The 56448-nt window shown below is 63.1% G+C and carries 52 protein-coding genes (2 of these 52 running past the window's edge); 18 read left to right on the top strand and 34 right to left on the bottom strand.

Features of this window, described 5'->3' with window-relative positions:
• The 7 genes from B2P87_RS06730 to cysQ all read right to left on the bottom strand — a co-directional run.
• Positions 1-1569: the 5' portion of a beta-1,6-N-acetylglucosaminyltransferase gene (locus B2P87_RS06730; protein ID WP_141891619.1), read on the bottom strand. It extends 132 nt beyond the left edge of the window; only the first 1569 of its 1701 coding nucleotides appear in the window; its start codon is at positions 1567-1569; its stop codon lies beyond the left edge, outside the window.
• The gene (locus B2P87_RS06725; RefSeq protein ID WP_058287596.1) at positions 1566-2552 is read right to left on the bottom strand and encodes a glycosyltransferase family 2 protein; all 987 of its coding nucleotides are present in this window, start codon (positions 2550-2552) and stop codon (positions 1566-1568) included. The genes B2P87_RS06730 and B2P87_RS06725 overlap by 4 nt, the downstream gene beginning before the upstream one ends.
• Before the next feature lie 192 nt (positions 2553-2744).
• Entirely contained in the window at positions 2745-3785 is a 1041-nt protein-coding gene (locus B2P87_RS06720; protein ID WP_141891620.1) for a glycosyltransferase family 2 protein, read from the bottom strand.
• A gap of 2 nt (positions 3786-3787) precedes the next feature.
• The gene (gene galE / locus B2P87_RS06715) at positions 3788-4771 is read right to left on the bottom strand and encodes a UDP-glucose 4-epimerase GalE (protein ID WP_141891621.1); all 984 of its coding nucleotides are present in this window, start codon (positions 4769-4771) and stop codon (positions 3788-3790) included.
• Positions 4772-4818: 47 nt separating this feature from the next.
• Positions 4819-5712 (bottom strand): UTP--glucose-1-phosphate uridylyltransferase GalU, encoded by an 894-nt coding sequence (gene galU, locus B2P87_RS06710; RefSeq protein ID WP_058287311.1) that lies wholly within the window; start codon positions 5710-5712, stop codon positions 4819-4821.
• A gap of 182 nt (positions 5713-5894) precedes the next feature.
• Entirely contained in the window at positions 5895-6695 is an 801-nt protein-coding gene (locus B2P87_RS06705; RefSeq protein WP_141891622.1) for a 3-deoxy-manno-octulosonate cytidylyltransferase, read from the bottom strand.
• Entirely contained in the window at positions 6695-7492 is a 798-nt protein-coding gene (cysQ, locus tag B2P87_RS06700; protein ID WP_058287313.1) for a 3'(2'),5'-bisphosphate nucleotidase CysQ, read from the bottom strand. The genes B2P87_RS06705 and cysQ overlap by 1 nt, the downstream gene beginning before the upstream one ends.
• Before the next feature lie 110 nt (positions 7493-7602).
• Here cysQ and B2P87_RS06695 point away from each other — a divergent pair, with 110 nt between their 5' ends.
• Together B2P87_RS06695 and B2P87_RS06690 are read left to right on the top strand one after the other, a co-directional pair.
• Positions 7603-8424 carry an ABC transporter permease gene (locus tag B2P87_RS06695; protein ID WP_058287314.1) on the top strand — a complete coding sequence of 274 codons (822 nt, stop codon included), beginning with the start codon at positions 7603-7605 and terminating at the stop codon, positions 8422-8424.
• A 101-nt stretch (positions 8425-8525) separates the two neighbouring features.
• Positions 8526-9029: a COG3650 family protein gene (locus tag B2P87_RS06690; protein ID WP_244940750.1), complete on the top strand. Its 504-nt coding sequence runs from the start codon at positions 8526-8528 to the stop codon at positions 9027-9029.
• A 78-nt stretch (positions 9030-9107) separates the two neighbouring features.
• On the opposite strand, the gene B2P87_RS06685 is transcribed toward B2P87_RS06690, so the two are convergent.
• A complete protein-coding gene (locus tag B2P87_RS06685) occupies positions 9108-9710 on the bottom strand; it encodes an alpha-ketoglutarate-dependent dioxygenase AlkB family protein (RefSeq protein ID WP_141891624.1) in 603 nt (200 codons plus the stop codon).
• Positions 9711-9925: 215 nt separating this feature from the next.
• Between B2P87_RS06685 and dnaK the strand changes: the two genes are divergently transcribed.
• From dnaK to radC, 3 genes are all read left to right on the top strand, one after another.
• The gene (gene dnaK / locus B2P87_RS06680; RefSeq protein ID WP_058287317.1) at positions 9926-11848 is read left to right on the top strand and encodes a molecular chaperone DnaK; all 1923 of its coding nucleotides are present in this window, start codon (positions 9926-9928) and stop codon (positions 11846-11848) included.
• A 77-nt stretch (positions 11849-11925) separates the two neighbouring features.
• The gene (gene dnaJ, locus B2P87_RS06675; RefSeq protein WP_141891625.1) at positions 11926-13071 is read left to right on the top strand and encodes a molecular chaperone DnaJ; all 1146 of its coding nucleotides are present in this window, start codon (positions 11926-11928) and stop codon (positions 13069-13071) included.
• A gap of 244 nt (positions 13072-13315) precedes the next feature.
• Positions 13316-14080 carry a RadC family protein gene (gene radC, locus B2P87_RS06670; protein ID WP_141891626.1) on the top strand — a complete coding sequence of 255 codons (765 nt, stop codon included), beginning with the start codon at positions 13316-13318 and terminating at the stop codon, positions 14078-14080.
• A gap of 100 nt (positions 14081-14180) precedes the next feature.
• Here radC and B2P87_RS06665 read toward each other — a convergent pair whose 3' ends face one another.
• The 3 genes from B2P87_RS06665 to secA form a co-directional block, all read right to left on the bottom strand.
• Positions 14181-15734: a phosphate ABC transporter substrate-binding/OmpA family protein gene (locus B2P87_RS06665; RefSeq protein WP_141891627.1), complete on the bottom strand. Its 1554-nt coding sequence runs from the start codon at positions 15732-15734 to the stop codon at positions 14181-14183.
• 24 nt (positions 15735-15758) lie between these two features.
• Complete coding sequence (locus B2P87_RS06660; protein ID WP_141891628.1) at positions 15759-16664, bottom strand: hypothetical protein; 906 nt, start codon at positions 16662-16664, stop codon at positions 15759-15761.
• A 349-nt stretch (positions 16665-17013) separates the two neighbouring features.
• Positions 17014-19713 (bottom strand): preprotein translocase subunit SecA, encoded by a 2700-nt coding sequence (gene secA, locus B2P87_RS06655; RefSeq protein ID WP_141891629.1) that lies wholly within the window; start codon positions 19711-19713, stop codon positions 17014-17016.
• Between the two features lie 176 nt (positions 19714-19889).
• Here secA and B2P87_RS06650 point away from each other — a divergent pair, with 176 nt between their 5' ends.
• Genes B2P87_RS06650 through mutT form a run of 3 tightly spaced genes read left to right on the top strand, consistent with a single transcriptional unit; the run spans position 19890 to position 22365 of the window.
• Positions 19890-20741, top strand: a complete 852-nt coding sequence (locus B2P87_RS06650) for a peptidylprolyl isomerase (protein ID WP_141891630.1) — start codon at positions 19890-19892, stop codon at positions 20739-20741.
• Between the two features lie 2 nt (positions 20742-20743).
• Positions 20744-21970, top strand: a complete 1227-nt coding sequence (gene argJ / locus B2P87_RS06645) for a bifunctional glutamate N-acetyltransferase/amino-acid acetyltransferase ArgJ (RefSeq protein WP_141891631.1) — start codon at positions 20744-20746, stop codon at positions 21968-21970.
• Positions 21967-22365, top strand: a complete 399-nt coding sequence (gene mutT, locus B2P87_RS06640; protein ID WP_058287325.1) for an 8-oxo-dGTP diphosphatase MutT — start codon at positions 21967-21969, stop codon at positions 22363-22365. Before argJ ends, mutT begins: the two co-directional genes overlap by 4 nt.
• 668 nt (positions 22366-23033) lie before the next feature.
• Here the strand turns inward: mutT and infB are convergent.
• From infB to pip, 6 genes are all read right to left on the bottom strand, one after another.
• Complete coding sequence (gene infB, locus B2P87_RS06635; RefSeq protein WP_141891632.1) at positions 23034-25508, bottom strand: translation initiation factor IF-2; 2475 nt, start codon at positions 25506-25508, stop codon at positions 23034-23036.
• 8 nt (positions 25509-25516) lie between these two features.
• Positions 25517-26137 carry an RNA-binding protein gene (locus B2P87_RS06630; RefSeq protein ID WP_141891633.1) on the bottom strand — a complete coding sequence of 207 codons (621 nt, stop codon included), beginning with the start codon at positions 26135-26137 and terminating at the stop codon, positions 25517-25519.
• A gap of 26 nt (positions 26138-26163) precedes the next feature.
• A complete protein-coding gene (gene nusA / locus B2P87_RS06625) occupies positions 26164-27780 on the bottom strand; it encodes a transcription termination factor NusA (RefSeq protein ID WP_141891634.1) in 1617 nt (538 codons plus the stop codon).
• A complete protein-coding gene (gene rimP / locus B2P87_RS06620; RefSeq protein WP_141891635.1) occupies positions 27780-28370 on the bottom strand; it encodes a ribosome maturation factor RimP in 591 nt (196 codons plus the stop codon). The genes nusA and rimP overlap by 1 nt, the downstream gene beginning before the upstream one ends.
• A 181-nt stretch (positions 28371-28551) precedes the next feature.
• Complete coding sequence (locus B2P87_RS06615; RefSeq protein ID WP_141891636.1) at positions 28552-29397, bottom strand: ABC transporter substrate-binding protein; 846 nt, start codon at positions 29395-29397, stop codon at positions 28552-28554.
• Positions 29394-30374 (bottom strand): prolyl aminopeptidase, encoded by a 981-nt coding sequence (gene pip, locus B2P87_RS06610; RefSeq protein ID WP_058287331.1) that lies wholly within the window; start codon positions 30372-30374, stop codon positions 29394-29396. The genes B2P87_RS06615 and pip overlap by 4 nt, the downstream gene beginning before the upstream one ends.
• Before the next feature lie 50 nt (positions 30375-30424).
• Here pip and ubiG point away from each other — a divergent pair, with 50 nt between their 5' ends.
• Positions 30425-31171 carry a bifunctional 2-polyprenyl-6-hydroxyphenol methylase/3-demethylubiquinol 3-O-methyltransferase UbiG gene (gene ubiG / locus B2P87_RS06605; RefSeq protein ID WP_141891637.1) on the top strand — a complete coding sequence of 249 codons (747 nt, stop codon included), beginning with the start codon at positions 30425-30427 and terminating at the stop codon, positions 31169-31171.
• A gap of 314 nt (positions 31172-31485) precedes the next feature.
• Here ubiG and B2P87_RS06600 read toward each other — a convergent pair whose 3' ends face one another.
• The 4 genes from B2P87_RS06600 to B2P87_RS06585 form a co-directional block, all read right to left on the bottom strand.
• Complete coding sequence (locus B2P87_RS06600) at positions 31486-31926, bottom strand: MarR family winged helix-turn-helix transcriptional regulator (protein ID WP_141891638.1); 441 nt, start codon at positions 31924-31926, stop codon at positions 31486-31488.
• A complete protein-coding gene (locus B2P87_RS06595; protein ID WP_141891639.1) occupies positions 31926-32756 on the bottom strand; it encodes a carbon-nitrogen hydrolase family protein in 831 nt (276 codons plus the stop codon). The genes B2P87_RS06600 and B2P87_RS06595 overlap by 1 nt, the downstream gene beginning before the upstream one ends.
• 15 nt (positions 32757-32771) lie before the next feature.
• The gene (grxC, locus tag B2P87_RS06590; protein WP_058287335.1) at positions 32772-33029 is read right to left on the bottom strand and encodes a glutaredoxin 3; all 258 of its coding nucleotides are present in this window, start codon (positions 33027-33029) and stop codon (positions 32772-32774) included.
• An 82-nt stretch (positions 33030-33111) separates the two neighbouring features.
• Positions 33112-33840, bottom strand: a complete 729-nt coding sequence (locus tag B2P87_RS06585) for a ComF family protein (RefSeq protein WP_141891640.1) — start codon at positions 33838-33840, stop codon at positions 33112-33114.
• A 13-nt stretch (positions 33841-33853) separates the two neighbouring features.
• Here B2P87_RS06585 and B2P87_RS06580 point away from each other — a divergent pair, with 13 nt between their 5' ends.
• The 3 genes from B2P87_RS06580 (at position 33854) to B2P87_RS06570 (ending at position 38937) form a co-directional block, all read left to right on the top strand.
• Positions 33854-34690 (top strand): methyltransferase domain-containing protein, encoded by an 837-nt coding sequence (locus B2P87_RS06580; protein ID WP_141891641.1) that lies wholly within the window; start codon positions 33854-33856, stop codon positions 34688-34690.
• A gap of 105 nt (positions 34691-34795) precedes the next feature.
• Positions 34796-35857, top strand: a complete 1062-nt coding sequence (gene hemH / locus B2P87_RS06575) for a ferrochelatase (protein ID WP_141891642.1) — start codon at positions 34796-34798, stop codon at positions 35855-35857.
• 71 nt (positions 35858-35928) lie between these two features.
• On the top strand, positions 35929-38937 hold the full coding sequence (locus tag B2P87_RS06570; protein ID WP_141891643.1) for an aminotransferase class III-fold pyridoxal phosphate-dependent enzyme: 3009 nt from the start codon (positions 35929-35931) through the stop codon (positions 38935-38937).
• 76 nt (positions 38938-39013) lie between these two features.
• Here the strand turns inward: B2P87_RS06570 and B2P87_RS06565 are convergent, their stop codons facing one another.
• Both B2P87_RS06565 and B2P87_RS06560 read right to left on the bottom strand, forming a co-directional pair.
• The gene (locus B2P87_RS06565; RefSeq protein ID WP_008557026.1) at positions 39014-39196 is read right to left on the bottom strand and encodes a hypothetical protein; all 183 of its coding nucleotides are present in this window, start codon (positions 39194-39196) and stop codon (positions 39014-39016) included.
• A gap of 138 nt (positions 39197-39334) precedes the next feature.
• Positions 39335-39952 (bottom strand): L,D-transpeptidase, encoded by a 618-nt coding sequence (locus tag B2P87_RS06560; protein ID WP_141891644.1) that lies wholly within the window; start codon positions 39950-39952, stop codon positions 39335-39337.
• A gap of 170 nt (positions 39953-40122) precedes the next feature.
• Between B2P87_RS06560 and B2P87_RS06555 the strand changes: the two genes are divergently transcribed.
• Positions 40123-40605 (top strand): CAP domain-containing protein, encoded by a 483-nt coding sequence (locus B2P87_RS06555; RefSeq protein WP_058287341.1) that lies wholly within the window; start codon positions 40123-40125, stop codon positions 40603-40605.
• A 106-nt stretch (positions 40606-40711) separates the two neighbouring features.
• Here the strand turns inward: B2P87_RS06555 and B2P87_RS06550 are convergent, their stop codons facing one another.
• The 8 genes from B2P87_RS06550 to B2P87_RS06515 form a co-directional block, all read right to left on the bottom strand.
• On the bottom strand, positions 40712-41239 hold the full coding sequence (locus B2P87_RS06550; RefSeq protein WP_058287342.1) for a L,D-transpeptidase family protein: 528 nt from the start codon (positions 41237-41239) through the stop codon (positions 40712-40714).
• Between the two features lie 65 nt (positions 41240-41304).
• A complete protein-coding gene (locus tag B2P87_RS06545) occupies positions 41305-42114 on the bottom strand; it encodes an ion transporter (RefSeq protein ID WP_058287343.1) in 810 nt (269 codons plus the stop codon).
• A gap of 1 nt (position 42115) precedes the next feature.
• A complete protein-coding gene (locus tag B2P87_RS06540; RefSeq protein ID WP_141891645.1) occupies positions 42116-43363 on the bottom strand; it encodes a class I SAM-dependent RNA methyltransferase in 1248 nt (415 codons plus the stop codon).
• A 54-nt stretch (positions 43364-43417) separates the two neighbouring features.
• Positions 43418-45262 (bottom strand): ABC transporter ATP-binding protein, encoded by a 1845-nt coding sequence (locus tag B2P87_RS06535; protein WP_141891646.1) that lies wholly within the window; start codon positions 45260-45262, stop codon positions 43418-43420.
• Positions 45259-47097, bottom strand: coding sequence for an ABC transporter ATP-binding protein (locus B2P87_RS06530; protein WP_141891647.1), 1839 nt, complete (start codon positions 47095-47097; stop codon positions 45259-45261). The genes B2P87_RS06535 and B2P87_RS06530 overlap by 4 nt, the downstream gene beginning before the upstream one ends.
• A gap of 214 nt (positions 47098-47311) precedes the next feature.
• Positions 47312-48463, bottom strand: coding sequence for a CCA tRNA nucleotidyltransferase (locus tag B2P87_RS06525; RefSeq protein ID WP_141891648.1), 1152 nt, complete (start codon positions 48461-48463; stop codon positions 47312-47314).
• Positions 48463-49071 (bottom strand): CoA pyrophosphatase, encoded by a 609-nt coding sequence (locus tag B2P87_RS06520; RefSeq protein WP_208764503.1) that lies wholly within the window; start codon positions 49069-49071, stop codon positions 48463-48465. Before B2P87_RS06520 ends, B2P87_RS06525 begins: the two co-directional genes overlap by 1 nt.
• Positions 49064-50050, bottom strand: coding sequence for an Hsp33 family molecular chaperone HslO (locus B2P87_RS06515; RefSeq protein WP_141891649.1), 987 nt, complete (start codon positions 50048-50050; stop codon positions 49064-49066). Before B2P87_RS06515 ends, B2P87_RS06520 begins: the two co-directional genes overlap by 8 nt.
• Positions 50051-50127: 77 nt before the next feature.
• Here B2P87_RS06515 and B2P87_RS06510 point away from each other — a divergent pair, with 77 nt between their 5' ends.
• Positions 50128-50571, top strand: a complete 444-nt coding sequence (locus B2P87_RS06510; protein ID WP_008558073.1) for an NUDIX hydrolase — start codon at positions 50128-50130, stop codon at positions 50569-50571.
• A 79-nt stretch (positions 50572-50650) separates the two neighbouring features.
• Here the strand turns inward: B2P87_RS06510 and B2P87_RS06505 are convergent, their stop codons facing one another.
• Complete coding sequence (locus tag B2P87_RS06505; RefSeq protein WP_141892127.1) at positions 50651-51904, bottom strand: PP2C family protein-serine/threonine phosphatase; 1254 nt, start codon at positions 51902-51904, stop codon at positions 50651-50653.
• Positions 51905-52091: 187 nt separating this feature from the next.
• On the opposite strand from B2P87_RS06505, the gene B2P87_RS06500 reads away from it, so the two are divergent.
• Positions 52092-52415 carry an Hpt domain-containing protein gene (locus tag B2P87_RS06500; protein WP_141891650.1) on the top strand — a complete coding sequence of 108 codons (324 nt, stop codon included), beginning with the start codon at positions 52092-52094 and terminating at the stop codon, positions 52413-52415.
• 15 nt (positions 52416-52430) lie between these two features.
• Here B2P87_RS06500 and ilvA read toward each other — a convergent pair whose 3' ends face one another.
• A complete protein-coding gene (gene ilvA, locus B2P87_RS06495; protein WP_141891651.1) occupies positions 52431-53657 on the bottom strand; it encodes a threonine ammonia-lyase IlvA in 1227 nt (408 codons plus the stop codon).
• Positions 53658-53729: 72 nt separating this feature from the next.
• Positions 53730-54491 carry a hypothetical protein gene (locus B2P87_RS06490; protein ID WP_141891652.1) on the bottom strand — a complete coding sequence of 254 codons (762 nt, stop codon included), beginning with the start codon at positions 54489-54491 and terminating at the stop codon, positions 53730-53732.
• A gap of 137 nt (positions 54492-54628) precedes the next feature.
• Here B2P87_RS06490 and B2P87_RS06485 point away from each other — a divergent pair, with 137 nt between their 5' ends.
• From B2P87_RS06485 to B2P87_RS06475, 3 genes are all read left to right on the top strand, one after another.
• Positions 54629-55855 (top strand): argininosuccinate synthase, encoded by a 1227-nt coding sequence (locus B2P87_RS06485; RefSeq protein ID WP_141891653.1) that lies wholly within the window; start codon positions 54629-54631, stop codon positions 55853-55855.
• Complete coding sequence (locus B2P87_RS06480) at positions 55852-56316, top strand: DUF1810 domain-containing protein (protein ID WP_141891654.1); 465 nt, start codon at positions 55852-55854, stop codon at positions 56314-56316. The genes B2P87_RS06485 and B2P87_RS06480 overlap by 4 nt, the downstream gene beginning before the upstream one ends.
• 79 nt (positions 56317-56395) lie before the next feature.
• On the top strand, positions 56396-56448 hold the start of the coding sequence (locus B2P87_RS06475) for an SCP2 sterol-binding domain-containing protein (RefSeq protein WP_141891655.1). The gene runs 232 nt beyond the window's last position; 53 of the gene's 285 nt are visible here — the first part of the coding sequence; the start codon lies at positions 56396-56398; the stop codon falls past the right edge of the window.

Raw genomic sequence — 56448 nt, 5'->3', positions numbered from 1 at the left:
AAGATCCGTCATCCTCGGGGCCTCGCTCAGGTGGCGGGCGGAGATCGCGCCGGTTTCGCCAAGGACGGTCTGCAGCGGTTCCATCGGCGCCTCGGCAAAGTCTGCCATGCTCCAGATCCGCACCCGCGCCTTGGTCCATTGCGACCGCAGGATCTTCAGCTGCTCCGCCTCGATCTGCTGCAGCCGCGCCGCCTCCTGCCGCAGTTCCGCGAAACTGCGGCTGGATTTGAACAGCGGCACCGCCCAGGCCCCGCTGATGACCGAGACCTGCGCATTTGTATCGCGCGCCAGCAGCCAGTTCACCGCCTGATTGTCGCGCGGACCGAACTGAAAGCACTGGCGCTCGCCGCGGGTATTCCAGATCAGGCTGGTCAGAAAGCTTTCCGGATTGCAGTCGCGCGCTTTGGCATTGCTGTTGAGGCAGCCGTTGACCAGGCTCTGCGCTTGCGCGAATTCCGCTCCCTCCGGCGCAAAGAGATGGCCGTGCACCCGGGCGCCAGTGGTTCTGGCCAGCCAGGGCTCAAAATCCTCGAACAGCTCCGTGAAGCCCTGGAACACCGAATAGGGGCTGGAGGTGATCCCGTTTTCCGACCCCTGCCCGGGAAACCGGCTTTGCATGTAAAGGCCGGGCCGCCCGCGGGTGCGCCGTTCCACCGCCTTGGCAAAGATCCGGTCGATCTTGCCGGGGTTCGGCTCGGTCCGTTTCATCGCCCCGGCAGAATCCGTCAGGAACGCCTGATACAGCCGGTCCGCATGCGGCCAGATCTTACGCGCGACAAAACAGTCGGACCGGCGCAAAAGCTGCAGATGGTCGTCATAGAAGATATGCGGCTTGCCTTGGAAATCGAACTTGCTCAGCGTCAGGGAGCGGCTTTCGATATTGCTGGAATACCGCCGCGCCAGGGTCTGGAAGTAGCTTTCGTCCGGGATCCAGACCTTGCGGAAATAGGCGTCATAGACCGGGCGGTCCGGGTCCTGCAGGATTGCCGTCAGGGTCTTGCGGGTCAGGCACCACCACTGGCTGCCCATATGCGGCACCAGCCCGGGCGGGATCCGCCGCTTGAACCGCAGCTTGCGCTGCAGGTTCACATAGCGGTCGAACAGGTAGCGGTGCTTTTTCCACGAGAACGGGAACCGCAGCGTGAACCGTTCATGGCTGAGGCCGCCGACAATCCAAGGCACATCCGCGGTGGTGGCGCTTTCGATGAAATCGGTGTCCGGGCGCGCGGCAAGGTAGCCCACCAGCTCCTGCACCGGCCTCAGCGGCAGGCAGGAGCCCGAGGCGAGGTAGACGTGGCGCACATCCGGAAACTCCGCCAGCATCACCTCAGACGCCGCCTGCGAGGCGGCAACGATACCCCAAGTGCCCCATTCGCAGCGGTGGCGGGCGGAAAACCGCACCAGCGGGTTGCCGTCCAGCGACCGGCGGAAGCGGTCAAACGCTTCCTGCCGGACCTTGCGGTCCACATGCAGCACAACCGGACAGCCCGCCGCGGTCCAGTGACGCACCACCTGCGCCGCCCGTTCCAGCGCGGTGTGGACCAGCATGACAACTCCCGCCGTGCTCATGCCCAGTTCCCCTTGGACATCAGCCCCAGGATCTCAAGCTGGCGCCAGTTGATGTATTTCTCGCTCCATTTGCACCACAGCTCCGGCTGCTCCGTCAGCTTGGCGGCATAGGCCTTGTACTCCACCGATCCGCCGTAATGCTGGCCGCGCTCCAGCTCCTCCTGCGCCTTGGCGGTGAAGGTGTCGAGGAACTTGGTATGCAGCAGTGCGCCGCTCGCCTTTTCGCCGCCGTCGGTCTCATAAACCTGGTTCAGCCCGCGCGGCAGCAGCGCATGGGTGGAGCTGGCATAGGCATAGCGGCGGTGCCATTTCACCAGCGGGATCTTGTTCAGCGCCGGCGCCCGGTCCGGCTGGTCGGCAAAGAACATCCGCGCCCGCGGCCCGCCCTGGATCCACAGGTTGCCGTATTCCGGGTTGCGGCGGATGGTGTAATTGCCGCTGTCGAACCAATGGGCAATCTCCAGCGGATTCTGCCCCGCCTGATACGGCACCTCACCGATCCGCCCCTTGGGGTAAACATCCAGCAGCATCGCCGAGAAGCTGCGGATCGCCGAATTGTCCAGCCAGTCGGTCAGCGCCCGGATCGGCCGCGTGTCGCAGAACGGGTATATAAAGAACTCATCCGGATCGACCACCAGCACCCAGTGCCCATGGGCGTATCTGCGCTTGAGACAGTTCATCCAGTCGATGCCAAAGCCCGCGCGCTTGTAGCTCGCCGTGGTGTGCCACAGCGAGACATCCGCCATCCCGCGCAGGTAATCCGCCGTGCCATCGGTGGAGCCATTGTCCACAAACAGGAAATGGTTGATCCCAAGTCCGCGGTAGTACTGCAGGAAATAGGGCAGCCGGATCTGCTCGTTGCGCATGGTGCAGACCAGCAGGATATCCTTTGGGCGGATCGACCGTGTATTGTCCTGCACAGACGTCAGCTCACCGGACTTGCGCACGGCGCGGACCAGCCGCCGTTTGCGCCGCAACCGCATCCGGTAAGAATCCCAAAGCCCCACGTTTACTCCAAACCCTTTTCCAAGGAGCGCGCCAGCCTGCCGAAGCCGCCCTGCACCTTCGGCAAGTTTCCGCGCAATATGTCACGGGCATATGGTATTAACAACGGATTTAGAAACAGTTACGCGGACGCACGGCGCGGCTGCAACACCCCGCGCCGGACATGGCGGTCACCAGGACAGCGGCGTCATCAGACCGAGTTCTGCCAGCTGGTCCGGACCGCGGTAGCGGACAGATCCCGGGTGCCACAGATCCGGCGCTTGCGCGATCCGGTCGTAATAGGTGTCAAATTGCTGCGGCGTGTGGAAATGCTGCTGCCGCTGTTTTTCCGTTGCCGATCTGGAAACAATTTCCGGCAGGAATTTCGTGTGCAGCAGCACCCCTGACGGCGCTGTGCCGCCCGGCCCGCCGTATTGCGCATTCATCCGCGGCGGCAGCATCGAATGGGTGGAGTTGATATAGGCATAGCGCCGGTTCCAGCGCACCAGCGGCAGCTTGTTCAGCGTCGGCGATCGCTCCGGCTGGTCCGGGAAAAACACACGCTGGCGCACACCGCCCTGCACCCACAGATTGCCCATCGGCTGCTGCCGCACCGCGCGGTAAGGCCCGGCGTCAAACCACTGCAGCACCTCGCACGGGTCCTGCCCGGGTGCATAGCTCTGCGCGCCCAGCGGTCCCTTGGGATAAAGATCCAGCATCAGCGCGCCAAATCCCGTGCGCCCCTGCTGCGCCAGCCGCTGCGTCAGGGCGTCCAGCCAATGCGTCTCCATGCCCGAATAGGCCAGCAGCTCATCCGTATCGACCGTCAGGCACCAGCGCCCGTGGCCATACCGGATCAGCAGCCAGCCCAGCCAGTCGAGACCAAAACGCGTGTCCCGGTAGCTGCCGCCGGCGCGCCACAGGGACACATCCGGCTGGTCCGCCAGCAGTTCGGCGCTGCCGTCATCGCTGGCGTTGTCCACGGCCAGGAAATGCACCGCGCCCAGGCGCCGGTAATGCTCAAGGAAAAAGGGCAGCCGGGTGATCTCATTGCGCAGAACAGTGAAGACGAGAACGCCTTCCTGGGGGATCTGCCCGGTGCGGTCCGCGGCCTTGGCCATCCCGCGGCGGGCCCGCAAGGCCCGCCACAGCATCCGCCGCCGCTTCCACCGCATCCGGTAGGCCCCGGTCAGGCCCAGCGGCGGCAGATCAGGGGCGGCGGGGCCAGTCATGCTCAAGCCTCGTAATGACCCGTCTTGTGCCACTTCCAGGCATCGGCGATCATGGTTTCCAGGGTGGAGCGCCGCGGCTCCCAGCCCAGATCGGTCACCGCGCGGGTCGAGCCCGACACCAGCTTGGTGCAGTCGCCAGCCCGGCGCGGGCCAGTGTTGCAGGGCACTTTCTGGCCGGTCACGGCTTCCGCCTTGTCCATCACCTCGCGCACCGAAAAGCCGCTGCCGGTGCCCAGGTTGAACACCTGGCTGCCCTTGCCGTCTTCCAGCCACTTCAGGCCCAGCACATGCGCGTCCACCAGGTCGCAGACATGCACGTAATCGCGGATGCAGGTGCCGTCCGGCGTGTCGTAGTCGGTGCCGAAGATGGTCAGCGCATCGCGCTTGCCCGCAACTGCATCCAGCACCAGCGGCACCAGATGGGTCTCGGGCCGGTGGAACTCTCCCACTTCGGCCTCGGGGTCGGCACCCGCCACGTTGAAGTAACGGAAAATCACCGACCGCAACCCGTGGGCGGCGCCGAAATCCTTGAGGATATCCTCGACCGCGCGCTTGGAGGCGCCATAGGCATTCAGCGGCAGCTGCGGGGTGTTTTCGTCCAGCACCACATTGTCATGCTCGCCATAGGTGGCGCAGGTCGAAGAGAACACGAAGTCCAGGCAGCCCGCCGCCACCGCGGCCTCCACCAGGTTCAGCGACCCGCCGGTGTTGTTGGCCCAGTAGCGGCCCGGCTCGCTCATCGCCTCGCCCACCTGGCTCAACGCCGCGAAATGCATCACCGCGGCCGGCCGGTATTTGGCAAACACCTCATCCAGCCGGGCGCGGTCGTTCAGATCGCCCTTCTCGAAGGGGCCGAACTTGACCGCATCCTGCCAGCCGGTCACCAGGTTGTCGTAGGTTACAGGTGTATAGCCCGCCGCCTTTAGTGCCTTGCAGGCATGCGAGCCGATGTATCCGGCACCGCCGGTCACAAGGATATTTGTCACTGTCTCTGCCCCATGCTGGGCCGCCCCCGGGAGGGCGGCCAGAGTGGTTACTGCGCGGCCTTTCCGACCTGCGCGATTTCGGTGATGTAGCTCAGCAGGTCGTCCCGCAGCTCATCGCGCGCCAGCGCAAAGGCGACGGTCGCCTGCAGGAAGCCCGCCTTGGAGCCGCAGTCGAACCGCTGGCCGCGGAAGCGGTAGCCGTAGACCGGCACATCCTTGGCGATGTCTTCGGCGATTGCATCGGTCAGCTGGATTTCGCCGCCCGCGCCCTGCTTCATCTTGTTGAGGTTCTTCAGAACCGACGGCGCCAGGATGTACCGGCCGATCACCGCCAGGTTCGACGGCGCCTCTTCCATCTTGGGCTTTTCCACCATGCCGTTGGCGGCAACCACCTGGCCCATGTCCTCTTTCACGTCGAGCACACCATAAGACGATGTCTGCTCCGGCGGAACCTCCATCGCGGCAACCATGTTGCCGCCGGTTTCCTCGTAGGCTTCGACCATCTGCTGCAGACAGGGCTTTTCCGCCGCGATCACGTCGTCCGGCAGGATCACCGCAAAGGGTTCATTGGCGATCAGCCGGCGCGCGCACCAGACCGCATGGCCGAGGCCCAGCGCCTTGTGCTGGCGGATATAGGCAATGGCACCGGATTCCATGTCTGTGCTCTTGAGGATTTCCAGCAGGTCGTCCTTGCCCTTCCTGCGCAGCTCCTGCTCCAGGACCGGCGAATGGTCGAAATAGTCCTCCAGCGCGCCCTTGCCGCGCGAGGTGACAAAGATGAACTCCTTGATCCCGGCAGCGCGCGCCTCGTCGATGGCGTATTGCACCAGCGGCCGGTCGACCAGGGTCATGATTTCCTTAGGCACCGACTTGGTTGCCGGCAGGAACCGTGTCCCCAGGCCCGCAACCGGAAAAATTGCCTTAGTTACTTTTCTACGCATGTCGTTCTCACTGTACTTTAATTACCGGGCCTGCGGCTGTCTCCAGCGCGAGCCGCGGAGAAGCTGGCGCGCATTACGCCCGGCCGCCTCCAACGAATTTCAACGCAGCTGCCTGCTGCCCTCTGCGGCCGCCGGTATGCAACCGTCGCGTGCCATTACTGTCTCTCATTACCATGATCCAGTCACTCGTGCCCCATTTTCTTCATCATAGCCTCCAGGCGCGGCACGTCCTCAGGGTTGTTCAGCTCCCAGAACTCCCGCCCGCGCGCATCCACCTCAACACACAGCACCTTGCGCCCGTTCTCCAGGAACCGCAGCTGCTCCAGGCCTTCCAGGTTTTCCAGCGGCCCGGCCCGCCAACCAGAATACGCTGCCAGGGCATCCGGGCGGTAGGCATAGACGCCGACGTGATGAAAGACCGGCGTGTTTTCGCCAGCGCCATAAGCCTTGCCGCAATAAGGCACCACCTCTTTGGAGAAATAGAGCGCGCTGCGGTCCTCGGCAAACACCGCTGTGGTGCCGCCGACCCGGCCCGCCTTGCGGTCTGCCAGCAGGCTGTTCAGCGTCTCGCCGTTGCAGCGCAGCACCGGCGTCGCCAGCTCCATGCCGGGCGCATCGCGCAGGCCGGCGACCAGATCCTCGACAAACCAATGCGGGGTCAGCGGCGCATCGCCCTGCAGGTTCACCACGATCTCATAGCCGCCGCCCAGCGCCGCATGCGCCTCGGCGCAGCGCTCGGTGCCGTTGGCGCACTCCGGCGCGGTCATCACCACTTCGGCGCCGAACGCCTCAGCCGCGTCCTTGATGCGATCGTCATCCGTTGCCACCACCACCCGGTCCGCGCCCTGCACCGAACAGGCCGCCCGCCAGGAGCGCTCCACCAGGGTGCGCTTTTCACCGGTGGCCCCGGTCAATGGCACCAGCGGCTTGCCGGGGTAACGGGTCGAGGCGTAGCGGGCGGGGATGACAATCAGGACAGACATCAGGCTTTCTTCAATTCCACGGCCGGTGCATAGGCGATGAAGAACGGGTTCGCATAGCCCTCTTTACCGTAAATAAGCGGGGAATGATCGTCAAAACGCACCACTTTCCCGCCAGCGCCCGCCAGCACCGCGTGACCGGCGGCGGTGTCCCACTCCATGGTGCGGCCGACACGCGGATACAGATCCGCCTCGCCGGTGGCCACCAGGCAGAATTTCAGCGAAGAGCCCGCGCTCTTCATGTCCTTGACGCTGTACTTGCCGATGTAATCGTCGGTTGCCTGATCGCGGTGCGATTTCGAGGCCACCACCATGAGGGCCGAATTGTCGCTGTCCGCAACCCGGATCGGGCGGATTTCCCCGATGGTCTCGGGATCGAACGCGCCTGTTTCCTCGACTGCGCTGCCGTCCGCCAGGGTAAAGAACATCCGCTCCTTTGCCGGCGCATAGACCACGCCGCGGGTCGGCACACCCATTTCCACCAGCGCGATATTGACGGTGAAGTCGCCGCGGCGGTGGATGAATTCCTTGGTGCCGTCCAGCGGGTCGACGATCAGGAAGGTGTCGCCGCGCGCACTGTGCGAAGCCGCCTGCTCCTCGGTAACCAGCATCATGTCCGGGAACGCCGCCCGCAGGCCCGCCGAAATCAGCGCATCCGCGGCTTCATCCGCTTCCGTCACCGGGCTCTCGTCGGATTTCACCTTCACGCCGAAATCGTCGGAGTTGTAGATCTCCATGATCTTTGCGCCGGCCTCGATGGCCAGGCGGCGGATCACGGGCACCAGGTCTTCATATGTCACGCGGACCTCCCTGTCGGGTTTAATTGAAAATTTGCCTCTCGTCTCTTATGCTGTGCAGACAGCAGAACGGCAAGCAGCCGCATCGGATTCGAGCAGAGAATACAGGCCTCATGTTTCAGCAGCGCACGCAGCAATCCTGGATCTCCGGTTTTGTCGCCCTCACAGAGGTCGTGTTCCACTCCGTCGTGCGCAGCGTCCGCTCCAAGCATAACAACGCCTTTGCCGCGCTTGGCCTGAACATCATGCAGGCGGTGCTCTTTGTGGCCGCCTTTTACGTGATGTTTGCGCTCCTTGGGCTGCGCGGCTCCGCCATCCGCGGCGATTTCCTGCTGTATGTGATGTCCGGCATTTTTCTGTTCATGGTGCACACCAAAACCGTCAGTGCGGTTGCGGGCGCCGAAGGGCCCAGCAGCCCGATGATGCAGCACGCCCCGATGAACACGATGGTGGCCATTCTGTCCGCGGCCATCGGCGCGCTTTATATTCAGGTGCTGTCGCTGTTCATCATCCTGTTTGTCTACCACGTTGCCTTCACCCCCCTGCATATCGAAGATCCGGCGGGGGCTTTCGGCATGGTGCTGCTGGCCTGGATCACGGGCGCGTCCGTGGGGCTGGTATTCCTGGTACTGAAACCCTGGGCGCCCGGCTTTGTCAGCATCCTGACCATGATCTACCAGAGGGCTAACATGATCGCTTCGGGCAAGATGTTTCTGGCAAACACGCTGCCCAGCTTCATGCTGGCGATGTTCGACTGGAACCCGCTGTTCCACTGCATCGACCAGTCCCGCGGCTTTGTGTTCATCAACTACAACCCGCATTTCAGCTCCTGGCAGTATGCGGCCTGGGTGGCACTGGTGCTGATCGTGATCGGTCTGATGGGGGAGTTCTACACCCGCCGCAACGTCTCCCTCAGCTGGAGCGCGCGGCGATGAGGGCGACGAGACGGTGCGCCGCTGCCGCCTTGCTCTGGCTGGCCGCCGCCGCTCTGCCGGCCGCAGCGCAGGAGTTTCCGGCGCTTTACAGCGTCGCCGGCGTGGCGGCGGATGACGTGCTGAACATCCGCAGCGCCCCTTCAGCGAGCGCTGAAATCATTGGCACCCTGGCGCCGGATCAAGCCGGGGTTGAGGTCGTGGCAGCGGACGGCAGCGGCACATGGGGCCTGGTGAACAGCGGCGAGCGCTCAGGCTGGGCTGCCCTGCGCTACCTGACACGGGCGTCCACAGAGGATGGTCTGGCACTGCCGCGCCGATTCAGTTGCTTTGGAACCGAACCGTTTTGGATCCTGAACATTACACAGGACGGTGCGGCGGATTACGCCACCCCTGGCGGCCACACCCGGCTCAAAGCCGGACGGGTGCTCACATCGCGAAACCATGGCGGTCATTATCTGCTTCCTCTGGAAGGCGGCGCCGGCGCGGTGATCCGCCGTTCGGCCTGCAGCGATGGCATGTCAGACCGCACCTTTGGGTTGTCGGTTGACCTGTTTCAGCTGGACACACCCGACTTGCAATCCGGCTGCTGCTCGCTGGCGCCCTGAGCGGCGTTCCGGCCCAAGACTTTTACTCAAAAGTCTTGGCAAAAGTTTTCCGTAAAACTTTTGCGCCCGCCTCCGGCCTCACGTCACCACCCTCAAGGTCAGGTTAATCCGTCCGCCCTTGGGCAGCAGGCGGGAGGATTTGAACCGGATCCGGTCCACCCCGTGATACATCAGCCGCGCCTCGCCGCCCATCACCACCACATCGCCCGAGTTCAGCCAAACCGACTCCGTCTTGCCTCCGCGGGTCCGGTTGCCGATCCGGAACAGCCCGTCATCGCCCAGCGAAATGGAAACCACGGGATAGGAGAAATCCGCCTCATCCTTGTCCTGATGCAGCCCCATCCGGGCGCCCTCGCCGTAGTAGTTCAGCAGGCAGCATTCCGGTTCGCGCTCCAGCCCGGTCAGCTGCCGCCAGATCTCCAGCACCGGGTCCGGGATCGCGGGCCAGGGCCGCCCCGACGGGTGTGCTTCGGCATAGCGGTAGCCGGAGGCATCGGAATACCAGCCGAATTTCCCGGCCGAGGTCATCCGCACCGACATCTGCCCGCCGCCCGGCACCACCGGCGAAAACAGGGGCGCTGCCTTCAGCACAGGCCGCAGCGCCTCGATCAGCGCCGCCTGCCGGGCGGGCTCCAGACAGCCCTTGTGGATATCGAATCCGCGCACGCGCAGCAGGGTCATTGCCGTTCATCCATCCTTAACCAAGACCGCTGCAAAAAAGCGCATTGATTCACGCTTGGCCGCGCGCCTGAGCGCTTGCAGGGCCGTTTTCACGTCCCTATATACGCCGGGACGCGGCAAGGTGCAGACCAAACCGCAACTTCAGATCGGGGCCGGGATGCCGCAACGGGTTCAGGCCTCGGGTAATCGCCTTGAGTAAATGTAAGGGATCGAACATGAGCAAAGTTATCGGCATTGACCTGGGTACCACCAACTCCTGCGTGGCCATCATGGATGGCTCCCAGCCCCGCGTGATCGAAAACGCCGAGGGCGCGCGCACCACCCCGTCGATTGTCGCCTTCACCGATGAAGAGCGTCTGGTCGGCCAGCCCGCCAAGCGCCAGGCGGTGACCAACCCCGACAACACCGTTTTCGGCGTCAAGCGCCTGATCGGCCGCCGGTTTGACGACCCCGCTGTCGCAAAAGACAAGAAAATGGTGCCGTTCTCCATCGTGAACGGCGGCAACGGCGACGCATGGGTCGAAGCAAAGGGTGAGAAATACTCCCCGTCGCAAATCTCCGCTTTCACCCTGGGCAAGATGAAGGAAACCGCGGAATCCTACCTGGGCGAGGAAGTCACCCAGGCGGTGATCACCGTGCCTGCCTACTTCAACGACGCCCAGCGTCAGGCCACCAAAGACGCCGGCAAGATCGCGGGCCTCGAAGTGCTGCGCATCATCAACGAGCCGACCGCGGCTGCGCTGGCCTATGGCCTGGACAAAGAGAACACCCAGACCATCGCCGTTTATGACCTCGGCGGCGGCACCTTCGACGTGACCATTCTGGAAATCGACGACGGCCTGTTCGAAGTGAAGTCGACCAATGGCGACACCTTCCTGGGCGGCGAAGACTTCGACATGCGCATCGTCAACTATCTGGCGGATGAGTTCAAAAAGGAAAACGGCGTCGATCTGTCCAAGGACAAGATGGCTCTGCAGCGCCTGAAAGAGGCTGCTGAAAAAGCCAAGATCGAACTGTCCTCCACCTCGCAGACCGAGATCAACCAGCCATTCATCTCGATGGACCCGTCCTCGGGCCAGCCGCTGCACATGGTGATGAAGCTGACCCGCGCCAAGCTGGAAAGCCTGGTTTCCGACCTGATCAAGCGTTCGATGGACCCCTGCAAGGCGGCTCTCAAGGACGCAGGCCTCTCCGCCTCCGACATTGACGAGGTGGTTCTGGTCGGCGGCATGACCCGGATGCCGCGTGTCATCGAGGAAGTGACCAAGTTCTTCGGCAAGGAGCCGCACAAGGGTGTGAACCCGGATGAAGTGGTTGCCATGGGCGCCGCGATCCAGGCCGGCGTTCTGCAGGGCGACGTCAAGGACGTGGTGCTGCTCGACGTGACCCCGCTGTCGCTGGGCATCGAAACCCTGGGCGGCGTCTTCACCCGCCTGATCGACCGCAACACCACCATCCCGACCAAGAAGAGCCAGGTGTTCTCGACCGCGGAAGACAACCAAAACGCCGTGACCATCCGCGTGTTCCAGGGCGAGCGTGAAATGGCTGCCGACAACAAGATGCTCGGCCAGTTCAACCTGGAAGACATCCCGCCGGCACCGCGCGGCATGCCGCAGATCGAAGTGACCTTCGACATCGACGCCAACGGCATCGTGTCGGTCGGCGCCAAGGACAAGGCGACCGGCAAGGAACAGCAGATCACCATCCAGGCATCGGGCGGCCTGTCCGACGACGACATCGAAAAGATGGTCAAGGACGCCGAAGCCAACGCCGAGGCGGACAAGGAACGCCGCGAGCTGGTGGAAGCCAAGAACCAAGCCGAATCGCTGATCCACTCGACCGAGAAATCGGTGGAAGAGCACGGCGACAAGGTAGACCCGTCCACCGTCGAAGTGATCGAACTGGCCGTGGCTGCGCTGAAGGACGATCTGGAGAACGAGAAATCGTCCGCCGAGAAGATCAAGTCCGGCATCCAGAACGTCACCGAGGCCGCGATGAAGCTGGGCGAGGCGATCTACAAGGCGCAGGCCGAAGAAGCCGAGGAAGAGCCCGCAGCCGCGGATAATGCGTCCGCAGGCCCGGCCGATGACGACATTGTTGACGCCGAATTTGAAGACCTGGACGACGACAAGCGCTAACGCCTGACACTCAGGCCAAAGCGGGCCGGTCCGTACCCCGGACCGGCCCATTTTCGTTGAGGCAGATGGGGTAACCGATGTCAAAACGCGACTATTACGACGTTCTCGGGGTGGCCAAAGGCGCCACCGCTGACGAAATCAAAAAAGGCTTTCGCAAGAAGGCCAAGGAACTGCATCCCGACCGGAACAAGGACAATCCGGACGCCGAGGCGCAGTTCAAAGAGGCCAATGAGGCCTACGACGTTCTGAAGGACGCTGACAAAAAGGCGGCCTACGACCGCTTTGGCCATGCCGCCTTTGAAAACGGCATGGGCGGCGGCCACGGCCAGGGCTTTGGCGGCGGCGATTTCTCCTCCGCCTTCTCGGATGTGTTCGACGATCTGTTCGGCGACTTCATGGGCGGCCAGCGCGGCGGCGGCGGACGGCAGCGGGCCGCCCGCGGTGCCGACTTGCGGTATAACCTGCGGGTCTCGCTCGAAGAGGCCTTTTCCGGCCTGCACAAGACCATCAAGGTGCCGACGTCAGTGGCCTGCTCCTCTTGCGAGGGCACCGGCGCCGAAGGCGGGGTCGAGCCGACCAACTGCCCGACCTGCTCCGGCATGGGCAAGGTCCGCGCGCAGCAGGGCTTCTTCACCGTCGAACGCACCTGCCCGACCTGTTCGGGCCTGGGCCAGATCATCAAGAACCCGTGCAAATCCTGCCATGGCCACGGCCGGGTGGAAAAGGACCGCTCGCTGTCGGTGAACATTCCGGCAGGCGTCGAAACCGGCACCCGCATCCGCCTGGCAGGCGAAGGCGAAGCCGGCCTGCGCGGCGGCCCTCCGGGCGACCTCTACATCTTTGTCGAGGTCTCGGCGCATAAGCTGTTCGAGCGTGACGGCAACAACCTCTACTGCCGGGTGCCGGTCAGCATGGCCAAGGCAGCACTTGGCGGCTCCATCGAGGTGCCGACCATCGACGGCGGCCGCGGCCGGGTGCAGATCCCCGAGGGCAGCCAGTCGGGCCGTCAGATGCGCCTGCGCGGCAAGGGCATGCCGGCGCTCCGTGGCGGCGCCACCGGCGACATGTTCATCGAACTGGCGGTGGAAACCCCGATGAACCTCACCACGCGCCAGAAGGAGCTTCTGCGCGAGTTCGAGGACATCTCCGCGGAAAACACCAACCCCGAATCCCGCAGCTTCTTCTCTTCGGTGAAAAGCTTCTGGGACGGAATGAAAGGCTGAGGCCGGGGTTTTGCCCAGCTGAGCCGCAGATGAAAGCGCCCCTGCCGGGGCGCTTTTTCTTTAGCGCTCCGCCCGAACCTATTGCCAGCCGGCCGCGGCAGAATCCAGGCACGCCGCACCGCGGCGGTGCACAGGGGGTGTACAGGGGGTGCACGCCTGTCACCCCCGCTCTGCCGCCGCATCGCGGCGTACCTTGCGGCGGGAGTTAACACTTCCTCAACCATGATGGCGGCACTATGGCAGTATGGCACAGGATCCCGCATTCGAGGACGTCTCCCTGCCGCTGTTTCCCGGCGGCGACGACACCCCTGCGGCCCCCCTGTCTCCGGGCCGCCTGCCCTCCTACATCAAAGATCACCGCGCCCGCCTGCGCGAGCGCTTCATGCAGGGCGGCGCCGCGGCAATGCCGGATTACGAGCTGCTGGAGCTGCTCCTGTTCCGCTCCATCCCGCGCCGGGACGTCAAACCCCTGGCGCGGCAACTGCTTGAAACCTTTGGGGATTTCAACCGCGTGGTGACTGCCTCGCCGGAACGTCTGGCGCGTGTCAAAGGCATCGGCGATGCCGTCATCATCGATTTCAAAGTGCTGGAGGCTGCAGCCCACCGGATGGCCCGCGCCCGGGTGATGCAGCGGCAGGTGATCTCCAGCTGGGACGCGCTGCTGGACTATTGCCACACCACCATGGCCCACCGCGAGACAGAGCAGTTCCGTATCCTGTTCCTGGACCGCAAGAACGTGCTGATCGCGGACGAGGAACAGGCCCGCGGCACCGTCGATCACGTTCCCGTCTACCCGCGGGAGGTCGCCAAACGCGCCCTTGAGTTGAACGCCAGCGCCTTGATTTTAGTGCACAATCATCCGTCCGGCGACCCCACGCCATCGGACAGTGACATCGGCATGACGGACCAGATCCAGGCCGCCCTCACCGCACTTGGCATCACCCTGCACGACCACCTGATCATCGGCAAATCCACCGAGCTCAGCTTCCGCGCCCAGGGGCTTCTCTAGCGCGGCCGCACCGCGCGCCAGCGCGGTGCCCGGCCCTAGGCGTTGCAGGGCATCCCTGATGCCTTGCCAAACGCGCGGGAGCGCGCCCGGCGTGCCGCTCCTAGCGCACCCAGACCTCGACCCGGCGGTTGATCTGGCGGCCCCAGGCGCTGTCATCACAGGCCATCGGCAGCGCCTCGCCAAAGCCCTCGGTCCGGATCCGAACCCGGCTGATATCGGCAGTCTCGGCGGCCTTCACCACTGCGTCACGCACTGCGCCCGCGCGTTTCAGCGCGATCTGCCGGTTGCCCTCCGCAGGCCCGACACCGTCGGAAAACCCCGCAAAAACAATCTCCTTGGCATCAAATTCCCCGGCTTCCAGCGCCCGGGCCAGCTGCTCGATATTGCTGCGGGACTGCGCATCCGGGCGGGCTGAGCCGGGCTCGAACCGGAAGGAGGCTGTCAGCCGCCGCATCCCGCCCAGCACCGTGACCAGCCGCTGCAGCTCTTCCAGCCCGGCCTCACCCTCTGCGGCCAGGATCGCATTGGCAAAGCGGCTGCCCTGGCGGCTGACCGGGATCAGCTCCGGCGCCTGATCCACGAACCCCGCCCGGCGGATCACCGCCTGCGCCGCCGGCCCGCGAACATAGGTCAGGAAATCCCGCGCCACCTTGGGCAGGCGGCGGGCCGGAAGGTACAGGAACATCGGCACCGTCAGGGGATAATCCTCGGTCTTCACCGCCCAGCGGCTGGCCTGCAGGGAAAACCCGCACGGCCCCGTCAGCGTCAGCATCCGCGCCGCGCCCTTCTCCGCATAGCTGGCGATTCCGATGGAAAACGGGTCGACCAGAACCTGGCGCACCAGTGTGCTGCTGCGGTCGTGACGCCGGATCTGCGGCGCGAACCCGGCGCCAAAAGGCGCCATCAGCTTATCCTCCACCGCTTGCGCCAGCCCGGAGCCGGACACTGGCATATGCAGGGAAATCGGCGCGTCGGGGCCGCCAAGCTCCTTCCAGTTGGCAATCCGGCCGGACAGAACCTGCGCCAGTTGCGGCAAGGAAATCTCCCGCACCGGATTGCCGGGCGCCACCACCGGCACGAAGGCGTCCAGCGCCAGCACGCGGCTGCGGCCGGGTGCGGTCAGATCCCCCAGCTGCGCGGCGCGGGCCGCCTTTTGCTCCAGCGGGCGGATCTCGCGCAGCGCCATCGCCACATCGGCCTCATCCGCGATCAGCGCCGCAAACCCGGCATCGGTATTGCTGGCCGTGAAGGTGAACCGGGCAGCAGGCTGCTGGCCGCGCAGCAGGACATGGCTGAAGTTGCCCTGCGGCAGCGGTTCCCGCCGGGTCTGGTAGCCGTTGCGCAGCGCAAACCCCTCGATCAGCGCCGGCAGCAGCACTTCGGACATGGTGGATGACCCCGCCAGGGTTATCTCCGCCACAAACCCGGACAGGCTGGGACAGCCCGGCCCCTCGCAGGACACGCCGGAGCCGTCCACGGTGAGTTCGCCGAACTGGGTCTGCACCCGGTAAAACTCGCCGTCGAAGCCCAGCAGCGTGCCGGTGATCTCAACCGCGCCATCCGGCGAAGATAGGGTGACATCCTCGGCCGCAAGCGCGCGCGCGAAAGCCGCCAGAAAAAGTGCGGCGCAGACGGCCGCACGCAAGAAGGTCATATGGATACCTGAAGTTACCGCAAATCAGTTGGAGGCGATTTTCAGGTCTTCCACCAGATTATTCAACACCAGAAAACTGCCCTGAGCATCGCAATCCGGCATTGCAATCACCAGATCCCGGCTGCTGAGCCGTCCGCCGCTCAGCTGCAGCGCCTGGGCCGAAATATCGCGGCCGCAGTTCTGGCCCGTCACCTCCGCTTCGGCGGTCACGGAGACCGTTCCGGAGCGGCCTGTCTGGCGGGACGGGACGCTGTAGATTTCGGCGATACGCGGCGCCAGAAGGCTGGCATCACCAAGCCGGATCACCTGCCCGGCAGACAGGCCGGACGCCGCCCCGTGCCAGACATGGCCGGTGCTGCCATACCCCGCGCCGAACTCCCGGGCGTGAATTTCAAGGCCGCTGCTGCCGCTCCACTGCAGAACCACGCGCTCCACGGTCTCCGCGTCCGCAGCTTCGGCAACGGCAACCGCACCGCCTCCGCTAGCGGTCTCCGCAATATAAACCGCGGTCCGCGTCAGGGCCGGAACCTGCGCTGCGAAGTGCCCGGACCGGTCCAGTGCGGCGGTGAAGGTCATGCCGCTGTGATGCACGGTCAAGCGCTCGCCGCCGTGGCACGGCGCGGAAACGGTGAGGGACACCATGGCCATGGGGCCAGCTTCAGCCGCTGCTGTCACATTGCAGGCGCCGGGCTGCGCCAGAGGCGCGGATTGCGGCTGCACGTCAGAAAGGGCCGGTTCAGCCCGGCGGGAGGTCAGGGTGATATTCTCAATCTTGAGTTCAGCCGGCCCGGGTTCGGGCGGCAGCTGCGGGTCTGCTGCAGCAGCCGCCTCCCCCGCCCAGCGGGGGCTGGATGCCTGCATAAAGAACCCGATGCCCAAGGCGCACGCCAGTGTCATCGCACTTGTCAGCACCACCTGTTTGCTCAGCATGGGATCCTCCTGAACCTGTCTGTCAACGCAAGCTTGGCTGAAAATGCCGGCCGGTTTGTGGCCTCAACCGGGAGAGATTCCGGCAAATGCGGCAGCTTTGCCATCATTGTTGCAGAGGTGGAAACAACAACGCGAAAACTCAGGCGGGGAACTCCCGCGCCTGCGGGGGCCCTGGCTTCGCCAGAAACTCCCTGGCAGCCTTGGGCGTAGCGCTGCGCATCGCGCAGCGCTACGCCCAACGGGAGCGGTCTTTGGACAAAGACCGGAGACGGGCGGGAGTACTCACCCTCCGCGGCCGGGAGGCAGGTTCCGGTGTTTTGGCCGGACCCTGAGTGTTCGGGGCCTGCGGTCAGGCGAGGCTGCCGTGGCAGTGCTTAAACTTCTTGCCGGAGCCGCAGGGGCATTTGTCGTTGCGCGAGGGGTTGCCCCACGTGGAGGGATCATCCTCGGCAAAGCCCGGTACGGGTTCTTCTGCGGCGGCTTCAGCAGGGGCAGGCGCGGCCGCCAACTTCTGCATCGCAGCCTGCCGGGCCGCCATTTCCATCAGCATCTGCTGCTGCTCTTCCTCGGTCATCGGGCGCACCCGGCTCAGCTGCTGGGACACTTCCTCGCGCAGACTGTCGAGCATGCTTTCAAACAGCTGGAAGCTCTCGTTCTTGTACTCGTTGAGCGGATCGCGCTGCGCGTAGCCGCGGAACCCGACAACCGAGCGCAGATGCTCCAGCGTCAGCAGGTGTTCGCGCCATTTCTTGTCGATGGTCTGCAGCAGCACCTGCTTTTCAATGTTGCGCATGTTCTCCGGACCAAAGGCCGCGGCCTTTTCCGCCATCAGCTTGTCGGAGGCCTCCACCAGGCGCTCGCGGATCTGCTCGTCATCGACGCCTTCTTCGGCGGCCCATGCCGCCACCGGCACCTCGATGCCCAGCATCTCACGCACCTGCTCCTGCAGGCCCGCGGTGTCCCACTGGTCCGCATAGGTCTTGGGCGGCATATGGGTGTCGAGAAGGTCGTCGATCACCTCGTGGCGCATGTCGTCGACGATCTCGGACAGGTCCTCGGCCGCCATGATCTCGCGGCGCTGGCTGAAGATCACCTTGCGCTGGTCGTTCATCACGTCGTCGAACTTCAGCACGTTCTTGCGCATGTCGAAGTTGCGGCCCTCGACCTTGGCCTGGGCGCGTTCCAGCGACTTGTTCACCCAGGGGTGAATGATCGCTTCGCCTTCCTTCATGCCCAGCGACGACAGCAGCTTGTCCAGCCGTTCGGAGCCGAAGATTCGCATCAGGTCGTCTTCGAGGCTGAGGTAGAAGCGGGTGCGGCCCGGGTCGCCCTGACGGCCCGAACGGCCGCGCAGCTGGTTGTCGATGCGGCGGCTTTCGTGGCGTTCGGACGCCATAACAAACAGCCCGCCGGCATCCAGCACTTTCTGCTTTTCCTCGGCGTGCTTGGCTTCCTCAGCCGCACGCAGCTGGGCCGGATCCGCATCGGGGTTTGCCTCCAGCGCCTCCAGCACCTTCAATTCGACGTTGCCGCCCAGCTGAATGTCGGTACCGCGGCCGGCCATGTTGGTGGCGATGGTCACCGCGCCAAAGCGGCCAGCATCGGCGACGATCTGCGCTTCCTGCTCATGGTGGCGGGCGTTCAGCACGTTGTGCGGGATGCCTTCCTTCTCCAGCAGCTGGCTCAGCAGCTCTGATTTCTCGATCGAGGTGGTGCCCAGGAGGACCGGCTGGCCCTTCTCATTTGCCTTCTTGGCTTCCTTGATCATCGCCTCGTATTTCTCGCGGGCGGTGCGGTAGACCTGATCGTCCTCATCCACCCGCGCGATCGGGCGGTTGGTCGGCACTTCGACCACGCCGAGGCTGTAGATTTCGGCGAATTCCTCCGCCTCGGTCATCGCGGTGCCGGTCATGCCCGACAGCTTGTCGTAGAGGCGGAAGTAGTTCTGGAAGGTGACAGAGGCCAGGGTGGTGTTTTCCGGCTGGATCTGCACATCTTCCTTGGCTTCGATGGCCTGGTGCAGCCCTTCGGACAGGCGGCGGCCCGGCATCATGCGGCCAGTGAATTCGTCGATCAGCACCACCTGGCCGTCGCGGACGATATAGTCCTTGTCGCGCTGAAACAGCTTGTGCGCGCGCAGCGCCTGGTTCACGTGGTGGACGACGGTTGTGCTTTCGGGATCGTAGAGCGAGGCCTCTTCTTCCAAGAGCCCATGCTGGCGCAGCGTCTGCTCCAGATACTCGTTGCCGTCCTCGGTGAAGGTCACACCGCGGGTTTTCTCGTCGACCTCATAATGCTCCTCCGACAGCAGCGGGATCATCTTGTCGATGGTCGCGTACAGCTCGGAGCGGTCCTCGGCGGGGCCGGAAATGATCAGCGGGGTGCGGGCCTCGTCGATCAGGATCGAGTCCACCTCGTCGACGATGGCAAAGTTGTGCTGCTTCTGGAACACCTGGTCCAGCGACGGTTTCATGTTGTCGCGCAGGTAATCGAAGCCCAGTTCGTTGTTCGTGGCATAGGTGACGTCGCAGCCATAGGCGGCCATCTTTTCGGCGTCGGCCTGACCGGACCAGATCACGCCGGTGGTCATGCCGAGCTGGGCAAACACCTTGCCCATCCATTCGCTGTCGCGCTTGGCCAGGTATTCGTTCACCGTGACCACGTGGACGCCCTTGCCGGTCAGCGCGTTCAGATAGGCCGGGAAAGTCGCCACGAGGGTTTTGCCCTCGCCGGTCTTCATCTCGGAAATGTTGCCCTGATGCAGGAACACGCCGCCCATCAGCTGGGTGTCAAAGGCGCGCAGGCCCAGGGCCCGCTTGGCCGCTTCGCGCACGTTGGCAAAAGCCTCCGGCAGCAGCGCGTCCAGGCTTTCGCCGTCCAGGGCGCGCTTGCGCAGTTCTTCGGTCTTACCGATCAGCCCGTCGTCGCTGAGCTTCGCGAACTCGTCCTCCAGCGCGTTGATCTGTGCGATCAGCGGCCGCGTCGCCTTGATCCTACGGTCGTTCGGCGTGCCGAAAACCTTTTTGGCGAGTGTTCCGAAACCCAGCATGTTTTCTCCAGCGATCCTATCTCCGGCCTTTGCATCGGGCAGGCTTGCCCGCCGTGTCCGCAACCCATAAACAAGGTGGAAAGACGGTCCTGCCAATGGCCTCAGAGCGATGTAAGCGGCAGGGTTTAGAGTGTCAACGGCACGCCCCCCGGCGGCCAAGGAATAGGAAGATTTCTATGCGTAAAGGTCTCACTTTTCTGTGCGGTATGGCAGTGGCGGCCTGCGCAGCGCTTCCGCTTGCGGCAGTTGCCGCACCCCATGCCAACACGGTGGTTGCCACGGTCAATGGCGAAGATATCACCATCGGCCATATGATCATGGCGCGCGAAAACCTGCCGGAGCAGTACAAGCAGCTTCCGGATGACGTGTTGTTCAACGCGATCCTTGACCAGCTGGTGCAGCAGACCGCGCTGAAACAGCAGCTGCATGGCGAGGTGCCCCGCTATGTGGAGCTGTCGGTCGAAAACGAAGAGCGCGCCATGCTGGCGGCAAATGTGATCGAGATGGTGATGGACAACGCCAGCGGCGAAGAAGCGCTGCGTGCGGCCTATGAGGAGAAATACTCCTCCGGCGACGGCGGCGATGAATTCCACGCCGCCCACATTCTGGTCGAAACCGAGGAGGACGCGCTGGACGTAATCAAGGAGCTGGATGACGGCGCCGATTTTGCCACCCTCGCCAAGGAACGCTCCACCGGCCCCTCCGGCCCCAGCGGCGGCGATCTGGGCTGGTTCACCACCGGCCGCATGGTGCCGGAATTCGAAGAAGCGGTGATCAAGCTGCGCTCGGGCGAGGTCTCCGGCCCGGTGCAGACCCAATTCGGCTGGCACGTGATCCTGCTGAATGAGCGCCGCAAGACCGAAGCCCCGGAATTCGATGAAGTCCGGGCGCAGCTTGCCGATGAACTGCAGCAGAAAGCGGTCGAGGCGCGTGTGAACGAGCTGACCGCCGCGTCCGAAATCGAGCGGCCCGAGATCGAGGATCTGGATCCGGCCATTCTGCAAGACCTCAGCCTGGTAAGGAACTGATCATGGCGAAATCCCTGCCCGTCTCGCCGCTGGCCCCCGCCAGCTTTCCCGACCTGCCGGTCATCAAGGGAGTACGTTTTGCCTCTGCGTCTGCCGGTGTGAAATACCAAGGCCGCACCGATGTGATGCTGGCGGTGATGGATCCGGGCACCTCTGTTGCCGGCGTGTTCACGCGCTCCAAGACCCGTTCTGCCCCGGTACTGGACTGCCAGGCCAAATTGGGCGGAGCTGCGGATGCCGGCGCGGCAATCCTGGTAAACTCTGGCAACTCCAACGCCTTTACCGGCCGTCACGGGCAGACCTCGGTGGCAGAGATCACCTCTGCGGTTGCCGCTGCGGCAGGCGTCCCGGCGGAGCGTGTCTTTACCGCCTCGACCGGCGTGATCGGCGAACCGCTGCCGCATGACCGCATCGTCGCGAAGATCGGCGAACTGAACGATGCACTGGACGAGACCGCGCTGGAAGGTGCCGCCAGGGCGATCATGACCACCGACACCTTCGCCAAAGGTGCCAGCGCAACGGTCGGGATCGAAGGGAAGACCGTCAAGATCGCCGGCATTGCCAAAGGCTCGGGCATGATTGCACCGGACATGGCGACGATGCTGGTCTACATCTTCACCGATGCGAAGGTCGAGCAGGCGGCGCTGCAGGCGCAGCTGGCGGAGATCTGCGACCGGACCTTCAATTGCATCACCGTGGACAGCGACACCTCGACCTCCGACAGCCTGATGCTGTGTGCCACCGGCGCCTCGGGCGTGGATGCCACCGGCAACGCAGAGTTTGCGGCGGGGCTGGAGCGGGTCATGCTGGATCTGTCCCACCAGGTGGTGCGCGACGGGGAAGGCGCAACCAAGTTCGTCGAAATCCAGGTGACCGGAGCAGCCTCCGACGCCGATGCCAAGGTGCATGGGCTGGCAATTGCCAACTCGCCGCTGGTGAAAACCGCCATCGCGGGCGAGGATCCGAACTGGGGCCGCGTGGTGATGGCGATCGGCAAATCCGGCGCCGAAGCGGACCGCGACCAGCTGTCGATTTCCTTTGGCGATGTTCTGGTGGCGGAAAAGGGCTGGGTCTCGCCCGGCTACAAGGAAGAGCTGGGTGCGGCAGAGATGAAGAAGCAGGAGATCACCATCAAGGTGGATCTGGGCCTTGGCAGCGGCCAGGCGACTGTCTGGACCTGCGACCTGACGCATCAGTACATCTCTATCAACGCGGATTACCGGTCATGAAAACTGTTCTGGTTTCCGCTGTCGCGCTCATCGATGCCGATGGGCGCGTGCTGCTGGCGCAGCGGCCCGAGGGGAAATCCATGGCCGGCCTGTGGGAATTTCCCGGCGGCAAGATCGAACCGGGGGAGACACCGGAGGCCGCGCTGATCCGCGAGCTGCACGAGGAACTGGGGATCGGCACCTGGGCCTCCTGCCTTGCGCCGCTGACCTTTGCCAGCCATTCCTACGAGGATTTCCACCTGCTGATGCCGCTGTTTGCCTGCCGCAAGTGGGAAGGCATCCCGCAAGCAAAGGAAGGCCAGACCCTGAAATGGGTGCGTCCGCAGGACCTGCGCGACTATCCGATGCCGCCGGCCGATATCCCCCTGATCCCGATCCTGCGCGATTGGCTCTGAGACCTCCGAACCCCTGGGCCAGACGCCCGTCCGGACCGGTTTTCTTCCGGTTTACCGGGCGTTTAACTGCTGCCGGCCGCACGGGTAACGCTTTGTTAATCAATCTAATTGAGCATTAGTATACGGAGCAAGCCACTACCCTGAATTGTAATTAGGCAGGACCGGACCATGCTTAGAACAATCGCAATCGGTAAGTTTTCCCTGGTTCAAGGCAGTTTCATACGGGCACTCCCCGACGGGAGAATCGCGGTGCGGGTTGGTTCAATAACCTATCAAGGCCAGCCAGTGACGCCAGCCGCCTGAGCCGCCACTCACGCACATCAGGCACACTGAAAGGGCAGCTGCCAGCAGCTGCCCTTTGCCAAATGCATAAGCAGCAGCGAGACCGGGTGCTGGAATTAGCTTTCAGGCAGGACACCTCTCCTTTTGGAACGGGAAACCGTCCTTTCGCCAGCTATGATTTACCGGCCGGCCCGGGCACTGTGACAGTGCAGCAGCGAAGGGCCTGGTTTGATGCTCCGCCGGACCGCCAAGGGCCGGCCTTTGCCCCCCCAGACGCTTCGTCAGCTGCTGCACGAATTTCCCGCGCCGGACAGGCCCGTCCGGCGCACAGAAAAAGGCCCCAGCAGGGTTGCCGGGGCCTTTGAATTTTTCCGATCGCGGACCGATTAGTCGAGGGTGCGGGTCACTTCCTCGCGCTCGAAAATCTCGATCACGTCGTTCGGACGGATATCGTCGTAGTTTTCGAACGCCATACCGCATTCCTGACCGGACTGAACTTCGGCGACTTCGTCCTTGAAGCGCTTCAGGGTCTTCAGCGTGCCTTCGTGGATCACCACGTTATCGCGCAGCAGGCGCACGCCTGCCGAGCGGCGGGCAATGCCTTCGGTGACCAGACAGCCGGCAACCTTGCCAACACCGGTGACCTTGAAGACTTCCTTGATCTGCGCGTAGCCGATGAAGTTCTCGCGGATCTCTGCCGACAGCAGGCCGGAGGCCGCCGCCTTCACGTCGTCCACAAGGTCATAGATCACCGAATAGTAGCGGATCTCCACACCCTTCTGGTTCGCGGTGTTGCGGGCCGAGGCGTTCGCACGGACGTTGAAGCCCATGATCGGCGCACCCGAAGCTTCGGCGAGGCCGACATCGGTTTCGGTGATCGCACCGACGCCCGAATGCAGCACGCGGACACGCACCTCTTCGTTGCCGATCTTTTCCATCGCCTGTACGATAGCCTCGGCAGAGCCCTGCACGTCAGCCTTGACCAGGATCGGCAGCTCAGAGACGTTTTCGTCTTCCTTGGCCTTGGCCATCAGCTGTTCCAGCGTGGTCGCAGCACCGGCAGCGGCGCGCTTGTCCTTGGCGGCCTGGGCGCGGTACTCAGCGATCTCGCGGGCCTGCGCTTCGGTTTCGGTGACGTTCAGAACGTCGCCCGCTTCCGGGGTGCCGTTGAGACCCAGCACCTCGACCGGAACCGAGGGGCCAGCTTCCTGCACGCGCTCGCCCTTGTCGTTGATCAGCGCGCGGACCTTGCCGTACTGCTCACCCACAACAAAGATGTCGCCCTGGCGCAGGGTACCGTTCTGGATCAGAACGGTCGCCACGGGGCCGCGGCCCACATCCAGCTGCGCCTCGATCACGGCGCCTTGCGCGGCGCGGTTCGGGTTGGCCTTCAGCTCCAGGATTTCCGCTTGCAGCGCAATGGCTTCCAGCAGCTCGTCCAGGCCCTGGCCGGTGACGGCGGAGACTTCCACATCCTGCACTTCGCCGGACATGGCTTCCACGACCACCTCGTGCTGCAGAAGATCGGTGCGGACCTTCATCGGGTTTGCGGCCGGCTTGTCGATCTTGTTGATCGCCACAATCATTGGAACACCCGCCGCTTTGGCGTGGTTGATCGCCTCGACGGTCTGCGGCATCACCGCATCGTCCGCGGCGACAACCAAAACCACGATATCGGTCACCTGCGCACCGCGCGAGCGCATCGAGGTGAAGGCCGCGTGGCCCGGTGTATCCAGGAAGCTGAGCACAGTGCCGCTTTCGGTGGTCACCTGATAGGCGCCGATGTGCTGGGTGATGCCGCCGGCTTCGCCTGCCACAACGCGGGCGTCGCGGATCGCGTCCAGCAGAGAGGTCTTGCCGTGGTCGACGTGGCCCATGATGGTGATGACCGGCGGACGCGGCTTCAGGTCCTCGTCCTTGTCCTCAACCTCTTTGATCACGTCCTCGACGTCGGCGTCGGAAACGCGGGTCACCTTGTGGCCGAATTCCTCAATGATGAGTTCGGCGGTGTCGGCGTCGATCGACTGGTTCTGGGTGACCATCATGCCCATCTGCATGAGCGATTTCACCACGTCGGCAACGCGTTCAGCCATGCGGTTGGCCAGCTCGGACACCACGATGGTTTCCGGCAGCTGCACGTCGCGCACAACCTTTTCCCGCTCAACCGAGCCGCCCATGGCTTTCTGGCGCGCACGCTCCTGCTTGCGCTTCATCGCCGCCATCGAGCGCTGGCGGTTGCCCTCGCCGCCGGTGGCCTGGCCAAGCGTCAGCTTGCCGGAGCGGCGGTTGTCGTCACGGCCCTTGCCGCGGGTCGGGCGCTGCTCGCGCTCACGCTCGGACTTGCGCGGAGTTGCCGCCGGAGCCGGCTTGTTCGGTGCCGGACGCTCCGCTTTTTCCGCAGGCGCGGGTGCAGCGGCGGCCCGTTTGGCTGCTTCTGCTTCCTCGGCGCGCTTGCGCTCTTCCTCTTCGGCTTTCTGGCGGGCGCGTTCTTCGGCTTCGCGCTGCTCGCGCTCCTTGGCTTCCGCTTCGGCGCGGCGGCGCTCACGCTCTTCGGCGCGGGCCTTTTCCTCGGCTTCGCGCTGCGCGGCTTCTTCAACCTCGCGGGCCTTGGCGGCCTGCAGCGCCTTCAGGCGGCGCTCCATCTCTGCATCGCTGATGCCGGCAGGCCGGCGGGATCCGGACGCTGCCGGTGCAGCACCGCTGCCGCTTTTGGCCGCACCCGGCTTGGGAACCACCACGCGCTTGCGCTTGGTTTCCACTACGACATTCTTGGTCCGTCCATGGCTGAAACTCTGTTTCACGTTCCCCGGACGGGAACCCCCACGCAGACCCAGTGTCTTTTTGCCGTCACTATCGCTCATAAAGCTACTTATCCTTCCGTGCGGCCGCTGCCGCCCACCGTTTCGCGCAAACCTTGCAGTCGTTGCGCCTCATCTACAACACGTTTGCTGAGTCCGCCAGAGGCGAGGGCGGCATGTATCACAGTTTGGCGCCCAAATGCCATTCCCAGCTCGTCCGCCGTAAGGCAGCCGATAAATTTGCCCTTGTAGGGCGTGCTCAGCTTCGACTTTCCGCGGCCCGACCCGTCAGAGGCCTGGATCAGTACCCGGGCCTCTTCCTTGGCCAGCCAGTCCTTGACCTTCTCGAAACCGGCCACCGCGTCGCCCGACTTGCGCGCCAGGCTGATCAGCCCGACGAGGCGGCGGGCCACTTGGGTCTCCACCTCGCCGGCAAGCCCGCTGGAGACCTGGACCTGCGATTTGAAGCCGCGGGCGAACAGCTTCTTTTTGACGGCGGTTTCCAGCGCCGAGTGGCTGGACGTCACATAGACGCCCCGGCCCGGCAGCTTCTCCATCACATCGGGCACAACCTGGCCCTCGGGCCCCATCACAAAACGGATGAGCCCCTGTTTGGGCTGGGTCTCGCCGGTTGCGATGCATTTACGCTCGCTGCCTTCGGACCGGTCTTTTTGAACGCCGCCGCGTGTCATTCAGGTCTCCTTTGCAAAGCCCGGGATCAGGCTTCGCTTTCCTCTTCGCCAGCGTCGTCGTCTTCCGCCGCTTCCGCTTCCAGCTCAGCCGGATCCACCCAGCCCAGCATGATGCGGGCGGTCATGACCATGTCCTGTGCGTCTTCCAGCGATACGCCGAAAGGCTCCAGGATGCCGTCATCCTTGATCCGCTCGCCGCCGTTGGAGGTCCAGCCTCCGGCCAGTTCCCAGTCCGCGCAGGTGGCGAAATCTTCAAGCGACTTCACGTCGTCCTTGGCCAGCGCCTCGACCATCTGCGGGGTCAGACCCTCGAACTGGATCAGGCTTTCCTCGGCGCCCAGCTCGCGGGCCGCATCCAGGGCCGCCTTGGCCTGGGCTTCCAGATAGTCGCGGGCACGGGCCTGCAGTTCCTCGGCGGTGCCTTCGTCAACACCGTCAATGACCAGCAGTTCATCGAGCTCGACATAGGCAACCTCTTCCAGGTTGGTGAAGCCCTCAGACACCAGAAGCTGGGCAAAGAACTCGTCCAGATCAAGGGTCTCCATGAACAATTTCGTGCGCGCCTCGAATTCCTTCTGGCGGCGGGCCGACTCTTCTTCCTCGGTCATGATGTCGATATCGAGACCGGTGAGCTGCGACGCCAGGCGCACGTTCTGGCCGCGGCGGCCGATGGCGAGCGACAGCTGCTCTTCCGGCACCACAACCTCGATCTTGCCGGCTTCCTCGTCGAGCACCACCTTGGTCACTTCGGCCGGCTGCAGCGCGTTCACCAGGAAGGTCGGCTGGTCCTCGTTCCACGGGATGATGTCGATCTTCTCGCCCTGCAGCTCGTTCACGACGGCCTGCACGCGGGAGCCGCGCATACCCACACAGGCGCCGACCGGGTCGATTGAGCCGTCATAGGAGACAACAGCAATCTTGGCGCGCGAGCCGGGGTCGCGGGCGACTGCCTTGATCTCGATGATGCCGTCATAGATTTCCGGCACTTCCATCTTGAACAGCTCGGCCATGAACTCCGGCGCGGTGCGCGACAGGAAGATCTGCGGACCGCGCGGCTCGCGGCGCACGTCCTTGATGTAGCAGCGCACACGGTCGTTCGGGCGGTAGCTTTCGCGGCCGATCTTCTCGTTGCGGCGCAGGATGGCTTCGCCCGCACCCACATCGACGATGACGTTGCCGTATTCCTCGCGCTTGACCAGGCCGTTGATGATGGTGCCGGCGCGGTCCTTGAATTCTTCGTACTGGCGGTCGCGTTCAGCTTCGCGCACCTTCTGCAGGATCACCTGCTTGGCCGACTGGGCGGCGATCCGGCCCATCTCAACCGGCGGCACTTCCTCGACGTAGGTCTGGCCCACTTCGGGGTTCGCCATGTACTGGCGCGCCTGATCAACGGTCATTTCAGCCTGGTAATTTTCCAGCTCGTCATCCGCCACGACGGTGCGCACGCGGGTAAAGGTGGCGCGGCCGGTCTTGCGGTCGATCGACACCCGGATATCCATCTCGGCGCCATAGCGGCTCTTGGCCGCACGGGCGAGGCTCTCTTCCATCGCCTCGATCACCAGACCCGGGTCGATCATCTTTTCGCGCGCCACGGCCTCGGCGGTTTGCAACAGCTCCAGCTGGTTTGCAGAGGTGATAGCCATTACTTTTTCTCCTCTTCGGACTCTTCGGTCTCGATTTCGTCGAATGCGTCTTCGTTGAGCGTCCCGGCCTCTTTGCGCTGACGCAGCATTTCTTTGATCAGTTCGTCGGTCAGAACCAGCTTGGCATCGCTCAGCCAGTCGAACTTCAGACCAACGGTCACGGTCTGGCCCTGATCCTCGATGTTGATCAGGACTTCATCGTCCTCGGTGCCCGCGAGCTCCCCCTTGAAGCGGCGGCGGCCGCCGACCGTCTCGGCGGTTTCAAGCTTGGCCTCGTAGCCCTCGAACATCTCGAAGTCTTTCATCCGCGTCAGCGGACGGTCAATGCCCGGGCTCGACACCTCCAGCGCATAGGCATCAATGATCGGGTCTTCGACGTCCAGCGCTGCGCTGACGGCGTTCGAAATCTCGGCGCAATCATCCACCTCGATGCCGCCGTTGGGCTTGTCGGCCATGATCTGCAGCGTGGTCGCCTTACCAGACATCAGCCGGATTCGCACCAGCTCATATCCCAGATCCTCGATCACCGGGGTGACGATCTCGGCCAGGCGCCGGTCGATGGCAGCTTTGGCAATCAGGTCGTTGGTCATCAGACCTCCACTTGGAGCGGCAGGCGCAAACCTGCAAACACAAAAAAACGGGCGCGCGGCCCGTCGAAATTCCCGGTGGAGCCTTGAGCCAGAGGTTCAACGCGCCGCTGTTGTCAAAGCCATATAGGGGGGATTGGAGAAAACTGCAAGGCTTGTCTTCCGTGACGGCTGCAGGGCGGTGTCAGGCGATCCACCAGCGTTCGGCAATGCGGCCGTCATCAAGCGGCGCACGCTGGCCGACCTTGCGCGGGATGCCGACCGTGTGGCGGGCAGCCAGCGCCATATCGCTGGACGACGGGTGGTACAGAAACTCGCCCCGGCGCAGCAGGCCCCGCGGCTCCGGCAGGGCTGCCACATCGACATACCCGTCACGCAGGGCTTCGGCCCGGACAGCGGCGTCGGGGATCACGATGATCTCTACCGTCTCTGCCCAGCCTGCGGTGTCGGCCTTGTAATGATCTGCCACCTTGGAGGCGCGGAAATGGCGGCCTTCCTGGGCGCGCGCCACCTTGTAGCAGCCAGTCCCGACCGCATCGGACAGCGGCACCGGCAAAGCGCCTCCGGGGGCGATCACCTGGCCGGCGCCGGCCAGCAGATAGGGCAGATGCGGGTTCGGTTGCTCAAGCTCCACCAGCAGCTGATGGCTGCCCAGCGCGGTGATCGCCTGCACCTCTGCCCCGGTGATTCCCCGCACCAGGAGCGAGGCGGCGGCATCATCCGCGGTCAGCGGGCTGCCATCGTGAAAGGCCACACCGTCCCGCAGGCTGAAGGTCCAAGTCCGGGCGTCCTGCGTGGACTGCCAGCCGGTGGCCAGCTCGCCGCGCAGCAGCCCGTCCGGAGCGATTTCGGTCAGCGTGTCATAGATTGCGCCGCGGGCGGCCTGTTCCAGCATCCCGCCATCCCGCGGAACCGCCAGACGCAGCACACCGCCCGGCTTGGGTGACGCATGAACCGACCCGCCGGCAGCGGCCAGCAGGGCTGCGGCAGCACCCGAGGTGAACAGCGCGCGGCGGTCGATGCGCGTCATGGCACAAGCTCTCCTGCTATCCGGTCCATCGCCCGGACCAGCTCTGCGCTGATTCCCGGCTCCGACAAAGCATGGCCTGCGTTGCGCACCATCTTCAACTCCGCATTTGGCCACAGCTCATTCAGGCGCCAAGCGGACGACGGCGGGCAGATCATGTCATAGCGGCCCTGCACGATCACGCCGGGGATATGGGAAATCCGTCCCATATTGGCAAGGATCTGGCCGTCATAGTCGAGAAAGCCGCCATTTCGGAAATAATGGTTCTCCAGGCGGGCAAAGGCGCGGGCGTAATCGCCCGGGCTTTCACCACTTTGGCCGTTGGAATGCACAGTGGCCAGCGCATTTTCCCACGCCGACCAGGCACGGCCAAAGCGCACTTCCTCGTCCAGATTTCCGGAAAACAGCCGCTTGTGATAGGCGCTGATCATGTCGCTGCGCTCCCCATCGGGGATCAGCGATACGAATTTGGCCCAGGTTTCGGGCCAGAACTTGCCGGCGCCGCCGCCATAGAACCAGTCCAGCTCTGCCTTGGTCATCAGGAAGACACCGCGCAGGATCATCTGCTGCACGCGGTCCGGGTGGGTCTGGGCATAGATCAGCGCCAGCGTCGCCCCCCAGCTGCCGCCGAACAGGATCCAGGATTCGATGCCGGTCTGGCGGCGAATCAGCTCCATATCGGCGACCAGATGCCAGGTGGTGTTGTTCTCGCAGGAGGCGTAGGGGCGCGAGCGGCCGCAGCCGCGCTGGTCGAACAGGATGATCCGGTAAACATCTGGATCAAAATAGCGCCGCATCGCCGGGCTGCTGCCGCCGCCGGGTCCGCCGTGGCACACAATCACGGGTATGCCGTTTGGATTCCCGCTCTGCTCTGCATATATACGGTGGCCCTGGCCTGCGTCGATCATGCGCTGGTCAAAGGGTTCGACCGGCGGGTAAAGATAATGCACTGCGCGCTTTTGGTCCGGGTATCTATCCATTACTGACCTTAGTGAGACGTCAGACTACAAAAGAGCACACGGAGACAGGAATGCAAGCGCCTCAGTCCACGGTCGACCCAGCGGAAATCGCTAAATTCGAGGCGATGGCGGCGGAGTGGTGGGATCCGAATGGCAAATTCAAGCCGCTGCACATGCTGAACCCGTGCCGGCTCGATTACATTACCAAGCAGATTGCCGCCGAGTTTAACCGCGACCTGACGTCACGGAATCCGTTTGAGGGGCTTCGGCTGCTGGACATCGGTTGCGGCGGCGGGCTGCTGAGCGAACCGATGGCGCGGCTGGGCGCGACGGTCGTGGGCGCCGATGCCGCCGAGGGCAACCTGCCGGTCTCGCGCATACACGCCGAGCAATCGGGGCTTGAGATCGACTACCGCCACACCACCGCCGAAGCGCTGGCTGAGGCTGGCGAGCAATTCGACGTGGTGCTCAACATGGAGGTGGTGGAGCATGTCGCCGATCCGCTCAGCTATCTGACCGCGACGCAGCTGCTGCTGAAACCCGGCGGGCTGCAGATCTGCTCGACCATCAACCGCAACCCGAAAAGCTTTGCCATGGCCATCATCGGCGCCGAAGTGATCATGCGCTGGCTGCCGCGCGGCACCCATGAATGGTCCAAGTTCATCACGCCGGATGAGCTGTTCGAACTGCTGCGCAAGTCCGGGCTGAAGCCGGTGGACCGCAAGGGGTTCGTGTTCAATCCGATCACCTGGACCTGGTCAATTTCCGAGCGGGATTTGTCAGTGAACTATGTGACGGCCAGCGTGAAGCCCGGCTGAGCCGCAGCGGCCATCGCCCTGCCGGCGCGGCCGCCTATCCTTAAGGATAGGTGGTAATCCTTATGCACCCTTTAGTTGCACCGCCCTGATTGTTAACGTCAGGTAACGGATTTGGAATGTTACCCGGTTCGCCTGGGGCAAAGCCCTTTAATTGAAGGATTGCTTACCGCTGTTTCCGGCGGGTCCGCCCTGAGGTTGCCAGGACCGCCACTCACGGATTGATGGGGACTGATGGGGAGGAAGGGCGCCTGCTTGCGGGCGTCCTTCTTTTTTGGGCGACCGTTGCAATCAACCGGCTGCCGGGGCCGGCCGGATCAGCCGCTTTCCTCAAGCTTGCCGCGCAGTTCGCGCAGGATCGGAAGGGCGGCCCGGACCCGGTCGCTGCCCAATTCCCCCACCACCTCGGAAATCACCGGAATGATCCCGGCCAGCGCCGCGTCGCGAGCCTGTCTGCCCGCAGGGCTGATCGCCACCATCTTGCGCCGCGCATCATCCCAATCCGGGCGGACATGGATATACCCCGCCACTTCCAGCTTGTTCAGCGTGTTGGTCATGGCGCCGCGCGTCACGTGAAACGCCTTGGCCAGCTGTGCGGGCGAGCGTTCCAGCCCGGCGCGGGCCAGGTGGTTCAGCACCGAAAAATGCGACAGCTCCATACCCTTAGGCAGCACTTTGCTGAGGCGTGACCGGGCCAGCTGGTCAGCCATGAGTATCTCGCTGAACAGCGATACCGCCAGGGAATGGGTTTCATCCATCAGGGTCCGTCGAACTCCCGGTCGTGGGTCAGGGAAGGCACACGCTTGCGTGCTTCTGCCACTTTTTCGAGGTCGAGATCAACGTAAGTGACGCCGGGCTCCTGGCCCGCATCCGCCAGCACCTCGCCCCAGGGAGCGACGGCGAGAGAGTGCCCGTAGGTCTTGCGGCTGGGCCCGCGGGAGGCAGGATGCTTGCCGGTTTGCGCCGGCGCCAGCACGAAACACCCGGTCTCAATCGCCCGGGCGCGCAGCAGCGAATGCCAATGCGCCGCGCCCGTCACATAGGAGTACGCCGCTGGCACGGTGAGGATTTGAGCTCCGCCTTGGGCCAGCGCCCGGTGCAGATGCGGGAAGCGCACGTCATAGCAGATCGTCATGCCGATCCTGGCGAAGGGCGTTTCCGCCACGACGGCCTTGGTGCCCGGGCGGTAGCCATCGGATTCGCGGTAGGTTTCCTCTGGCGTGACCTCCACATCGAACATGTGGATCTTGTCGTAACGTGCGACGATTTCACCCTGCGGGCTGATCAGGAACTGCCGGTTGGCAAAGCGCCCGGCATTGTCGCGGGTTTTGACCCCCAGCGAGCCCAACAGCAGCCAGACCCCGTGCCTGGCCGCCTCTTCCCGCAGGGCCGCCAAAGTCGGGTCGTTCTCTTCATGACAAAGGACGTCTTTCTGATGCGTCCGGCTGCCGGAGAGGCAATTGGTAACTTCCGGTGTCAATACAAACCCGGCCCCGCCGCGCACAGCCTCCGCCATCATGGCCTTCACCGTTTCCAGGTTTTCAGCCGGGATATCGGTGGATGTCATCTGAAGCAGAGCTGCGCGCATGCTGTCTCTCCGGGATCAGGCCGCCAGCAGCGGGTCGAGCTTGCCCGCCTGCTCCAGCGCATAGAGGTCGTCACAGCCGCCGACATGAGTGCCGCCAATGAAGATCTGCGGCACGGTGCGGCCGCCGTTGGCACGCTGGATCATCTCCGCCTTACGCTCCGGCTCTTCCAGCACGTTGACTTCCGAAAATGCCACACCCTTCTGGTTCAGCAGCCGCTTGGCCGCGTGGCAGTAACCGCACAGAGGCGAGGTGTAGATTTCTACCGTTTTCATTCAGGACCCCATGATCTGGTTTCGAAGCTTGTGGAGGAATTGGGGATTCATTGCAACAATTGCCAGAGGCAGGCCGCCGGGCTCACGTTTGCGTGACCCGGGCCAGCACCGCCACCCGCACATCGGCTGCTCCCGCCCGCAGGCAGGCATCGGTGCAGGCGCACAGCGTGGCGCCAGAGGTCATCACGTCGTCCACAATCAGAACACTGCGGCCCCTGATCCTGTTCAGCCGGCCCGGATGCGCGCCGATGGCGGACCCTAGAAGCTGGTAACGCTGGTCCCGTGTTTTTCCTTCCAGCGCGGGCGTTTTCCGGATCCGGCGCAGCAGGTCCGGGCAATGCTGCAATCCCGCACGTCTGGCCAGCGCGTCTGCCAGCACGGCCGACTGATTGTACTTGCGCTTCAGCAGCCGGGTCCAATGCAGCGGCACCGGGCAGATCAGCGGATCATTCTGCAGCATCGGCTGCGCTGCGCGTTCCAGCCAAACGGCTGCGGTCTGCGCGATTTCTGTCCGGTCGCCGTGTTTCAAGGCCAGCACCAGTTTGCGCCCCTGCCCCTCGTAAACCAGCGCCGACCGCCCCTGGCTCCAGGGGCGCGGATGGCGGAGGCAGCTGTCGCACTCCAGACGGAAGCCGTCCGCCTCCCCCGGCAGCGGAACGCCGCAGCCTTCGCATACTGTGCCGCTGATGAAGCTCATACCGGACCAGCATGTCCCGCACAGGCCGAAGTCGCTGCCGACCAGCCCGCCGCAGCCCAGGCATTGCGGAGGGTAGATCAGCGAAACAGCGGTTTGAATCCCGGCCAGCAGCATCTAAATAGCCCCCATGACACACGCACCCCAAGACCGGGCCCAGCAACAGCTCTTTGACCGTCAGGCGCTGGCAGCCCGCCGTGCCAGACGGCAGGCGGACGCCCTTTTTCTGCACCATATGGCGCGGGATGAGGCCGAGGATCGCCTGAGCCTGGTTAACAGAACCTTTACAGCGCCCGCCGTGGTCTGCCCTTTCCCGGAGGTCTGGGAAGGGTTTCAGCTGGACGCGAAGTTTGTGTCCGACGCGGACGTTCTGGAACTGGAGCAAGGCGCGCATGATGTGGTGATCCATGCCATGTGCCTGCATTGGGCCAATGATCCGGTGGGGCAGCTGATCCAATGCCGACGCGCCCTGAAGGAAGACGGGCTGCTGCTGGTCATCCTGCTGGGCGGCCAGACCCTGCACGAGCTGCGCGCAGCCATGGCCGAAGCAGAGACAGCCGTTCTGGGCGGCCTGTCGCCGCGGGTTGCCCCGATGGGAGAGATCCGGGATCTGGGCGGGTTGCTGCAGCGGGCCGGTTTTGCCCTGCCGGTGGCCGATCTGGTGCCGCTCACCGCGGAATACCGCGATCTGACGCATCTGATCCACGACCTGCGCGGCATGGGCGAAACCAACGCCCTTGCCCAGCGCCTAAAGCGCCCGGCGCCGCGAAGCCTGTTCCAACTGGCCGATCACATCTATCGCGCGCATTTCGCCACCGCAAACGGCCGGTTGCCAGCGACGTTTGAGCTGGTATGCCTCACCGGCTGGTCGCCGTCGGACAGCCAGCAAAAACCCTTGCGCCCCGGCTCTGCCCGGATGCGTCTGGCCGATGCGTTGAAGGTGCCGGAAACCAAGCTCGGCCCTTGATAAGTTTCCGCTATGGCTGCGCCAATGTGATCCAATTGGCCTTCTGCGCGTAAAGACAGTAGTTTGCCGCCAACACCGAAATTCTCAGCCCCACAGGACCTGCCCATGCTGGACGCCGCCCGGACCGCCAAATGCCCTGCCCACGCCCCCGCCGATCACCCCAAGATCCCGGCGGAGAAGGTCGGCATCCTGCTGGCCAACCTTGGCACGCCGGACGATCATTCCTATTGGCCGATGCGCCGCTACCTGAATGAGTTCCTGTCGGACAAGCGGGTGATCGACTATCCGTCGTGGAAATGGCAGCCGCTGCTGCAGCTGATCATTCTGACCAAACGCCCGTTCTCCTCCGGCGCGGCGTACAAGTCGATCTGGAACCATGACAAGGGCGAAAGCCCGCTGATGACCATCACCAAAGACCAGACTGCCAAGATGGCTGAGGTGATGAAAGCGCAGTACGGCGATCAGGTGATGGTCGATTTCTGCATGCGCTACGGCAACCCCTCAACCAAGTCCAAGGTGCGGCAGATGGTGGAGGCTGGCTGCCAGAAGATCCTGTTTGTGCCGCTCTATCCGCAATATGCCGGCGCGACCTCTGGCACGGCCAACGACCAGTTCTTCCGCGCCCTGATGGAAGAAGCCTGGCAGCCCGCCGCGCGCACGATCGCGCCTTATTTCGACCAGCCTGCCTATATCGACGCGCTGGCGCGGTCGGTGGAGGAGGCCTATGCCAAGGCAGCGAAGCGTCCGGATATCCTGGTGGTGTCTTACCACGGCATGCCCAAGCGCTATCTGATGCAGGGCGATCCTTACCATTGCCAGTGCCAGAAAACGACGCGCCTGCTGAAGGAGCGGCTGGGCTGGGACGATACCCAGATCACCTCGACCTTCCAGTCGGTTTTCGGGCCGGAGGAATGGCTGAAGCCCTACACCGTGGACCACGTCGCGGCGCTCGCCAAGGACGGCAAGAAGAACATCGCGGTGATCGCGCCGGCCTTCTCTGCCGACTGCATCGAGACGCTGGAAGAGATCAACGAGGAAATCCGCGAAAGCTTTGAACACGCGGGCGGCGAAGACTTCCTGTATATCCCCTGCCTCAACGATAATGATGACCATATCGCCGCACTGGCCGGGGTTATCGAGCAGAACCTGCAAGGCTGGCTGGACTAAACCCTCGTCCCGGTCCAAATAGGATCCAATGTTGGATCGCCGGGCACGCCGGCAGACCGGGGAGAGTTTGGATGACGCTTGCGCATTGGGCCGCCGCCCTTGAAGAACATTGGGGGATCAAGGCGAAACTCAGCCGCCTTGATGGGGAGTATGACCTGAACTTCCTGGCCCGCGACGCACATGGCCAGGGCTATATCCTCAAAGCCATGCGCCCGGGCTGTGAGACTTGGCTGGTCGATATGCAGGTGAAAGCCTTTGAGCATATTGCCGCGCGCCAGCCGGATCTGCCCTGCCCCCGGGTGATCGCCTCAGCTGACGGCCGCTCTCTGCTGACACTCCCGGACGAGAATGGCCAGGACCGGCTGGTCTGGCTGCTGAACCAGCTGCCCGGGCGCTGCTATGCCAAGGCCGCGCCGAAAAGCGATGCCCTGATTCATGAGATCGGCGAGGTGCTGGGCGGCTCGGCCAAGGCGCTGGCGGATTTCCGGCACGAAGGTCTGGAGCGCGATTTCAAATGGGATCTGATGCGCGCAGGCTGGATCAGGGACCAGCTGCCCTGCATCACCGATCCGTCGCGCCGTTCGCTCCTTGAAGAGATTTCTGAGGATTTCGCCAAGTTAGAGCCTGCGTTGGCGGCGCTGCCCAAGCAGGCCATTCACAACGACGCCAATGACTACAACATCATGGTGGCGGGTGAACTGGGCGAGCCGCGCCGGGTGTCGGGCCTTATCGACCTGGGTGACATGTGCGCCGCGCCACGGATCTGCGACCTGGCGATTGCTGCGGCCTATATCGTGCTGGACCATCCGGCCCCGGAAGCCGCCCTTGCGGCTTTGGTGGCGGGCTATCACGCGGCCTCTCCGCTGACGCCCGCCGAAGTGGGCATGGTCTGGCCGCTGCTGCGCACGCGGCTGGCTGTCAGCGTTGTGAACTCCACCCTGATGGCGGCGGAGAACCCGGACGATCCCTATGTCACCATCTCGCAAGCGCCGGCCTGGCGGTTCCTTGAGGGCAACACGCTGCATGGCGGTCTGCTGACGGCCCGGCTGCGTGCCGCCTGCGGGCTGCCGGTGGTGGACGGCGCCGGCCGGGTGATGGCCTGGCTTGATCAGGAACGCGGGAACTTCGCCCCGCTGATGGGCCAGGATCTGGCAGGCGCACCAATGGGGTCGCTGTCGGTAGAGCACTCCACCTGGCCGCAGAACCCGTTCCACATGCCCCTGGAGGAAGCCGCCAGGGTCGGCGAGGAGTTTGAAGTCAAAGGCCGCATCTGGCTGGGTTATTATCACGAGCCGCGGCTGATCTACACGGATGCGGCCTTCCGCAAAGGGCGATGGAAAGCCGGCAACCGCCGCACCGTGCATCTAGCCGTCGACGCCTTTGCCTCGGCGGGCACGCCGATGTTTGCGCCGTTGCGCGGTGAGGTCTATGCGGCCGAATACCGCGACGGTCATCTGGATTATGGCGGGGTGATCATCCTGCGGCACGAGACGCCGGAGGGCGATTCGTTCTTTACGCTCTACGGTCATCTGGACCCGGAATGCCTCAACCGGCTGAAGCCCGGCGACATCGTCGAGAAAGGCGAGGAATTTTGCCGCCTGGGCGATCCCGGCCAAAACGGCGGCTGGGCGCCGCATGTGCATTTCCAGCTGGCACTGACCACCGAGGGGATCGAGGCGGACTGGCCCGGTGTCGGCGACCCGGACGAAATGTACCTGTGGCAGTCCCTATGCCCCAACCCGGCGGCGCTGCTGAACCTGCCGGATGAAAAAGTCCGCTATCGCCCCACAAGCAAGGAAGACGTGCTTGCCGGCCGCCGCGCGCATTTCGGCGGCAACCTGAGCCTCACCTACAAAGACCCGGTGATGCTGGTGCGTGGATGGAAACACCACATGTTCGACGAATGGGGGCGGCTCTATCTGGACGCCTACAACAATGTCCCACACGTCGGCCACGCCCATCCGCGCATTCAGGCGGTGGCGGCTGATCAGCTGAAACGGATGAACTCGAACACCCGCTATCTGCATCCGGCGCAGACCGCCTTTGCGAAGAAGGTGCTGTCAAAACTGCCGGACCGGTTCGAAGTCTGCTTTTTCGTGAATTCCGGCACCGAGGCCAATGAGCTGGCCCTGCGCCTGGCCCGCGCCCATACCGGCTCCAAGGGCATGGTGACGCCCGATCACGGCTACCACGGCAACACCACTGGTGCGATTGATATCTCTGCCTACAAATTCAACAAGCCCGGTGGCGGTGGCCAAGCGGACTGGGTTGAGCTGGTGGAAGTTGCCGATGATTACCGCGGCTCTTTCCGGCGCGGCGATCCGGACCGGGCGCAGAAGTTCGCAGATCTCGTAGACCCGGCAATCGCCCGTCTGCGGGAAAAGGGCCATGGTGTTGCCGGGTTCATTGCCGAAACCTTCCCGTCTGTGGGCGGCCAGATCATCCCGCCCAAGGGCTATCTGCCTGCGGTTTATGACAAGATTCGCGCCGCAGGCGGCGTTTGCATCGCAGACGAAGTGCAGACCGGCCTGGGCCGTTTGGGGGACTTCTACTTTGGCTTTGAACATCAGGGGGCGCTGCCGGATATTGTTGTGATGGGCAAACCGATCGGCAATGGGCATCCGCTGGGCGTGTTGGCCACCACCAAGGAAATCGCCGCGAGCTTCGACAACGGCATCGAATTTTTCTCAACCTTTGGTGGCTCGACCCTCTCCTGCCGAATCGGCAAGGAGGTGCTGGACATCGTCGATGACGAAAGCCTGCAGGAAAATGCCCGTGTGGTTGGCGCCCAGCTGTTCGGCGGACTGAAGGCGCTGGAGGGGAAGCACGCCTGCATCGGCGATGTGCGCGGTATGGGCCTGTTTTTGGGGGTGGAACTGATCAATCCGGACGGCTCCGAGGCCACGGAGATCTGTTCCTACGTCAAGAACCGGATGCGCGATCACCGGATCCTGATCGGCAGCGAAGGCCCCAAGGACAATATCCTGAAAATCCGGCCGCCGCTGACGATAGAGCCGGATGATGCGGACATGATCACCAGTGTTCTGGACGGGATCTTGCGCGAGGTGGCGGCGGTCTGACCGCCCCCGCAGCGGCCTTTAGCCAACAAAAAAGGCGGTGGAGAACCACCGCCTTTTCCGTAACTGTGTCGCGAACTTAGTTCGCTGCAACAGCTGCGCCAACCAGGACCAGCAGCAGCAGCGGCAGCAGGATGCCGCTGGAAGAGCCCTGTGCTTCTTCAACGATGACCGGCGGTTCTACAACCGGCTCGGACAGGTTGCCCGCGGTAGCGGTCGAAGCAGCAGCGGTCAGCGCAGCAGCGATAACGAGTTTTTTCATGTTAACCTCCAGAATTTGCGCGGGCCATAAAGCTGAACCGCGCACCCAAGACATACCTCGTATTTTTTTCTAACCAGCAAAATCGCGCGATTGCAATTGCTTGTTATAGTTAACAGGCTAGCGCCCGTTCCCGTGGCGTCAAATTAGCAACACCTGTGTGCCCACTTTGGCAAGGCTGAACAGCTGGGCAATGTGTTCATTGTAAAGCCCGATGCAGCCATTGGATGATTTGCGCCCGATTTTGCGCGTGTCGTGGGTTCCGTGGATCCGGTAATACTTCCAGCTGAGGTACAGCGCATGGGTGCCAAGCGGGTTGTCCGGTCCCGGCGGGACATACGCGGGCCATTCCGGATTGCGCTTGCGCATGTTCGGGGTCGGCGACCAGCTGGGCCCTTCCACCTTGCGCACCACCGTGGTGCGGCCGCGCCGTGTCAGATCGTCCGACAGCGGCACTGAGGAGGGGAACAGCTTGTAGGTATTTCCATCCGCGGACCAGAAGTGCAGCGCCCGGCTGTCGATATCGACGAGAATCGCGCCGTTGCGCAAATTGTCGAAATACGGCCTCCACGTTTTGGACCGGAAAGCAGAGACATTGCGGTGAACCGGCGGTTCCGGCTCCGGCGGCGGCCGCAGCGGATCGTAAGCCTGCTGAGAGAGTCCGGAGTCTTCCTGCGCCAGCGCGGAAGAGGAAATCAGGGCAGCGCTGCCGGCAAGAAACTGCCGCCTGCTGAAGTTCTTAAATGGGATACGGGACATGATTCATTCCAACTTGCGCAATCGGGATCCAGGATTTTTGCATTTTATGGCCGGAAAGCCGCAGTCGCAAACCAATCCGTCACCGCGGTCCGCATATTTCTGCCACCCCGTTTGCCTCCCGGCCACAGGAAGGATAAGTGCAGAAGCATCTGACGGAGCATGAGAGAATTATGAAGCGCGTTTTTCTGCTTATGGCTGCGGCCATTCTGACTGTCGCGGCCGCTTGTACGCCCGCAACCGACTCCAGCAGCACCTACCGCATACGCAATGCGGACAAGGTCCAGATCCGGATGCTCGATTCCGTCAATGCGCTGCGCCAGGCCGCAGGTGCGCAAACGGTTCAACTGAACGCTGAGCTGACCGCCGCCGCCGCGACCCACTCGCGCGATATGTCGGTTCAGAACCGGCCCTGGCATTTCGGCTCCGACGGCTCCTCGCCGCTCGACCGGGTCACACGGGCGGGCTACAATGGCACGCTGCTGGGCGAGAACATCTCGGAAACCTACGAAAATGAGCAGCAAACGCTCACCGCCTGGCTGGAACGGCCCGCCACGCGCGCGGTTATCCTGGATCCGAAGGCTGCGAATATGGGCTTTTCCTGGTTCCAGGAGCCGAACGGAAAAATCTGGTGGACACTGGTAATGGGCAGCTGAGCCGGCGCGCCGTGCGTTAGCACGGCGCCACGCCCAAGGCTGCCAGGAGGTGCCGGCCCCGCCGGCGCATCTGCAGGCGCGGGAGCCCGCCGCCGGGGATTGCGGATCAGGGCCGCAAAGCGATGGTGGTTCCGTCCTGCACCATGGCATAGATCTCTTCGATGTCGTCGTTTGACACCGCGATGCAGCCTGCGGTCCAATCGCTGACCCGCGCTGCGCGCTTGCGCTCCTTCGGGTTGTTGGGCTGCCCGTGAATAAAGATCTCGCCGCCGGGTTTCTTGCCCGCCGCTTGCGCCGCGGTCTGGTCCTGCACATTCGGATATGAGATGCCGACTGACAGGTGGTACCGGCTGTTCGGGTTGCGGCGGTCGATCACATAGGTGCCTTCCGGAGTTTTTCCGTCGCCCTCGAACTGCTTGTGGCCCTGCGGTGCAAAGCCCAGATCAACGTCATATTCCCGCAGCACCTCTTCGTAGTGCAGCAGATACAGCTTGCGCGAGCTCTTGTTGATCACAACCGATGTGACCTGGGGTCCTTCATAAAACTGGAACCTGCGCGCCGCGCTGCCGGTCCTGCTGCAGCCTGCCAGTGCAAGGCTAGCGGCAGCACCGAAACCGAATGCCCTTCTGTTCATTGTTCAGCCTGTATTTTTTGTTTGCCTCTATTCAGGCCATACCGCGAAATCGGGATTAAGAAAATTCACATTTTCCTGTCTTCGCCTGCAGGGCCGGAAATCTTCCGCTCAATGGCCTCCAGACGGGCAAGCACTTCATCCCGGTACGCATCGGTGCGCACGCCCTCTTCCTCGCCGTGCGCGTCCTGCATCGAGTTCACGATCAGGCCAACCAGAAGGTTCACCACCGCAAAGGTGGTCACCATGATGAAGGGCACGAAGAACGCCCAGGCATAGGGGTGAACCTCCATCACCGGCCGCACGATCCCCATTGACCAGCTTTCCAGTGTCATGATCTGGAACAGCGAATAGGCGCTGCGTCCCAGATCGCCGAACCACTCCGGGAAATCCTGGCCGAACAGCTTGGTAGAGATCACCGCGCCGATATAGAAAATGATCGCCATCAGCAGAAAGACAGAGCCCATTCCGGGCAGCGCGGTAATGAAGCCTTCGACCACCCGTCGCAGCCTTGGCGCCACCGAGATGACCCGCAGAACCCGCAGAATGCGCAGTGCCCGCAGAACCGACAGCCCCTGCGCTGCCGGCACCAGCGCAATGCCGACAATTACGAAATCAAACACATTCCAGCCGCTTAAGAAGAACCGCAGGCGGCGCACGTAAAGCTTGGCCAGGATTTCGACGACAAAGATCGACAGGCAGGCGTGGTCAATCAGGTAGATCAGGTCGCCAGCTCTGGCCATTACTGATGGTGCAGTTTCCAGTCCCAAAGTGACTGCATTGACCAGGATGACAGCGGTGATGAAACGGCCAAAGCCTGCACTGTCCAGAAAGGCTTCGAGCCGGCGTGTCGGGGTGGTCGCTGGGGTGTCGGTCATTTCAGTCTTTCAGGGTGAATCGCGCAACAGCTTCGATATGGGCAGACCAGCGGAACTGGTCAACAACCTGGACCCAGCCGAGGTCATAGCCCGCTGCGGCCAGCGTTTTGGCATCCCGGGCAAAGCTGACGGGGTTGCAGGACACATAGGCGATCACTGGCGTGCGGGCTTTGGCCAGCTGCGCGACCTGGGCTTCGGCGCCGGCCCGGGGCGGGTCGATCACTGCCGCGTCAAAGGCGGCGCCGAACGGGTTCAGATCTTCGGGCAGCAGCGGATTGCGGAACAGGTCGCGGGCTTCGGTGGTGACTTTTTTCAGCCCCTTGGCCTTGCGCCAGCCGGCGTCCAGCGCCGCCACCATATCCCGCTCTCCCTCGACTGCGTGCACCTCGGCAGCCTGCGCCAGAGGCAGCGCAAAGGTGCCGCAGCCGGCAAACAGATCAACGATCCGCTTGGCGCCCCTGGTGATTTCCAACACAGCGGCCAGCAGCGCGGCCTCGCCGTCTTTGGTGGCCTGCAGAAAGGCTCCCGGCGGCGGGCAGACCAGGGCGGGACCAAACGGCTGCACCGGCGGCTGCTCCATCGCGACCAGTTCGTCGTCCCAGGTCAGGCGGGCAATCCGGTGCTTCTCTGCCAGCTGTGCCAGCGCGATCCGCAACGGCCCGTCCAGTGGCTTGCCGTTCTGGACAAACATATCCAGGCCCGCGTACGAGGCGGTGACCGTGACCGACAACGGCGTTTTGCGGCTGGCTCCGGCCAGGGCCAGCGATTCCGCTACCGGAATTGCCGCCATCAAGGCGGGGTCCAGCAGCCGGCAATCGGGAATCTCTGTAATCACGTCCGACGCCTGGCCGTGGAATCCGGCCATCGCACCCTTCTTGGTGCGCCGCACCGCAAGCGTGGCCCGGCGGCGGGACTGGGACGGCGAGGTGTGGACAGGCCGGAACTCCGTCTTCAGCCCCTGCGCGGTAAGCGCATTGCGCACCACATCCGTTTTCCACTGCGCCACAAAGCCATCACTGGCGTGCTGCAGCTGACAGCCGCCGCAGGACTTGTAGTGCCGGCAGGGCGGCTGCACCCGGTGCTCCGACGGCGTCTCGATGCGGATGCTGGTCAAGCGGCTGCCCTCGGCAATGCCGCTGACAACCTCGCCCGGAAGGGTGCGCGGGGCAAACAAGGGGCCGTCGGCCACGCCATCGCCCTGATGGCCCAGCCGGCTGATCGTTGCTGTAATTCTGGCTGCGTCTGTCATGGCGGCTCAATAGCGCGCCACAGGGGCCAGCAAAAGCAAAATGCGCCGGCAGGTTTACTCCGCCGCCGCCTGCTCCTCGCCCGTGCAGATGAAACCGCCGGACTGGCGCGCCCAGAACTGCGCGTATAGACCGCCCGTGGCCAGCAGTTCATCGTGGCTGCCGCTTTCGGCAATGCGCCCCCTGTCCATCACGATGATCCGGTCCATTTCGCTAAGCGTCGACAGACGGTGGGCAATCGCCAGCACCGTCTTGCCCTCCATCACCCGGTGCAGCGCCGCCTGAATTGCGGCCTCAACCTCAGAATCCAGCGCCGAGGTTGCCTCGTCCAGCACCAGGATCGGCGCGTCCTTCAGAATGGCGCGCGCCAGTGCAATCCTCTGCCGCTGTCCGCCGGACAGTTTCACCCCCCGCTCGCCAAGATACGCGTCATAGCCGGTGCGGCCCTGGCCGTCCTCCAGTTCTGTGATGAACTCATGCGCCTCAGCCTTCTGCGCCGCCGCGATCAGCTCTTCCTCAGTGGCGTCAGGCCGGCCATAGAGAATATTCTGCCGTGCCGAGCGGTTGAACATGGCGGTTTCCTGGGTGACCATGCCGATCTGGCTGCGCAGCGAATTCTGGGTGACGGTGGAAATATCCTGTCCGTCGATCAAAATCTTCCCGTTCTCCCCTTCATAGAGCCTGAGAAGAAGCGATACGAGCGTGGACTTCCCGGCCCCTGAGGCACCAACGATGCCCAGCTTCTCCCCCGGATGAATGGTCAGGCCAACGCCCTGCACCCCGCCCACATCCCGGCCATAGGCAAACTCCACCTGGTCAAAAGCAATTTCACCCTTGCTGACCTTCAACGGCTTGGCACCGGGCTTATCCTCAACCCTGTCGCGGACGGACAGGGTTTTCATGCCGTTCTCGATCTCGCCCACGTTGGAATAGATCGCCATCAGCGTGAAGCTGACCCAGCCGGTCATCTGAGCGATGCGGATCGAGACCGCGCCAGCCGCCACGATGTCGCCTTCGGTGGCCGTGCCCGACTGCCACAGAAACAGCGTTGCGCCGATCAGCAGCACCGGCAAAATGCCTGCTAGGCACATCAGGGAGAAGCGGAAGCTGGCGGAGAGGTAACCGAAATGCAGCGACTTGTCGCGGAAACGCACCATGGCGTCCTGGGCGGTGCGTTCCTCATGGTCGGCATGGGCAAACAGCTTGACCGTCTTGATGTTGGTGATCGAGTCGACAACCTGCCCGGTTACCATCGCCCGCGCCCCGGCCCGTGCGCCAGAGCGTTTGCGGATGCGCGGCAGAAACCAGCGGATCAGCGCGAAATAAGCGATCAGCCACACCAGGAACACTGCGGTGATGCGCCAATCAATAGAGCCTAACAAGGCCAAAGAGCCCGCAAGAGAGGCCAGCGCAAAGGCCACCACATTGATCATCTCAGTGGTCACGGAGGTGACGGCAGTTGCCGTCTGCATCTGCTTCTGAGCGATCCGGCCGGCAAAATCATCGTCGAAGAACCGCACCGATTGACCCAGCGTCCACCGGTTCAGCCGCGACAGCACCAGCGGGTTCACATTGGGCTGCACGATAATGGCGTTGGAGGCGGCAGACAGGCCAAACAGCACCGGGCGTACAATAAGGAAGAAGCCCAGCGCCAATGCGATGACCGCCACATTGCCGGCCGAGAAAAACTGTTCCGGCCCGCTGGCGATTGCGGTGTCGATGACCATCCCCAGGATAAAGGCGGTACCCGCCTCCATCCCGCCGGCAAGTGCTGAAAAAGCCGCCGCCAGCACCAGCATGGGCCATGCCCCGGCCAGACACCAGCGCAGGAAGGATCCCAGCCTTTGCGGCGGCGGGCCCTCTGCCGGGCGGAAGGCGTCGATCAGGTTGCCAATTGTCATTCTGCTGCCTCAATACTCAGGAAGCCGCCGGACTGGCGCGCCCATAGCTGGGCATAAAGCCCCTGCGCCTGCAATAGCGCCTCATGCGAGCCTTCTTCAACTATACGGCCCTGATCCATTACCAGGATACGGTCCATCTGCGCGATGGTGGACAGCCGGTGTGCAATCGCAATTACCGTCTTGCCCTGCATCATGCCGTAAAGCGTTTCCTGTATCGCCGCCTCAACCTCGGAATCCAGCGCCGAGGTAGCCTCGTCCAGCACCAGAATCGGCGCGTCTTTCAGGATCACCCGCGCCAGAGTCACCCGCTGGCGCTGGCCGCCGGACAACTTCACCCCGCGCTCGCCCACGTGGGCATCATAGCCCTTTCGGCCCTGGGGGTCCTCCAGGTCCAGAATGAACTCATGCGCCTGCGCTTGTTTGGCAGCGGCGATCATCTGCGCTTCGGTCGCGTCCGGGCGTCCGTACAGCAGATTATCCCGGACCGAGCGATGCATCAGCGCGCTGTCCTGCTGAACCATACCGATGTAGCTGCGCAGGCTTTCCTGTGTCACCGCCCGGATGTCCTGGCCGTCGATCAGGATCTGACCGCTGTCAGCGTCATAGAACCGCAGAAGCAGTTTCACCAGGGTCGATTTCCCGGCGCCAGAGCGTCCGATCAGGCCGATCTTCTCGCCCGGCTGGATGGTCAGGCTGATCCTGTCCAGCCCGCCCGCCTCCCGCCCGTAATGGTGCGAAAGGTTGCGCAGCTCGATCTCTCCCTTGGTCAGCTTCAGCGGTTCCGCATTGGCAGCATCCACCAGGTCGATCGGCTGGGCGATGGTTTCCATCCCCTCGGCCACAACCCCCAGCTGGCGGAAGAAGGAGGTCAGCGCCCACATGATCCAGCCGGTCATTGCATTCAGCCGCAGGGTCAGCGCCGTGGCCGCCGCCACCAGACCGACCGAGGCCGTCCCCTGCATCCACAGCATCACGGCCCAGCCGACGACGCCGATAATAAGCAGACCGTTCAGCGTGACCAGCGTGGCATCCATGATGGTGAAGATGCGCATCTCTGTCTGGAACGTCTTGCGGGTGTTTTCGATTGCCTCGCGGGCATAGGTCAGCTCCCGGTCGTGATGGGCAAACATCTTGACCGAGTGGATGTTGGAATAGCTGTCAACCACCCGCCCCGTCACGGTCGAGCGCGCGTCTGACGACGCCTGGCTGGCCGGCCCGACCCGTTTGACGGTCCACATCACGAGAAGCGCATAAAGCGCGAACCAGACAGCCAGCGGCAGCATCAGCCGCACATCGGCCACCCACAGAAGCACCGCAGCGCCAACCAGGTAAGCCAGGGAAAAGGTGATCGCATCAAACACCTGAAAGATCACTTCCCCAGCGGCGGGCGGGGTCTGCATGATCCGGTTGGCGATCCGGCCGGCAAAATCATTCTCGAACCAGCCCACCGATTGGCGCAGCACATGCTTGTGCGCCCGCCAGCGGATCAGCGTGCCAAAGTTCGGCAGGATCGCATTGTTCAGCAGCGCGACGTCCAAAAGCTGAATCACTGGCCGCAGCAGCAGAATGAACAGGGCGACCAGGATCAGCTCAGTCCCATGGTCGTCCCACACCTGCTGGGGCGTACCCGACATCAGGTCGACGATCCGGCCCATATAGTAGATCAGCCCGACCTCGATCCCGGCGACCACCACCGACATAAGCGCGGTCAGGACAAAGACGGATTTGAACGGCTTGCAATAGTCGCGCAGGAAAGGCCACAGCCGCGTCGGCGGCGTGTTGGTTTCCGGGTAGGCGCAATAAGGGTCAATAAGATTTTCAACGAAGCGAAACATGCGGATGCTCCAGTCGTTCGAGCAATTCGGAATACAGATGCAGACAGCGGGCGGCCCAAGGCCCCCACGTCAAACGGGGCAAGGTCTCAGGCGTTAAAGAAACCAGATCCCGTAATACATCAGCATTCCTCCGTCATGTGGTGGCTGCCCTATGGGTACGCAAGATTTGCCGCCGTGTCACCCCCCAAGGTTGTGACGCTGCTGACAGCCCTTGTCAGCGGAGGGAAGCCAGCAACTCCTCGCGCGAAAGAGTGAACCCGGAAGCGATCCAGTTTGCTTCCATTTTCTTCATCGCTGCCCCCAATTCCGGCCCGGCTAAACCGGGCAGGAGATCGCGGGCTTTTACCGGGAAAACCGCTCTGGCGCCCAGCGCAATATCAGTCTCTAAATCAGGGGAAAGCGGCTGTTGAAACAGGGCAGCGCGCAGCAGAAGCGCATCCAGCGCCTTCTCCGCACCCAGCCGGTATCCCAGCTCTCCTGCCTGCGCAGTGCCAGCCGCTGCCTTCCGGATTGCGGCTAGGTGAGAGGCCTGCGCCTTGCTCAGCCTCAGGGCCTCCTGCAGGCCTTCCCCGCCCAGCACGGCAAGGCGGCGGATGCCAGAGGCCGTTCGCCCGGCCTCCAAATGAATCAGCGGCCCAAGCGTCCGGTCATCAGCGCCGGGCAGAATCTGCGCCAGAACGCCTGCCTGCCGCATTGCTGCAACAGACGGCGCAGGATCGGGCGCCGCCAGCAGCTTCAACAGCTCCGCGCCGACCCGCTCTTTGGACAGCGAGGCCAGACCGTCCAGATTGGCGGAAATCGCCGCCAGCGCATCCGGATCAAATCCCTCTGCCTGATCGCCGTACCAGGCGTGAAAGCGGAAATACCGCAAGCTGCGCAGGTAATCCTCGCGGATGCGGTGTTCCGCGGTACCGATGAACCGCACCCGGCGCTTGGTCAGATCCGCAAGCCCGCCCAGCGGATCGACGATCTCGCCATCCGGGCGCGCATAGATCGCGTTCATGGTGAAATCGCGGCGGCGGGCGTCCTCAGTGATGTCGGTGGAAAACGCCACAACAGCCCGGCGGCCATCGGTCGCCACGTCTTTGCGGAAGGTGGTGATTTCGTGCGGGATGCCATTTTTGACCAGAGTCACTGTGCCGTGGTCGATCCCGGTCGGCACCGCCTTGATCCCGGCGCGGGCGGCCAGTTCCATCACCTGCTCCGGCCGCGCGTCGGTGGCGATGTCCATGTCGGAGACCGGCTCGCACAGCAGTGCGTTGCGCACGCATCCGCCGACAAACAGCACCTGCGCGCCATCCGCCGTGACAGCCTCGAACACCGCCTGCGTTGCTTGGTCGTTCAGCCAGGGCTGGTCAATCCGCATTAGCTCTCCATCCGTGCCGCAAAGCCGCGCAGCATCCGCGCGGTGGCGCCCCAAATGTAATAGGGCCCATAGGGAACGGTATAATAGCGCCGGCGGGTGCCGCGCCAGCGGCGCGATTCGATGATGTAGTTTTCTGTGTCCAGAACGTGCCCCAGCGGCACTGAAAACACTTCGGCCACTTCCCCGGCTTCCGGTCGGGCCGCGAAGTCTTCGCGGATCAGCGCAACAACCGGGGTGACGGAGAATCCGGTCACTGTCTCGTGCTCCGGCAGACAGCCAAGGATTTCGGGCAGGTCCTGCGGCAGTCCGATTTCCTCCCAGGCCTCGCGCAGGGCGGCAGCGCAGGCGTCCTTGTCGCCCGCATCGACCTTGCCGCCGGGAAACGCGATCTGTCCCGGATGGTGCTTGAGCGCCGAGGACCGTTTGGTCAGGATCAGCCGCGGCACGCCCGACGCAATGGAAACCGGCACCAGAACCCCGGCATCCCGCAGCTTGCGCCCCTCCGGCAGCACCGTGCCTGGGTTGAGGTCAAAGTCGGAAGAGCCGCCGCCCTGAAGCTGCAGCGCAGCGGCTATTCTGTCCTTAAGATTCCGAGCCGCCTCATTCACTGGGCGGATTTTCCGCTTCAAAGCCCAGCGACGCGGGATCCAGGTCATAATGCGCACCGCAGAACTGGCAGTCCGCAGTCACCCGGCCGTCATCCGTGGTCATCTTCTCAATGTCCTTCGCCGAGTAGATCGACAGGCTCTGGCGCACACGATCTTCCGAGCAGGTGCAGCCGAAGCGCACCGGCTGGAAATCGTAGACGCGGGGTTGTTCCTCGTGAAACAATCGGACCAGCAGGTCGGCGGGGGTGACCGACGGGCCGATCAATTCCAGATCTTCAACTGTGTTCAGCAGCATGGTGACGCGGTTCCAGTTCTCTTCCTCGTCGCCGGTCACCAGATCGGAGGCTTGCAGAACCTCGCCCGTTCCTTCGCCCTGGGCCGCGAAGGGCGACGCCTTGGGCATGCTCTGCAGCATCACACCGCCGGCGCGCCAATGCTCGGGCACGCCGGGTTCAGCCGATTTGCCAAAGCTCAGCTTGAACATCGTGGGCAGCTGTTCGGACTGGGCGAAATACGCCTCGGCGCAAGCGCTGAGCGAGCCTTGGGCCAGCGGGGTGATGCCCTGATAGGGCTGGGTGCCGGTGCCCTGGTCGATCAGAATCGCGAAATACCCTTCGCCCACCTGCTCGAACGGATCGCCATCGGTCAGGCGGCTGCGGTCAAAGCTGGCATAGGCGCGGATCTTGCCGATCTCACCTTCTTTCTGCGGTGCATAATAATCGGTGGCAATCATCCGCACCGCGCCCTTGGACTGTACCTGCAGCGACAGTTTCCAGCGCAGCGAAATCGTTTGGCCAATGAGCGCCGTCAGCAGCGCCATCTCAGCGACCAAAGCTTCAACCGCTGGCGGATAATCATGCTGTTTCAGGATACCATCCAGCACGCCGTCCAGCCGCGCCACGCGGCCGCGCATGTCGGATACATCAAGCTGGAAGGGCAGGACAGTGTCGTCCCACGCGATTTTAGAACCAAGAGTCATGGGGTTTCCTTAAGCGCCGGGGATTGGCATACCGGGGCTATATAGGAGAAACGCCGCTGGAGTGAAGGGGGCTGCCCGTGATCAGACGTTTTGGCGACACCCCGCAAAAAGGCCAGCGCTACCGGATGCGGCCGGGGGCCTATGCGCTGCTGCCGCGCGGCGGCAAGCTGCTGATCACCTGCCAGTACGACCCCCACCCCGACCTGCAGCTGCCGGGCGGCGGCATCGACCCTGGCGAATCGCCGGTCCCTGCCCTGCACCGGGAGGTGTATGAAGAAACCGGCTGGAAAATCTCCGCCCCGCGCAAACTGGGGGTATTCCGGCGTTTTGCCTATATGCCGGAATACGATCTGTGGGCCGAGAAGCTGTGCCACATTTATGTGGCCCGACCGCTGCGCCGCATCGGCCCGCCGTTGGAGGACGGGCATGAAGCGCTGTGGATCGATCCGCAGGAGGCTGCCGTCAGGCTGGGCAACGCCGGCGACCGCCATTTTGCAGCCCGGCTGGCAGCACGCCTGTGAAATCTGGCTAAACCCACCTCCCAAATACACAAAATCCCAGCCGCGGCCGGGATACCATCAGTCAGAAGCTGAGGCAGGTTCAGGGGCCTTGATATTCGAACAAGGTGGCTGAAACGTCATCTTCCAGCCCGTGCTCTTTGCTCATTACCTGGGTCAGGTGCCAGTACAGATCGTCCAGGAATTCCTTGCCGCTTTGGCCGGATCCGCATTTCTCGACCAGTTCAAGCAGGCCCTCGGGTTCCAGCATGGAACCATCTTCCAGCCGCGCCTCGGTGAAACCGTCAGAGAACAGCAGCAGGCGGTCGCCGCGCTCCATGGTGAATTCTTCCTGGCTGTAGCCGATATCCGGCACCAGCCCCACCGGAACGCCGCCTTTGCCGATAAATTCCATCTTGCCGTTTTTTCGCAGCAGCAGCGGGTGCGGATGCCCGGCCTGCACCATCTTGACGACCCCGCTGCGCAAGTCAGCAATGCAGTAGGCCATGGTGAAGTATTCTTCGATGCCGGTGTCGGCGATCAGCCGGGCATTCAGCAGGCTGGCCACTTCTTCCGGCTGGCGCAGGGCGTAGAAACGGTTGAACCGCTTTTCCATGCCGACGTTCTGATCGAAATAGTTGGAGGACAGGTATCCGCCCAGCCGCGCCGTCATCATTGCGGAGGTGATGCCATGACCCGACACGTCAATGGAGTAGAAGCCAATTCTGTTCACGCCGGGAGAGAACATGCCCACTAGGTCGCCGCCGATGTGCCCGCAGGGTTTCAGCAGCAGGCTGACGGTCGAAGAGCCAAAGGTCTTGGACAGTTCCGGCACCAGCGATTCCTGGATCTTGCGCGCCTGGATCAGGTCCTTGTCGATCGCATCATACACCCGCTGCAGCTCACCCAGGGTTTCGGAGACGATACGGTTCTTTTCTGACAGCTCCCGCTGCATGCGCAGAATCCGCTCCCCCGCGGAAATGCGCGCGCGCAGCTCATCAGAACTCACCGGCTTGGTCAGGAAATCATCGGCGCCGGCATCAAGCCCCTCGGCAACCTCGTTCTTTTCGCTTTTGGAGGTCAGCAGGATGAAGTAGGCGTAATCCCCGCTTGAGCGGGCCCGGAAGGCGCGGCAGAACTCCAGCCCGTTCATGCCCGGCATCATCCAGTCGCTGAGGATCAGATCCGGCGTTTCCGCCTGGCAGATCTCCATCGCTGCCTCGCCGCTCTCGGCCTCGACGACCTCAAAACCCCATTTCTTGAGTGAAGCGACAAGGATGCGTCTTTGCAGGCGGCTGTCGTCGACAACCAGCACACGGCGTATTGATCCGGCCACTGTGTGGTCCTCGTTGTCCATCGAACTTTCTGGCAGCACCGAAGGCACCTCACAAATGGCATAATCAGACAGTCTTGTGATACTATCGGTCCAGAAATTTAACAGGCGGTGAAACCTAAAATTTGAGCTTCCCCCTTTATTTCACTATATTTTTACTGCAATCAACTTAAGAAATCGCGCATGGCGACTGATCGTAGGGACAAGAGACATGATTGACTGGCCACGCGTGACCGAGCTGCGCGAAGAAGTGGGTGCTGAGGATTTCGAGGAAGTCGTAGAGATATTTCTCGAAGAAGTCGAAGAGGTTATCGGAAAGCTGCAAGACGGCGACCGCAGCCGGCTGGAGCAGGATCTGCACTTTTTGAAAGGCAGCGCGCTCAACCTCGGGTTTGCAGATTTTTCCGCACTCTGCCTCGACGGGGAGAGAAAGTCCGCGCAGGGCGGTGCGGATGGTGTCGACGTTCCTGCCATCATCGCCAAGTTTCAGGATTCCAAGTCAGCCTTTCTGACGGGCATGTCGGAGAAATTCTGACCTCCGCCGCAGGTCTCAGATCACGAACTGCGCCAGCGTTTCGTCCCTGGTGATGTCCGTATAGGTCATCCCAGCCGCATCCAGCCGCGCGAACAGCTGCTCAAAATTTTCCGGCCGTTTGGTTTCGATCCCGATCAGAACAGAGCCGAAGTTGCGGGCCGACTTCTTCATGTACTCAAAGCGGGCGATGTCGTCCTCAGGCCCCAGGATGCCCAGGAACTCTTTCAGCGCGCCAGGCCGCTGCGGCAGCCGCAGGATGAAGTATTTCTTCACCCCGGAATAGCGCTGCGCCCGTTCCTTGACCTCGGGCAGCCGTTCGAAATCGAAATTTCCGCCGGAGGTGACGCAGACCACCGTCTTGCCGCGAATCCAGGACCGCACATCCTGCAGCGCCTCGACCGACAGCGCGCCAGCCGGTTCCAGCACGATGCCCTCGACATTCAGCATCTCAATGATGGTTGCGCAGATCCGGTCCTCGGAGATTGCCAGGACATCCGGCAGCGGCACGTCCTTCAGAATGTCAAAGGGCAAGTCACCGATCCGTCCCACCGCGGCGCCATCGACAAAGGTATCAACGGTGTCGAGCGGCACCGGCTTGCCCGCCGCCAGTGCCGCGCGCAGGCAGGCGCCGCCGTCCGGCTCGACAAACAGACTGTGAACATCCTCACCAAACCAGGAGGAAACGCCCGCCGACATGCCGCCGCCGCCCACCGGCAGCAGGATGTGATCCGGAGCCTTTCCCAGCTGCGCCTCAATCTCCACTGCAATGGAGGCTTGACCCTCGATCACATCGGCGTCGTCAAAGGGCGACAGGAAATGCCCGCCTTCCTGCGCGCACCATTCCTGCGCAGCGGCCAAGCAGATGTCAAAATAGTCGCCGACCAGATGTATTTCGATATTGTCTCCGCCGAACATGCGGGTCTTCTGGATCTTCTGCTGCGGCGTGGTGACCGGCATGAAAATGACACCGCGCTTGCCCATATGCCGGCACATGAAGGCAACGCCCTGAGCGTGATTGCCGGCGGAGGCACAGACAAACAGCTCCTGTTCCGGCTGTTTGCGCATCGCGTTCAGTGCGCCGCGGATCTTGTAGGAACGGACCGGGCTCAGGTCCTCGCGTTTGAGGTAGATGTCGGCGCCGAAACGTTCGGACAGATGCACATTGCGCTGCAAGGGTGTTGCAGGGAACACATCGCGCATCGCCTGTTCGGCAGCACGGGCCTGGGTCTTGAAATCGCTCATGTATCCTTCAGTGGCGCAACCCCGCCCCCAAGGCAAGGGGCGGGAGCAAAGCATACATAAGAATACTGGGGATCAGACCGGGCGGCCTTCGACGTAATGGCCGTAAAGCGTAGTCATGATGCTGACGTTCAGAAGGCTCAGCATGACTGCAAATCCCAATTGCAGTACGAGCGAAAAGACCGGGATTCCGGCAACCGCCGACAACGCCAGCTCCACCACGAGCTGTGCAAGAAACACACACACACCAAGCAGAAACAGCGCCGGGATTGCGCCCTTGGTCGCCTCCAAGGCGTCACTCAGGCTAATTGCCCTGCCAACAGCCGCAGCGGGGAGAATGACCAGCAGCCGCGAGAGAAACAGGGCAACGGCAATAAACAGAACAATCAGAATGGCGACCCCGAAGTACCCCGCTGTCTCCGCAAACGCGCTTCCGATGAAGGCGACCACGATCAGGGAGATCACCGAAACGATGGCAAGCTGGACCGCTCGCAGAAAGTAGATGAGGATATTGGAGGTGTGGAGCCGGGGAATCCAGCCTTCAGGCATCTCTTCCAGAAGCACATACCTGTGCCAGGCAACAACACCCCAGATGCTGATCAGCATGACGACTACCCAGACTGCTGCCATTTGCAGTAAAAAGCCAGTAGACACGCTGCCCAGCGGCATGTTCACTGCCTGCCCCACTGGTATTATCCCTGATTGAAAAACAGCATAGACCACGGCAAACACCACTGCGAACACAAGCAGCGTTGGGACCAGGAATATCTGGATTGCAGCTTGGAAATTCCGGAGCACCATGCTCACGGAATGCGAGAAAATCGACCAGCCCTTCATTGGGGTATTCTCCAAAATGTCTTTCCGTTTTGCCGCGCACGTTAAGCGTGTCCCGCAGATTAGAAAACCCCGGAAAACCTTGCTCTTCTGGGCAAAACCCGATACGCCGCAGGCGTTCTGACCTGAGAGGGAAATCCATGTCCGCGCCCAAGAAAGTTGTGCTCGCCTATTCCGGTGGCCTCGACACCTCGATCATCCTGAAATGGCTGCAGACCGAATACGGCTGCGAAGTTGTCACCTTCACCGCCGATCTCGGCCAGGGTGAGGAGCTGGAGCCCGCCCGCAAGAAAGCGGAAATGCTGGGCATCAAGCCGGAAAACATCTACATCGAAGATGTGCGCGAGGAATTTGTCCGCGACTTCGTGTTCCCGATGTTCCGCGCCAATGCGGTCTATGAAGGCCTGTATCTTCTGGGCACCTCCATCGCCCGCCCGCTGATCTCCAAGCGTCTGGTTGAGATCGCCGAAGCCACCGGTGCCGACGCCGTGGCCCATGGCGCCACCGGCAAGGGCAACGACCAGGTCCGCTTCGAACTGGCCGCCTATGCGCTGAACCCCGACATCAAGGTAATCGCGCCCTGGCGCGAGTGGGACCTGACCTCGCGCACCAAGCTCTTGGAATTTGCCGAGGCGCACCAGATCCCCGTTGCCAAGGACAAGCGCGGCGAGGCCCCCTTCTCGGTCGATGCAAACCTCCTGCATACTTCATCCGAGGGCAAGGTACTGGAAGACCCGGCGCAGGAAGCGCCCGATTACGTCTACCAGCGCACCGTGCACCCCGAAGAGGCGCCGGACACCCCCGAATACATCGAAATCGGCTTTGAAAAGGGCGATGCGGTCAGCATCAACGGCGAGGCGATGAGCCCGGCCACTATCCTGACCGAGCTCAATGAATACGGACGTAAGCACGGCATCGGCCGCCTCGACCTTGTCGAAGGCCGTTTCGTCGGCATGAAGTCCCGCGGCATCTACGAGACCCCGGGCGGCACCATCCTGCTGGAAGCCCACCGCGGTATCGAATCCATCACCATGGACCGCGGCGCGATGCACCTGAAAGATCAGCTGATGCCGCAGTACGCAGAGCTGATCTACAACGGCTTCTGGTACAGCCCTGAGCGTGAAATGCTGCAGGCCGCCATCGACAAGAGCCAGGAGTTCGTCTCCGGCACCGTGCGCGTGAAGCTTTATAAGGGCTTGGCCTCCACCGTTGGCCGCTGGTCGGAAAATTCGCTCTACTCCGAAGCGCATGTGACCTTCGAGGAAGACGCCGGCGCCTACGACCAGAAAGACGCCGCAGGCTTCATTCAGCTGAACGCCCTGCGCCTCAAACTGCTGGCCGCTCGTGAGCGCCGGATCAAAAAGTGAGTGATCACGACGGCATAGACAGCGATTTCGAGGATGATTTCGCGGAAGAGCTGGACATGTTCGTCGAAGCTCAGGACACCGTCTGGGCGGCTGTCCTGAACGAACTCTCTGCAGGTCAGAAGACGAGCCACTGGATGTGGTTCGTCTTCCCCCAACTGGCCGAGCTCGGCCGGTCCCACATGGCGCAGCTTTATGGGATCGAGGATCTGGTTGAGGCCACAGCTTATCTGAACCACGAAAAACTGCGCGCCCGCTTGGTCGAGGTCAGCCAGCTGATGCTGCAGCACCGCAGTAAAAAGCCTGAGCAGATCCTCGGCGGCATCGACGCCAAGAAGCTACGCTCCTCGATGACGCTTTTTGCTGCTGTGTCCGGCGCACCGGCAGAATTTCAGCAAGTGCTAGATGCCTTCTACGACGGTCAGCCCTGCCCGCTCACCCGGGACGCGCTTGCCGGCGGGTAATCCGTCCGCTTCCCCCTTGGTCAATGTTGCCCGGACCGCCTTGCCTGCCTAACGCTCACGTCAGGCAAGGGAGGACAACATGGCACTTGAAGACATCGCAGCAGGCATTCGCGACGGCTTGACCGGAAAAAC

Origin of the sequence: Leisingera sp. UBA4491, from assembly GCF_002388965.1 — a bacterium.
GTDB lineage: Bacteria > Pseudomonadota > Alphaproteobacteria > Rhodobacterales > Rhodobacteraceae > Leisingera > Leisingera aquaemixtae.
Note: the sequence above shows the minus strand (reverse complement) of the source record. Positions and strands in the feature narration are given on the sequence as shown.

Bases quoted from the DNA above. Each gene is read 5' to 3' on its own strand.
- B2P87_RS06725 (WP_058287596.1), bottom strand. From the start codon at position 2,552: ATGCGGTTGCGGCGCAAACGGCGGCTGGTCCGCGCCGTGCGCAAGTCC.
- B2P87_RS06720 (WP_141891620.1), bottom strand. From the start codon at position 3,785: ATGACTGGCCCCGCCGCCCCTGATCTGCCGCCGCTGGGCCTGACCGGG.
- galU (WP_058287311.1), bottom strand. From the start codon at position 5,712: ATGCGTAGAAAAGTAACTAAGGCAATTTTTCCGGTTGCGGGCCTGGGG.
- B2P87_RS06705 (WP_141891622.1), bottom strand. From the start codon at position 6,695: ATGTCTGTCCTGATTGTCATCCCCGCCCGCTACGCCTCGACCCGTTAC.
- B2P87_RS06695 (WP_058287314.1), top strand. From the start codon at position 7,603: ATGTTTCAGCAGCGCACGCAGCAATCCTGGATCTCCGGTTTTGTCGCC.
- B2P87_RS06685 (WP_141891624.1), bottom strand. From the start codon at position 9,710: ATGACCCTGCTGCGCGTGCGCGGATTCGATATCCACAAGGGCTGTCTG.
- dnaK (WP_058287317.1), top strand. From the start codon at position 9,926: ATGAGCAAAGTTATCGGCATTGACCTGGGTACCACCAACTCCTGCGTG.
- dnaJ (WP_141891625.1), top strand. From the start codon at position 11,926: ATGTCAAAACGCGACTATTACGACGTTCTCGGGGTGGCCAAAGGCGCC.
- radC (WP_141891626.1), top strand. From the start codon at position 13,316: ATGGCACAGGATCCCGCATTCGAGGACGTCTCCCTGCCGCTGTTTCCC.
- B2P87_RS06665 (WP_141891627.1), bottom strand. From the start codon at position 15,734: ATGACCTTCTTGCGTGCGGCCGTCTGCGCCGCACTTTTTCTGGCGGCT.
- B2P87_RS06660 (WP_141891628.1), bottom strand. From the start codon at position 16,664: ATGCTGAGCAAACAGGTGGTGCTGACAAGTGCGATGACACTGGCGTGC.
- secA (WP_141891629.1), bottom strand. From the start codon at position 19,713: ATGCTGGGTTTCGGAACACTCGCCAAAAAGGTTTTCGGCACGCCGAAC.
- B2P87_RS06650 (WP_141891630.1), top strand. From the start codon at position 19,890: ATGCGTAAAGGTCTCACTTTTCTGTGCGGTATGGCAGTGGCGGCCTGC.
- argJ (WP_141891631.1), top strand. From the start codon at position 20,744: ATGGCGAAATCCCTGCCCGTCTCGCCGCTGGCCCCCGCCAGCTTTCCC.
- mutT (WP_058287325.1), top strand. From the start codon at position 21,967: ATGAAAACTGTTCTGGTTTCCGCTGTCGCGCTCATCGATGCCGATGGG.
- infB (WP_141891632.1), bottom strand. From the start codon at position 25,508: ATGAGCGATAGTGACGGCAAAAAGACACTGGGTCTGCGTGGGGGTTCC.
- B2P87_RS06630 (WP_141891633.1), bottom strand. From the start codon at position 26,137: ATGACACGCGGCGGCGTTCAAAAAGACCGGTCCGAAGGCAGCGAGCGT.
- nusA (WP_141891634.1), bottom strand. From the start codon at position 27,780: ATGGCTATCACCTCTGCAAACCAGCTGGAGCTGTTGCAAACCGCCGAG.
- rimP (WP_141891635.1), bottom strand. From the start codon at position 28,370: ATGACCAACGACCTGATTGCCAAAGCTGCCATCGACCGGCGCCTGGCC.
- B2P87_RS06615 (WP_141891636.1), bottom strand. From the start codon at position 29,397: ATGACGCGCATCGACCGCCGCGCGCTGTTCACCTCGGGTGCTGCCGCA.
- pip (WP_058287331.1), bottom strand. From the start codon at position 30,374: ATGGATAGATACCCGGACCAAAAGCGCGCAGTGCATTATCTTTACCCG.
- ubiG (WP_141891637.1), top strand. From the start codon at position 30,425: ATGCAAGCGCCTCAGTCCACGGTCGACCCAGCGGAAATCGCTAAATTC.
- B2P87_RS06600 (WP_141891638.1), bottom strand. From the start codon at position 31,926: ATGGATGAAACCCATTCCCTGGCGGTATCGCTGTTCAGCGAGATACTC.
- B2P87_RS06595 (WP_141891639.1), bottom strand. From the start codon at position 32,756: ATGCGCGCAGCTCTGCTTCAGATGACATCCACCGATATCCCGGCTGAA.
- grxC (WP_058287335.1), bottom strand. From the start codon at position 33,029: ATGAAAACGGTAGAAATCTACACCTCGCCTCTGTGCGGTTACTGCCAC.
- B2P87_RS06585 (WP_141891640.1), bottom strand. From the start codon at position 33,840: ATGCTGCTGGCCGGGATTCAAACCGCTGTTTCGCTGATCTACCCTCCG.
- B2P87_RS06580 (WP_141891641.1), top strand. From the start codon at position 33,854: ATGACACACGCACCCCAAGACCGGGCCCAGCAACAGCTCTTTGACCGT.
- hemH (WP_141891642.1), top strand. From the start codon at position 34,796: ATGCTGGACGCCGCCCGGACCGCCAAATGCCCTGCCCACGCCCCCGCC.
- B2P87_RS06570 (WP_141891643.1), top strand. From the start codon at position 35,929: ATGACGCTTGCGCATTGGGCCGCCGCCCTTGAAGAACATTGGGGGATC.
- B2P87_RS06565 (WP_008557026.1), bottom strand. From the start codon at position 39,196: ATGAAAAAACTCGTTATCGCTGCTGCGCTGACCGCTGCTGCTTCGACC.
- B2P87_RS06560 (WP_141891644.1), bottom strand. From the start codon at position 39,952: ATGTCCCGTATCCCATTTAAGAACTTCAGCAGGCGGCAGTTTCTTGCC.
- B2P87_RS06555 (WP_058287341.1), top strand. From the start codon at position 40,123: ATGAAGCGCGTTTTTCTGCTTATGGCTGCGGCCATTCTGACTGTCGCG.
- B2P87_RS06550 (WP_058287342.1), bottom strand. From the start codon at position 41,239: ATGAACAGAAGGGCATTCGGTTTCGGTGCTGCCGCTAGCCTTGCACTG.
- B2P87_RS06545 (WP_058287343.1), bottom strand. From the start codon at position 42,114: ATGACCGACACCCCAGCGACCACCCCGACACGCCGGCTCGAAGCCTTT.
- B2P87_RS06540 (WP_141891645.1), bottom strand. From the start codon at position 43,363: ATGACAGACGCAGCCAGAATTACAGCAACGATCAGCCGGCTGGGCCAT.
- B2P87_RS06535 (WP_141891646.1), bottom strand. From the start codon at position 45,262: ATGACAATTGGCAACCTGATCGACGCCTTCCGCCCGGCAGAGGGCCCG.
- B2P87_RS06530 (WP_141891647.1), bottom strand. From the start codon at position 47,097: ATGTTTCGCTTCGTTGAAAATCTTATTGACCCTTATTGCGCCTACCCG.
- B2P87_RS06525 (WP_141891648.1), bottom strand. From the start codon at position 48,463: ATGCGGATTGACCAGCCCTGGCTGAACGACCAAGCAACGCAGGCGGTG.
- B2P87_RS06515 (WP_141891649.1), bottom strand. From the start codon at position 50,050: ATGACTCTTGGTTCTAAAATCGCGTGGGACGACACTGTCCTGCCCTTC.
- B2P87_RS06505 (WP_141892127.1), bottom strand. From the start codon at position 51,904: ATGGACAACGAGGACCACACAGTGGCCGGATCAATACGCCGTGTGCTG.
- B2P87_RS06500 (WP_141891650.1), top strand. From the start codon at position 52,092: ATGATTGACTGGCCACGCGTGACCGAGCTGCGCGAAGAAGTGGGTGCT.
- ilvA (WP_141891651.1), bottom strand. From the start codon at position 53,657: ATGAGCGATTTCAAGACCCAGGCCCGTGCTGCCGAACAGGCGATGCGC.
- B2P87_RS06490 (WP_141891652.1), bottom strand. From the start codon at position 54,491: ATGAAGGGCTGGTCGATTTTCTCGCATTCCGTGAGCATGGTGCTCCGG.
- B2P87_RS06485 (WP_141891653.1), top strand. From the start codon at position 54,629: ATGTCCGCGCCCAAGAAAGTTGTGCTCGCCTATTCCGGTGGCCTCGAC.